The organism is Marinobacter lipolyticus SM19 (genome assembly GCF_000397065.2).
In the GTDB taxonomy this organism is placed as follows: Bacteria; Pseudomonadota; Gammaproteobacteria; order Pseudomonadales; family Oleiphilaceae; genus Marinobacter; species Marinobacter lipolyticus.
On sequence record NZ_KE007327.1, the window covers coordinates 141,214 to 198,290 of the forward strand.

Sequence of the window (57,077 nt, forward strand, 5' to 3'; positions counted from 1 at the left end):
AAATGATCGCCATTGTGTGGTTCGTTGAGGCGAGGGTCCAACCAGCCGAAGCTGCCGGACTGCGACAAGGTTGTCCATGTTGGCTGATCGAGCTGATCGGATTGGGTAGCCTCGTTTTCTGGAAGCTTTGGTGCGTTAGGCAGGTCTTTCCAGCTGGGGCTTGCAACATTCACCTCAACTGCATCGCGGCTAAACCGCAGAAACTTCTCGCCCTCTGTCCCCAGCACCGTCACGCTATCGTCACCCTGGTAACGAAGTAGGATGGCGGGCCGCGGTGCGTCCAGTATCAAAGCTCTGAGACCCTGGATGTCCGGCTGGCTGGTAATGCTGGCCTTGACGAATCCCTCGGGAACTTCGTCGACCTCTGGTGCTCCGTGTGCTCCTGCCAGCCCGGAGGCTGACAGGAGGAGCATTCCGGACATAATCAGGGCAGTCATGGCTGGTAATGTTTGTTCGCTTTTCATCCACTAACTCCCTGAGGTCAGATTTACAGATTCGCGAGCGTTGACTCGATGATTCCATCCTCAGTGGTGGTTGTGGTTTCCGAGTCATCGGCGGGAGCCATGCATTCAAGGCCCTCATTGACGACTGTGATCGGAGCCGATTCCGACGGAACGCGTCCTTCTTCTGTGTCCTTACTGACGAAAAGCATGTACTCGCCAGCAGGCACCACATTGTGATTGTCCGGCATGGTCAGAGTCACTTTGTTTCCTGGCTTATGCTCGAGTACCAGCTCGATTGCACGCTGGTCGCTGTCGACCAGGTGGGTCATGACCGTGCGCCGAATCAACAGTGCTTTGTCGATCTCATCAGCCTGGTCGACGGTGACGTTGAAGCGGTCGCCAATCGTCAGATTGCGCGGTGCGCTCTTGATAACCGGGCGATCATTGCGCATGGCATAAGGTGGCGTGTAGATCTCGAAGCTCGGATCCCGGCCGTCATAAGGCGCCAGCCCGAAGTCCTGGAGGTCTACGAATGTCAGGTACGCGGTGTTGATGGGCGAGTGCCCGGCAATCATCACCCGGCCGTCCTGCATCAACACGGCAGTGTTGTGATAGGTGCGGGCACGATTACCCATGGCCATCTCGGTCCAGGTGCTGGTTTCCGGATCGAACCGCTCGGCGGTGCGGATAGGGCCTTCCAGACCCGGGGCTGCGACACCGTCGCGGTCACCGCCACTGAAGACCATCACGCTGCCGTCTGGCATAAGGACATTGGTTCCGTACCAGCGGGGCTGGTTCAGGGGGCCGGTCAGGCGCGACTCATAGTCAATCTGGTCACCGTTGGTGGAGATCAGGTCGATGCGACTCTGGTCGGTAGGCACGTAGCCACCCGGATTGGTTAACAGAGCGTAGCTCGGCACACCACCGGCGGTCAGCAGCTCAACGTCCGTGTAAGTACCGTCGGCATTGGGTTTCAGCGGCAGCATGGTGGATGAGGTGGAACCACGCATGCCGCCAGCAATGGCCATTTTCAGATCTTCCTCGGTAACGTCAAGATCGGCACCGCTTTCCAGCAAATCCGCAGGCGATTCAAGGACGCCGTCAAGCAGGGACGAGGCCTGATCCAGAGAGGCATTCGTGATGTTCAGGGTACTGCTAAGCTCGGCAAGGCCCGCTTCGTCCAGCCGCAGGGGCAGGCCGGCATATCCGATATCGGTCCAGCTCTGGGTTTCGGGATTGAAGCTGGCTGCGATGTTCCACAGCGCCTGGTCGTAACCCTGACCGAACGGATTGAACGCCTGGCCACCGGCATTGTAGAACACGTGGCCGTTGGGCAGCAGGTGCATCCTCGGGTACAGCGGCAGAGAACGATCGGCGGTAGACGGGTTTTGTGTCCAGGTGCCGGCGCACGGGTTGTAGGTTTCTGTCTGTACCACGTTGCGACCGCTGTTGAGAGGGTCCTCCGGGTACACCGGCTTGATCAGCTTCGTGACACCACTGGCGACAAACAGCTCACCACTGCCCATGGTAACGACCGAGGGGTACCAGCGACCGTAGGTCATGTCGCCGCTTTGGCTCCAGGTGTTGGTCTCTTCGTCAAAAATCCGTGAATTCTTGATGCCCTCGAGCTCAACCAGGCCAGCCTCGGTGTAATAGTCTGTGCCGCCTACGGCCATGACATTGCCATTGGCTAGGCCGATAACGTCTGAGCAGAACAGCGCACCGTCGTTTTTGCTGGTGTCGTCGGCATCAGAAAGGGCACCGTCCAGCAGAGTTTCGCTGTCGTTGCCGTCGGGGTTGGCGCCGGCATCCAGCGGGGAGGGCTTGAGCCAGGACGGGGAGTCGTTCTTGTCGAGTGACAGGACACGAGACTGGTCGTTGACGGACACCTGGCCAAATTCTTTGACGATGGAGAGTTCCACGTTCTCGGTGCCTTCCAGGGCATTCAGGTAAAGCAGACGGCCGTCCTTGAGCAGTGCCATGGTGCCGGCGGCTGGCTTGCACTCGTCCGTGCCGTCTGCACGGGGAAGGCATTTTTCGTCGGTTTCGACCGCCTCACCCTCGACCGTGATGGTTGGCTCAGCGAAGGGGGCACTGAAGCGACCTCTTGGATCGTAGCCTTCCTGAAGGGTTGGTTCGCTCGACTCTACAGTGGTGTCATCTGATGATCCGTCCAGCAGTCCGCCGAGAAGGCCTGCGTTGACTGTGGCCGATCCAGCGGTGAGCAACAGCAAGGAGCCGGTCGCAGTCAGAAAACGGTTGGGTAATCGGGACATTGTGTTCTCCTGATCTTGTTATTGTGCAAAAGGGGCCAATTTTGGTCCCTCTCGGGGTACGGATCAGGTTTCAATTAAGATTCATCAAATGTAAAAAAAGGTGAAATTTAATGTTCCAGGTCGCCGAGCAGGGCGCTCAGGGTGGCTTTGCCTTTTTTCTGGTTTGCCTCGACATCCAGATCGCCCAGGCCTTCCCATTTCAGGTCTTCGTCCGGTAATTCATCAAGGAAACGGCTGGGAATGGTTTCGATCTTCTCCCCGTACTGTTTGCGCTGGGCAGCGTAGGTGAGAGTCAGGGTCTCCCGCGCGCGGGTGATGCCTACGTACATCAGCCGTCGCTCCTCCTCAATGTTGCCTTCTTCAATGCTGGCGCGGTGAGGCAGGATTTCCTCCTCCAGTCCCATGATAAACACGTGGGGAAATTCCAGACCCTTTGAAGCGTGCAGGGTGAGCAGCTGGACCTTGTCGCTGTCGTCTTCTTCTTCCCGCTGTTCCATCATGTCCCGGAGAATCAGCTTGCTGATAGCATCTTCGATGCCGAGCTCATCGGCGGTGCCCTTGCCGTCATCGAGCATGCGCTGGATTGACTCCACCAGGTACCAGATGTTCTGCATGCGGCGTTCCGCCTGTTTGGGCGTGCCGGAATGCTGGTGCAACCATTCCTCGTATTCGATGTCGGTAAACAGCTGTTTAATCACCGGTATCGGATCTTCCCGGTGCAGGCGCTCGCAGATGTAGTCGACCCAGTGGGCGAAGCGTCGCAACCGGTCCAGGCCCTTCTCGGTAACGTGGGTTTCCGCCCCCATATCACCGAGCGCCTTGAAGAGACTGACGTTGCGGGCCCGGGCGTAGTGGCTGAGCTGTTCGAGCGTCCGCGGCCCGATTTCCCGGCGCGGCACGTTCACCACTCGCAGGAACGCCGCATCGTCATCCGGATTGATCAGCAACCGCAGGTAGGACATGGCGTCCTTGATCTCGTTTTTCGAGAAGAACGACTGACCACCGGAAATGCGATAGGGAATTTGATAGGCCTGTAGCTTCATTTCCAGCAATCGTGACTGGTGATTGCCGCGATAGAGAACGGCGAAGTCCTTGAAGGCAAGGCCCTTTTTCAGCTTCTGGTCGAGGATCTCGGTGGCCACGCGGTCGGCTTCCGCATCCTCGCTGCGACAGCGGACGATGCGGATTTCTTCACCGATGGTATGATCGCTCCAAAGGGCTTTTTCGAATGCGTGGGGGTTATTGGCGATCACTGTGTTGGCACTGCGCAGAATTCGCCCGGTGGAGCGATAGTTTTGCTCCAGCTTGACGATCTTCAGGCTGGGGAAGTCTTCCTTGAGCTGCGCCAGGTTCTCCGGCCGTGCGCCACGCCAAGCGTAGATAGACTGATCGTCATCCCCGACGACCGTAAAGGCAGCCCGCTGGGCGACCAGCAGCTTGACCAGTTCGTACTGGCACACGTTGGTGTCCTGATACTCGTCCACCAGCATGTAGCGAATCTTGCGTCGCCATTTCTCCAGTACGTCCGGGTGGGTGCGGAACAATTGCACTGGCAGCAGAATCAGGTCATCAAAATCAACGGCGTTGTAGGCCTTGAGGTACTCGTTGTAACGCTTGTAGATAAGGGCAATGCGTTGCTCGCGCTCATCCGCGGCCTTGCTCCAGGCTTCTTCCGGTCCGCGCAGGGCGTTTTTCCAGGAAGAAATGGTCATCTGGATGTCGGAGAGTTCATCGCCGGCGTCGGCGCTGTCGTCCCGCATCATCAGGTCCTGTAACAATGCCTTGGCATCCTCGGCGTCAAAGATTGAAAAGCCGGGGTGGTAGCCCAGGTGCGGGTGTTCCTCCCGGATCATGTTCAGGCCGAGATTGTGGAAAGTGGACACGATCAGCCCGCGGGTCTGTTTTCGGTCTACAATGCGCCCCACCCGCTCTTTCATCTCCCGGGCGGCCTTGTTGGTAAAGGTAACGGCGGCAATGTGTCGTCCAGGAATACCTTTCTGTTCAATCAGGTAGGCTATTTTGCGAGTGATAACGCTGGTTTTGCCGCTGCCCGCACCGGCCAGAACCAGCAGGGGGCCTTCGGCATAGCGCACCGCTTCATGTTGTCGGGGGTTGAGTTTGTTCATCCGCGCATTCTACACCAGCAAGAGTTGCTGTACCTTGACGATCTATCGGCTATTCTAGGTAGGACGGATGTGGTTCATCATGGAAATCGGGCGCCCTTAATGACACTGCCAATGGAAACAATGAGTTCCGGCCAGGTTCGCTTGCTGGTATTGACGCCGGAATACACGGATTTTCTGTGGCTGGAGTCACTGCTAGGCTGCGATCGCGAGCTGTTACCAGACATGGTCTGGTGTCCGGACCTGATCGACTGTGATGACCTGATTCGCAACACGCATTTTGATGTCATTCTCTGGGATTGCGTGTTCCATGGGGATTCCGAAGTCTCATTTCTGCAGTATCTCAACGCCGCCAGTAATGACAAATCCATACTGGCACTCAGTGCGGATCCCAGTGCCGAGCGCGCTTCCGAGTTAGTGGCCAGTGGCGCTGCTGATTACCTGTGCCGCCAGACGTTGGATGCCTGGAGCCTGGCGCGGGCGGTGAAATGCCTGTGGTATCGGGAGCAACTGACGGAATCCGCCCATGGCCATTTCGGCCGTGAAGTGGCCAGCGGTGTGATCAACCGGGATCTGTTTTTTGATCGGCTCCAGCAGGCCCTGTTGCGGGCTGAACGGGGTGGCCATCGATTGGCCCTGTTACATCTCAATCTGGATGATTTTCGCAGTTTCAACGAATCATTCGGGTACCAGAAAAGTGACTTGCTGGTGATGAAACTGGCAGAACGGTTACGTCACAGTCTCCGTCGCGTGGACTCGCTGATGCGCATTGGCGGTGATGAATTGGCTGTCATCGTCGAGAAAGTGGAAGATTCTCTCGACATTACCCAAATTATTCGAAAGGTGGTCAATGCCCTGGGTGATCCGGTCACGGTGGATGGCCAGAATGTGGTGGTCAGTGCCAGCCTGGGTGTGGCGACCTATCCGGAAGCGGGAGACACTCCGGAGAACCTGATGCGCCGGGCCAACCGGGCGATGTTTGAAGCCAAGCGCGATCCGGGTACCAGTTACCGCTTTTACGACCGGCAACTGCATATCACGGCCGGCCACCAGTTGCGGCTGGAGGCGGATTTACGCAATGCGCTCAGGGGCAAGGAGCTTGAGCTTTACTATCAGCCACGTATTGATCTGGCGACCGAAGAGGTGCGTGGCGTGGAGTGCCTCTTGCGTTGGAATCACCCTGAACGTGGACTGGTGTCGCCGGAGGAATTTATTCCTGTGGCCGAGCGCAGCGGGCTGATCGTGCCGATCGGTTATTGGGTGATCGAGCAGGCCTGCAAGCGCCTTCAGGAATCGGCGGAGCTGGGCTTCCCGGGGCTGGTATTTGCAGTCAATCTGTCGTTCCGTCAGTTTCACGATCGCAAGATGACAGAAACCATCTTTCGCATTATTTTCAATGCCAACATTGATACCAGCCTGCTGGAGCTGGAGCTGACGGAAAGCGCGATGATGCACGATCCCGAGTATGCCCAGCGCTGTCTGCGTGAGCTCAATCAACTGGGCATCAGCTTTGCGCTCGACGATTTTGGCACCGGTTTCTCGTCCCTCAGCAATCTACAGCACCTGCCCATCTCTCTGGTCAAGATCGACAAGTCCTTCGTGCAGGAGCTGGGGCATTCCGCAGACGCCGAGCACATTATCCGCGCTATCATCAGTCTTGCCCATAGTCTTCAGATCAGCGTGGTGGCAGAAGGGGTGGAGACCGAGGGGCAACTGGAATTCTTGCGCCAACAACATTGCGATGAGATTCAGGGCTACTACTACGCCCATCCCATGCCCTGGCAGGATCTTGTGCATTTCCTGACCAACCGTGGCCAGGCCGCTTGCCTGCAGCGATAAGCCGCTGTACCTTTGCGCTTTGATCCAGAAAGCATCACAGAGGTTGCATGAACAGTATCTCCAGGCGAATCGCCGAAGAGCTCGGCGTACGCGAGCAACAGGTAAATGCCACCGTCGCCCTGTTGGATGAGGGTGCCACCGTTCCATTTATTGCCCGCTACCGGAAAGAGATCACCGGCTCGCTGGACGACAGCCAGCTGCGTAATCTGGAAGAACGCCTGCGTTATCTGCGCGAGCTGGAAGACCGCCGATCCACGATCCTGAACAGTATCGAAGAGCAGGGCAAGCTGACTGACGAGTTGCGCGCCAGTATCAGCGAGGCGGACACCAAGAATCGCCTGGAAGACCTGTACCTTCCCTACAAGCCCAAGCGCCGCACCAAGGCTCAGATCGCCAAAGAAGCCGGCCTCGAGCCGCTGGCGGATGCCCTCTATGACGATCCGAACCTGGACCCGGAAACAACCGCGGGCGCTTACGTCAACGCTGAAGCCGGTGTGGCGGATACCAAGGCGGCCCTGGACGGCGCCCGTTATATCCTGATGGAGCGTTTCGCCGAGGATGCCGAACTGCTGGGCGCCCTGAGGAATTTTATCTGGCAGGACGGCCAGCTCAAGGTCACGGTGATCGAAGGCAAGGAAAACGAGGGCGCCAAATTTCGTGACTACTTTGATCATGTCGAGCCCCTGAAAAAAGTGCCGTCCCACCGGGCTCTGGCGATTCTGCGGGGGCGCAACGAGGGAATCCTGGGGTACTCCATTGTAGTGGGTGACGTTGCGGATGACCGCCGTCAGCCACATCCGGCGGAACAGCGCATTGCCGCTCGCTGGAACATCCGTGATAACGGTCGCGCCGCCGACAAGTGGTTATCGGACGTGGTGCGCTGGACCTGGCGGGTGAAGTTGTCGACCCAGATTGAGACGGACCTGATGGCTCAGGTGCGGGAAGCGGCCGAGACTGAAGCCATCAACGTGTTTGCCAACAACCTCAAGGATTTGTTGCTGCTGGCGCCGGCCGGGCCGCGCCCAACGCTGGGTCTGGATCCGGGGCTTCGAACTGGCGTCAAGGTAGCGGTCATCGATGGTACCAGCCAGGTAGTCGGTCATGGTGCGATTTTCCCTCACGCCCCCAAGAACCAGTGGGAGCGTTCTATCGAACAGCTGGCAGCCTGGTGTCGTGAATACAAGATCGAGCTGATTGCGATTGGCAACGGCACTGCCTCCCGGGAAACCGAGAAACTGGTGGCGGATCTGTGCAAGAAATACCCCGAGCTGAAGCTGGCCAGAATTGTGGTGAGCGAATCCGGAGCATCCATATACTCGGCGTCCGAGTTTGCCTCGAAAGAGTTGCCGGATCTGGACGTGACCATTCGTGGCGCTGTTTCGATCGCACGTCGCCTTCAGGACCCGCTGGCGGAATTGGTCAAGATCGAGCCCAAATCCATCGGTGTCGGGCAATACCAGCACGACGTTTCTCAGGTACAGTTGGCTCGCAGTCTGGATGCGGTGGTGGAGGACTGTGTAAACGGCGTGGGGGTGGATCTGAATACGGCGTCCGTTCCGCTGCTGGCACGGGTCTCTGGCCTGAACCAGAGCATTGCCCAGAATATCGTTGATTTCCGCAATCAGAACGGCGTCTTCCGCAACCGCAAGCAGTTGCTGAAAGTCTCCCGTCTTGGCGATCGTACTTTTGAGCAGGCTGCGGGCTTCCTGAGAATTGCCAGCGGTGAGAATCCCCTGGACCGGTCGTCAGTGCACCCGGAAGCCTATGGTGTGGTGGAAGCCATCGCTGCGAAAAACAACCGAAAGGTCGAGAATATCATCGGCGATTCGGCGTTCCTGAGGTCACTGAACCCGCAGGATTATGTTACCGAACAGTTTGGTCTGCCGACGATTAAGGATATTATTTCCGAACTGGAAAAGCCCGGTCGCGATCCCCGCCCGGAATTTCGTTTTGCCAGTTTTGAGGACGGAGTGGAAACCCTGGGCGATCTCAAGCCGGGCATGGTGTTGGAAGGCTCCGTCACGAACGTCACCAATTTCGGGGCGTTTGTGGATATCGGTGTGCATCAGGACGGTCTGGTACATATTTCTGCGCTGTCCAACACTTTTATAAAAGACCCTCGTGAGGTGGTGAAAGCGGGGGACATCGTCAAGGTCAAAGTGATGGATGTGGACATCCCCCGCAAGCGGATTGCCCTGTCCATGCGTATGGACGACCAGCCTGGTGAGAAGGCTGACAATAAGGCCGGCGGCTCGGCGGGCCGGGGCCGGAGTGAGAGCCGCTCTGGTGGTCGCGACGGGCGCGCCCAAAGTGGGCAGCAACCGCAACAGGGTGCCATGGCCGGCGCGCTGGCCCAGGCGCTGGCCTCGGCTCGGAAAGGCGGTCGTTAACCGGCGCGCCGATACCCATTCCACAGGCGGGTACCGCTCACGAGGCTGGTACCCGCTTTAGCAGGAGTCATTCATGGCTGAATCCCGCCATCACATCTTCCATCAATTTGCAGCCAGCGATTGGGGCGGTTTCCTGAAAGGGGTGGAAAAAGAAGGTCTGCGGGTTGACCGCAACGGCTTTATTGCTCATACCCCGCACCCTCGTGCCCTGGGGTCAGCGTTGACCCACCCAAGGATTACCACCGACTATTCTGAAGCCTTGCTAGAGCTGATTACCCCGGTGTGTAACAGCACTGGCAGCCTGCTGTCGTCATTGCGGGATGTGCACCGGTTTGTGCAGAAGCACCTGGGGGATGAGGTGTTCTGGGCAGCGAGCATGCCCTGCGAACTGGATGGTGATGCCAGTATTCCCATTGCGGAATACGGTACGTCCAATATTGGTCGCCTCAAGCATGTCTATCGCCAGGGGCTGGCCGTGCGTTATGGCCGGATGATGCAAAGCATCGCCGGCGCTCACTACAATCTGTCACTGCCGGACGGATTCTGGTCGTTGTGGCAGCAGGCGCTGGGGAACCAGCAGAGCCTGAAGGATTTCAAATCAGATCAGTATTTCTGGTTGATCCGGAACTTCCGTCGCCGCAGCTGGTTGCTGATGCTGCTGTTCGGGGCATCGCCCGCACTTGATGCGAGCTTTGTCGCGGGAGTAAAGCATGGCCTTGCCCGATTTAATGACAATACCTGGTACGGGCCGGACGCCACGTCGCTAAGGATGGGAGACCTGGGTTATCACAATAACGCCCAGTCGTCCCTGAATATCTGCTTTAACGAACTGAGCACCTACACCCGGACGCTGGATCGGGCGATACATACCCCGTGGCCGGCCTACGAAGCCATTGGCACCCGCCGTGGCGACGAGTTTATCCAGATCAACACCAGCGTGCTCCAGATCGAGAACGAGTATTACAGCGCAGTGCGCCCAAAACGCACCACCGAGCGCGAGGAAAAACCGATACAGGCACTGGAGGCCCGGGGGGTGGAGTACATCGAGGTGCGCTGCCTGGATCTGGATCCGTTCTCTGCGGTGGGTGTCACGGAAAGCCAGATCGATTTCCTCGACCTGTTCCTGCTGGACTGCCTGTTGTCTGACAGTCCCCGCATTGACGATAGCGAATGCGAGCGGCTTGATGACAATTACAAGGACGTGGTGGCCAACGGTCGCAACGTTGAACTCGCATTGTGCCGTGGCGGGCGAAAGACTCCGGTAGGTGAGGCTGCCGACAGCCTGTTGTCGGAGCTGGAGCCACTGGCGGAACGACTCGACAGCTGGATCGGTGGTGACGCTTATCGCCGTGCGCTCCAGGCGCAGCGTGACAAACTGACGTCGCCGGGTCTGGTTCCCTCTGCGCGGGTAACAGCGGCCATGTCGCAAGCCGGTCTCGGCCATCGGGAGTGGGTGCTGGACATGTCCCGTCAGCATCAGCAGACTCTCCGTGAAGAGCCATACGCCGCGACCTCGCTGGCGGAATTCGAGCGTATGAGTGCGGAATCCCTGGACGAGCAGGCGAGAATGGAGGCGGCGGATACCCTGCCTTTTGCCGAGTTCCTGGATGAATACCTGCGCTCCTGATGTGAGATACGGGGAGCCTGGTTCGCGCCGGAATTGGACCTGTCGCACAAAAACTGAACAAATATATGTCGGGTTCTGGCGCCTGCTGTTAAATTTATACGGCAGTCAGGCATCAGGGAGAGCCGGCATGACCAGAGAGTCCAAACTGGGTTGGGATGTTCAATCGCTGAACAAAGCGTACCGCCACGGTTATATGGCGGCGTCAATGGGCATGGAGCTTAACCGCTGCCCCTATCGGAGTGAGGTGGTTATAGCTGCCTGGGAGGCTGGCTGGGAGGATGCCAGCGTGGCGGCTCGCGAGTCGGAAGCCGCCAGTGATGACCTGTTGTCCTGGATTGCCTGAGCCATTCGTCCCGGCTGCCCGTTCATTTCTGTACGACAAATTCCGTAAACAGCACGCCGGTAATGGTTTCGCCGGTCTGCTGTTCGGCCAGCACCGCATTGATCCGTCGCTTGGCCTCCTCCCTCAGCGCGGCCTGCCCGTCACCGGTTGCCAGCTGGTCAGCGTCGGTCTGTTCCCCGAACAACATCACCAGTTCGTGCCTGAGCCTGGGCATATGAGCCTCCACGGCCGGGCGGGTGGTCTCTTTCGACGCTCGAATAGTCACCGAGGCTTTCAGGTAGGTGAGTTTATCGCCAGGTTTACCCACGTGGGTGACAAACGACGGGTCCATTTCGATGTAGTCGGTGATGGTGGCTTCCTGAGCGGCCTCCGTTTCCTCTTCTTCCTCCTGTGCGACCGCGGCGGCAGGAATAACGGGTAACAGGCACAGCAGGATCAGAAAAAAACGTTTTAGTTGAAGTGTCATAGGCTTGAAGTTCGCTATGGTTTAGGGTTTAGTGACGAAGCATTGGCGATACCCGCCTGATTTTCGCAGAATAACAGGCCCGGTGGCCTCTTGCAGCATTCGCTGCACCCCGGCCAGCTCTGGTTGGGTGTAAAGAGCCTGAATGTCATCTCCGAGGTGTACTTTTGACTTCCAGACTGGTGTTTTCAGTAATTTTTGTGGTGTGCGCCGCGCTGCTGGGCGTGGCTTTTTACATGGAACATGTCATGGGGCTCGAGCCTTGCCCGTTGTGCTGGCTCCAGCGTTTCGGGTTTATGGGCGCCGGGCTGGTGAGTCTGCTGGCGGTATTGCATAACCCGCAAGGTATCGGTGTTCGCCTGTATGGCCTGCTGCTGGCAATCACCGCAGGCTCAGGACTGACGGTGTCCGGGCGACAGCTGTGGCTGCAGAGCCTGCCGGAGGACCAGGTGCCGGCGTGTGGGCCATCCGTGGACTACATGCTGGAGGTCCTTCCCCTGTCCGAGGTGCTGACCACGGCTTTCCGGGGTACCGGCGATTGTGCAGAAGTCGTCTGGCGATTCCTCGGTTTGAGCATTCCGGGATGGACGTCGGTGTTCTTCTTGCTGTTGGTGATTGCCGGACTCGTGATGCTGTTTGGTACTGGCAAAAGGTCTGAGTGGGGTGGAGACTGAAACGGTTGCGGCCTGCTATGGGCATGGGGTACCTTGAGTCTCGACATAACAAAAAATCGAAATCGACACCGGGTATGTCAGGTAACTGGAGAAAGGCGTCATGTTGGAAAATTGCCGTAATGCCAGGGAGCGTTGGGGTGGCGTAAGCGAGCTGATTGATCGCTGGCTGAAGGAGCGCCAGGAGTTATTGGTGCAGTACTGTGAGTTGTCCGGAGAAAACGACTTTTCCCAGACGGAAGCTCTGCGTGAAAAGTTTGTCCGGCTCTGCGAGGTGTTGGTGGACTATGTGTCCGCCGGTCATTTTGAAATCTATGAGCAGCTTATTCAGGAAGCCAGGGAATTCAATGACGGTGGGCTGGAGCTGGCTGCCAAGTTATATCCGCGGATTGCACAGACCACTGAGACGGCGCTGAACTTCAATGACCGCCTGGATGGCAAAACGCTCAGCGAGAGTGATGTCCGGAGATTGTTCGATCAGCTGTCCGAACTGGGAGAGATTCTGGAAAGCCGGTTCGAGATGGAAGATTACCTGATTGAGCATCTGCATAATGTTCACGCAGACGAGGTCATGTCCTCGGCCTGAGGCTCTCAGGGAAGCGGGATAGACCAGCAGCCTCTGTGGAGGCTGCCGTCTGTATCCATAGAGCGAGGCCGGTTTACTCCGGGTTTACCTCGATCAGCTCCACATCAAACACCAGAGTTTCGTTCGGCCCGATGCTGTGGTTTCCACCTGGCCCATAGGCAAGCTCTGAAGGAATGTACAGCTTCGCACGGCTGCCTTCGTTCATCAGCTGTAGGCCCTCGGTCCAGCCGGGAATGACCTGGTTGAGACCAAAGGTGACCGGCTCGCCACGCTCACGAGAGCTGTCAAAAACCTCTCCGGACAGCAGTTCACCGGTATAGTGAACTTTTACCCGGTCGCTTTCTCCGGGCTTGTCGCCATCACCTTCTTCCAGGATTTCGTACTGCAGGCCGGAGTCCGTGGTTTCAACGCCTTCCCTTTCAGCATTCTCAGCGAGAAACGCTTCACCGGCTTCACTGTTCTTCTGGGCCAGCTCTTCCTGCTGTTCATTTTGCCGCTCCTGGAGTTGCTGCTGATAGGCCATCAGCGCTTCCTGGATTTCTTCACGGCTCATCCGGCTCACTTCTTCGTCACCTTCATGGCCATGCTCAATCCCCTGGAGGAATTGTTCCATCTGCAGGTCCGGAAGGTCGTTCTTCATGCGCTCACCGAGCACCAGTCCCATGCCATAACTGACCTTCTGGTCGGTGGTGTCCAGGCTCGGGTCTTTTTCCGATTCGGTTTGCGTGGAGCAACCGGCGACGATGCCGGTCACTGCCAGTGCGAGCAGCATTTTCTTCATTGCAGAGTCCTATGTTGTGGGTGGGGTGCTTTGGAGCACCCCGTATTGTGTTTCTCTGAAATTGGGAAAGGTAACGGGTTCTGTAGTCAGATGCCACTGAACATGTGTTAAGAAAGTGGCCAGAAACTCAGCTGCCATGATTGGTGGTTGAGGACGGTGCCAGGGAGAAAGGTGCACTGTAGGGGGATTGCCAGTCGGTTTCCGGGTCTTGCTCTGTCGAGCGCGGTTCGTCACCATTATTTTGTCGTTCAATGGCCAGGGCATTCCACGGGCCATCCTCGGGGGGCTGGTCCGCATAGTGCCAGCTACCATCGCTGTCCTGCCATTTGAAGACAATGTCAGGGCCTTCAACAGGGATTGGGGATGGCACCAGCCCTTCAAAAGCCGGAATTTCCGTGCCGGTCTCTTCTTCAGGGGTACTCTCGACGGCTTCGGGTTTTGGCTCGTTGAGCCCAAAAAACATGAGGACGAGCAGAACGCCGAGTGCCGGGAATGCGAGACGGATGAGCCATTTCATCATCATTCCCCTCGTGCTCCGGCAGCAAAGGCCATCAAGCCCGGGATGAGGGCGTCTAGCAATAGTCCGGTTTCCATATCCATAACCGTCTCCGGAGCCGCCGCTTGAAGGTTGATGTGGGCCAGTTGTTCGGGTTCATACATGCCGGCGCTCTCTCGTTGGGTGTTGACAAGGCATTGATAGGTCAAAGCCAGTTCAATCCTCTCTGCTTCCAGTTCGTTTGTCGCGATGCTGGTGCGCAAGCTCTCTGTCACCGGGTTATCCCGGGGAATAAATTGCCGGGCTGAGCGCAGCGGCTCGGTTACATGGCTGCGCCACTCTGTTACCGTATCGCACTCATGGCCACTGTATTTCTGGCCCGTAATGGTAAGCCAGCAGGCACTCAAAATCTGTGTAACGTTCCACCCTTTGCCTTGCAACGCCAGACAGGTCGACTCAATGCCCGGATATTTCCAGAATGCCAAGGCAAAACGCCAAAGCGGGCTATCCGGTTCCATTTCTGATGGCAGCTGTTCCCGGTCGTCCTGCATTTTGGCCCTGTGGCTTCCTTGTAAAGCTTACCCTGATAAAATGACAACATGCTAACGATAACGGATCTCAGTTTACAACGGGGCGGCGTCTGGTTGCTAGACACCGTCAGCCTCACCATTCAGCCTGGCCAGCGGGTTGCCATCGTCGGTGCCAACGGCGCTGGCAAATCCAGTCTGTTCCAGCTTTTGCTGGGGCAACTTTCCCCCGAACAGGGCAGTGTGTCACTCCCTGGAGGGTGCCGCATTGCCCATATGGCCCAGGAGGTCGCGGCATCCGGGCGAAGTGCCCGTGACTTCGTGCTGGATGGTGACCACGACCTGCGCCGGATGGAACGGGAGCTTGCCGAGGCAGAACACAATGAGGATGACCATGCCCAGGCCCGCATCCACGGCGAGCTTGATGTGCATGAAGCCTGGTCCGCACCGCGCCGGGCCGAGACGCTGTTGCGGGGGTTGGGTTTCTCCGACGCTGATACCGAACGGCCAGTGTCGGCCTTTTCCGGTGGCTGGCGAATTCGTCTGAACCTGGCACAGGCGCTGATGAGGCCGTCCGACCTGTTGCTGCTGGACGAACCCACCAACCACCTGGACCTGGATGCGTGCCTATGGCTTGAGAACTGGCTACGCCGATACAGCGGGACATTGCTGTTCATCTCCCATGACCGCGATTTCATGGATCGGGTTGCGACTCATGTGGTTCATTTTGACCGGCGTAAACTGGAACTCTATACGGGTAATTACTCAGCATTCGAAGGGCAGCGCAGTGAGCGCCTGGCGCAACAGCAGGCCGGCTTTGAGCGCCAGCAGGCTCGGATTGCCGAGATTCAACGTTTTATCGACCGGTTTAAAGCCCAGGCCACCAAGGCGCGTCAGGCCCAGAGTCGGGTCAAGGCGCTTGAGCGCATGGAGAAAATTGCTCCGGCGCATGTGGATTCACCGTTCAGCTTCGAGTTTCCGGTAGCGGATAAGGTGTCCAGTCCGTTGCTGTCGATTCGTCATGGTGCTGCCGGCTACGGAGATACGGTGATTCTGAACGGTATTCATCTGTCGTTGCTGCCCGGAAGTCGGATCGGTTTGCTCGGTCCAAACGGTGCCGGTAAATCGACCCTGATGGATGCGCTGCGGGGGCAGGCCACCCTGCTGGCGGGTGAGCGTACCGCCGGTGAAAACCTGTCTGTTGGTTATTTTGCCCAGCACCAGTTGGAATCTCTGGACCTGAATGCGAGTCCCTTCCTGCATCTCCAGCGGTTGTCACCAAAAGCGTCCGAGCAGAGTATCCGTAACTTTCTTGGTGGTTTTGACTTCCATGGGGACGAAGCGTTGAGCGCGATTCGTTCTTTTTCTGGGGGCGAGAAGGCTCGTGTCGCCCTGGCGGTGATCGCGTGGCAGAAGCCAAACCTGTTGCTGTTGGATGAGCCCACCAACCATCTGGATCTGGAAATGCGTCAGGCGCTGACCATGGCGTTGCAGAATTTTTCTGGTGCGATTGTGGTGGTGTCTCACGACCGCCACTTGCTGCGAAACACCGTGGATGAGTTCTGGCTGGTGAATGATGGCCGGGTGGCGGAATATGACGGCGATCTGGAAGACTATGAGCGCTGGCTGGCGGACCGTCGTAAGGATGAGTCCGAGCCGCCCAGACGGGAATCACAACAGGGTGGGTCTGCGGCACCGGTAAGTGAGGGCAGAGGGAGTGTCGCTGGAGCTGGAGTGGCTGGAGAGAATGCGGAGGATCGCAAGGCGCGGAAGCGAGCCGAGGCCGCGATTCGGCAGAAGCTGAGCCCGTACCGCAAGCAGCAATCCGTGCTGGAAAAAGAAATGGAACAACTTCACCAGAAACTCACGACTCTGGAGGGCGAGCTGTCGGCGCCGGGCCTGTATCAGGACGGTGGCAAACAGCAATTGAAAGAGCTGTTGGCACAACAGGCACAGTTCAAGGGGCGCCTGGAAGATGTGGAAGCCCAGTGGCTGGAGATCAGTGAAACCGTAGAGAGCCTGGAGGCGGAACTGGTTGCCTAGGCGTCGGAAACCAGTTCCAGCTTGAACCCCTGCTTCGCCAGGTAGTCCCGTTCATTTTCCAGGTCGGCCAAGGTGAGCGGGCGCTCCCTGAACCAGTCGTCGGGAAACTCGATCGTCATTCGGTTTTCGCCGGCATGGAGTTGAAAAGCCGGTGGCGCTTCCATGTTCCTGGGATGCTGGAGCAAGACCCCGAGACGCACAAGTACACAGAGATAACGCAGTCGCGGAATATCCTCGGGGTCGAGGCCTTCGAAAATGGCGCTGGAGAACTTTCGACGATGGCCCCTGACCAGAGTGGCCAGATCCCGCTGGAATTGCTGGCTGAAACCGGGCAGGTCAGAGTAACGCAACAGGTAGGCGCCATGTTTGTGGTACTGGCTGTGGGAGATGGTCAGGCCAATCTCATGCAGGCGGCAGGCCCACCGCAGCACCTCTTCGTCCGGTGCATTGCGGATTGACCAGGCGTCCGCGACCTGATCCCAGGCTGCAATGGTGGTATCTTCCACGGCACGGCCATGGGCCTGGTCCACGTGGTAGCGCTCCTGCAGCGCGGCAATCGTTCGTTCGCGCACGTCTTCATGCTGGATTCGACCGACGATGTCGTAGAGCAACCCTTCCCGGAGGGCGCCCTCGGCAAATGTCATCTCCTCGATCTTCAGCGACTGGAACGCCCCCATCAGGATCGCGAAGCCGGCGGGGAAAATACTCTGGCGGTCGCTTCTAACCCCCAGTTCGGCGAGCTTCTCAACTTTTCCCATGTCAATCAGGCGCTGACGTAACTCGTACATGGCTTCCAGGGTAAGGGTGCCATTGGTGATCTTCAGGGCTGCCAGTACGCTGGCAATGGCCTTGATCGAACCGGAAGAACCGACGGAACTCTGCCAGCCCACATTGCGAAAATGCTGGCGAATGTTCAGCAGCTCCTGTTCCGCATGGGTGACGGCATTGTCCATCTGGCGCCGGGTAATCCTGCCGTCCGAAAAGTAACGGTTGCGGAAGGAGACACAGCCCATGTGCAGGCTTTCGAGTTCCTGGGGTTCAAACCGCTCGCCAATAATAAACTCGGTGCTGCCACCGCCAATATCAATCACCAGCCGCCGGCCGACGTCGTCAGAAAGGGTATGGGACACCCCAAGATATATGAGACGGGCCTCTTCACGCCCAGCAATGATTTCCACCGGATAGCCCAAAACCTCTTCCGCGCGGGCCATGAACTGGTGGGCATTACGGGCGACCCGGAGGGCATTGGTGCCGACAATCTGTACTGCCTCGGGGGGCATGCCCCGAAGACGCTGGGCAAATCGGCCCAGACAGGCCAGGGCGCGTTGCTGGGCGTCCTCGGTCAACCGATTGCGCTCATCAAGGCCAGCGCCGAGCTGAACCTTCTCGCCCATTTTCTCCAGGGTACGTATTTCACCGTGGACCAGCCGGGCGACCACCATATGGAAACTGTTGGAGCCCATGTCGATCGCCGCGAGTAACTCGGGCGACGTGGCATTGGATTCGGCAGAGGGAGTAGCCGTCACGTGTGAAGATGTCCTCTAGGCGTTACCGGTGCGGGTACTATAAGCGAATTCCGGCGAACCTGTCAGTAAGGGACGCCATCGGATTTTTGTCATCGTCAGTATAGCGGGAAACCGAGAGACGGGCAGAACCGCTTCACAGACAGCTGATCAATCGCGTAAAGTATGCCGTATCAATATGAGGGTGAACGGCTGCTTTTTGAACAGAACGCAGCCTTCAGCAACGTTCAACAGCACCGATCGCCGCGGCATGGGCCGTACTGGTACCAAGTGGTAGCCACCTGGTATCGAGAGTGAGAAGTGCCTGAATCAGGAAATGGTAATGAGCGGAAATATCGTAAACGTAACTGACGCATCTTTTGAGCAGGACGTACTGCAGTCTGACGTACCTGTGCTGGTGGATTACTGGGCAGAGTGGTGCGGTCCCTGCAAGATGATCGCCCCGGTACTGGAAGAGATTGCCGATGAGTACGACGGCAAGCTGAAAATCTGCAAGCTGAACATCGACGAAAACGAACAGACTCCGCCCAAATTCAACATCCGCGGTATTCCCACCCTGATGCTGTTCAAGAACGGCAACGTGGACGCCACCAAAGTGGGTGCACTGTCCAAGTCCCAGCTGGCGGCCTTCCTGGACAGCAACCTCTGATTGCTGACCGGACGCCCGAAGCCGCCCCTGAACCAGCGTTCACGGGCGGTTTTTTATGGTCATGAAACAACAGACTGACCACCAACACATCGCCGGCCTGCTCCTGGCCGGAGGCGAAGGCCGCCGCCTCGGAGGCCGCGACAAAGGCATGGTCCCCTGGAACGGCCGCCCCATGGCCGCCTGGGTATACGACGTCTTGTCGTCCGTGACCAGCCCCGTCCTGATCAGCGCTAACCGCTCCCAGGAAGACTACCGGCAGCTTGCCCCGGACCAGGTCTTCGAAGATGACGACTCCATTCGTGGCCAGGGCCCTCTGGCAGGCCTGCTAACCGGCCTTAAACAGGCCGCAGCCATAGACGCTGATGCCGTACTGGTCTGCCCCTGTGACACCCCGGAAATCACCCCTGAGGTGCTGTCCTGTCTGGTGGATGCCTGGCGGAAAGCTCCGAAACATCCCGTCATCGCCGAATGCGAGGGCAGGGCGCACCCGCTGCACGGCGTTTATCCGGTATCGCTGGCACCGTTACTGGAAAAGCAGTTACAGGAAGGCAACCGCAGAGTGATGGTCTTTGCCGAGATGGCTGGAGCGATTGAAGTGAAATGTGACGATGCGGCCCAGGCGTTCAAGAACAGAAACCGCCCGGAAGACTTAACGGATACCTAAAGGAACTTCGCAGGCAACTGAAAACTAGGTCGGCAGGTCAGGCTCCCCTCCCGAAAATGTGCGGAGCCATGGATGGCGGAGCCCAAGCGTACAGGGACGTATTCAAAGCGTTTTTCGGGAGGGGAGCCTGACCTGCTGACCGATCGGCCATGCACCAAAGCCCCGGCGGCAATGCTCCAGAGCTACCAACCGGGAAACTACAACTCCCATCCCTGACTGCGGGCCAGATCAGCGTCCTTCTGTTCAACCCAATGCTCTCCGGACTCCGTTATCTCCTTCTTCCAGAACGGCGCCGACGTCTTCAAGGCATCCATAATGAACGCACAGGCCGCAAAGGCATCTCCGCGGTGGGCACTGCATACCCCCACAAACACAATTTGATCACACAGCGCCAGCTCACCGACCCGATGAAGCACCCGCGCCTTGCGCACATCCCAGCGCTCGGCCGCCTGCTCAATCAGATCCTCGATGACCCGCTCCGTCATCCCCGGGTAATGTTCCAGAAACAGACCCGTTACGCCCTGCAGATCGCCACTGTCCCGCACCAGACCGGTAAACGTCGCGATCGCGCCCGTGCCGGCATCGCTACCCCGTAGCGCCCGGTATTCCGTGGCGACGTCGAAATCCTCCTGTTGCACAGAGACGGAATAGTCCATGTCAGCCTCCTGTCACTGGCGGGAAGAAAGCCACCTCATCCCCCGCCTTGAGCCGCGTTTCGGGCCTGGCCATGACCTGGTTGACGGCAATCATCACCGGTTGACCTTCATCCAGTTGCGCCCACGGGCCTCCTTTTGCCGCCAGATCAGACAGCACCTGACCGGCGGTGATGTCGGGGCGTACCGGCAGTGTGAGGCTATCGGTCGCCAACTCTTCTCGCAGGCGGGCAAAGAAATGAACGGTCAGGGTGTTTTCGTTCCCCATGGTTACCCCAGAAGTTCGGCAAAGGAATAATAGGTAATTATATCACCGGGGGTGATGGTTGTATGTTCCGGCACCACCGCCAGTCCGTCGGCCCAGCAGGCGGAACTCAGCATCCCGGAACTCTGGTTCGGGTAAGCCGCTACCGACATCTGCTGCCCGTTAAGTTCCTTTCGCGCCCGGACAAATTCCTTGCGAATGGATGCCGAATCCACACTGAAAGCCGCTGGCAGCGGTTCCCCGTAAACACGGTAGTCCGTGACGCCCTGGCGTTTGCGGATGTATGGAATGCCCACCACCAAAAACGTGACCAGCACCGCTGCCGGATTGCCCGGCAGGCCCAAAACCGGTGTGCCATCGATGGAACCGAACGCCAGTGGTTTGCCCGGCTTGATCGCCATGCGCCACAGAGACAGCTCGCCTGACTCTTCCAGTACTGCCCGCACGTGATCCTCTTCCCCCACTGAAACGCCACCACTGGTGATCACAAGATCCGCCTCATTGGCCGCGCGCTTCAGGGTTGTCTGAGTGACTTCCCTGGTGTCTCGAAGCGTTTCACACAACACCACGTCACAGCCGATTTCGGCCAGCAAGCCGAGTAGGGTAAACCGGTTGGTGTTGTAGATCTGACCGGGCTGAAGGGCGGTCCCCGGTTCCACCAGTTCATCGCCCGTGCTCAGGATGGCCACTTTCAACCGGGGAATCACTGGCACCCGGGCAATGCCCATGGAAGCCAGCAGCCCCATTTCCTGAGGGCGTATGCGGATGCCCCTGGCCAGTGCCAGGTCATCCTGGCGCAAGTCCTGGCCACGGCGGCGGATGTTCTGACCGTCGCTGACATCGGCGCCGATGACGACGCCGGCATCGGTCGCCTCGACACGCTCCTGCATGACCACCGCATTCGCGCCAGTCGGAATCTCCGAGCCAGTAAAGATGCGAACCGCCGTTCCGGGCTCAATCGCCATCGGGGCCTGCCCTGCAGGCACCCGGGCTGACACCGGCAAGGGTTGATTGGCAACCAGGTCCTGAGTTCTCAGGGCGTAACCATCCACCGCGCTGTTGTCCGCAGGCGGCACATCGGCGGGCACGTGATGATTCTCTGCCAGCACTCTGCCAAGGCTGTCGGCCAGCGGTACGGTTTCCGATCCGGTCAGTGCCTTTGCCTGTGCCAGAATGTGCGAGATCGCTTCTTCAACCGCCGTCAGGTATTGGCCCGCCATGGTTATCGTTGCCCCCGGGTGCCGATTTTTTCATGCAGCCGATGATGGGGGCGGTCCGGTTTGCGAAGCGCCAGAGCCGAGAAGTTGCACGGGCCGTGACGACTGTCCAGTTGCGTGTTCAGGATGCCGTTCCAGCCGGTGCGACACGCACCGGTTGATCCGGGCAGGCAGAAAATCACGGTATGGTTTGCCAGGCCCCCAAAAGCGCGGGACTGTATGGTGGATGTGCCGATTTCCGAAGCCGATAACCGACGGAACTCCTCGCCAAAGCCTTCGATGGTTTTGTCCAGCAGCGGTGCGACCGCTTCCGGAGTGCTGTCGCGCTCATGGAAACCGGTGCCACCTGTGATAATAATGGCGTGAATGTCCGGATCGGCTATCCAGCCAGACATCAGCGCGCGAACCAGATACACATCGTCCGGGAGGATACGGCGAGCGATCAACCGGTGACCAGCCTCCACAACGCTGTCCTCAAGAAACTGGCCGGATGTGTCCTCGTCGGCCCCACGGGTATCGGATACCGTCAGGATGGCGATGTTCAGGGGTTTGAGTTCGCTGGTTTTCTCGCTGCTCATGGGGTTGCTCCGCAGTTTAAATCACTGATTATGGTCAGTATCCCTGTAGCCGAAGAGGAATGGAAGGGGAGTATTCCTTCAGAGGGAGGAGGATAATCAAGGTGGTATTTTGTTTTGCTGTGCATGGCAATTGGTGTTAATTTGCTCAGCATCACTTGACATTCAATGGTCAGGTGGCCGATTATCCGTGTTGCCCGGCGAACGGTTGTTCTTCCTGTCTCTGGCTTCAGTACTTTTCCGGCTTTCATCTTTACCGGTTGCTCCATCTGGCCAGCACCAAGTTCAACTAGCACCCGACCAACTCGTTCAGGGGCATTCCTGTCATTCCAATATTCGTTTACTTCCATTCCGAAAATCTAACAACCTATGAACCTTACTGAACTCAAGCAGAAGTCCGTGCCCGAATTGCTCGATATTGCGCAAGAGATGGGCCTTGATAACCTGGCCCGTTCGCGCAAACAGGATGTCATCTTTACGATCCTGAAGAAGCATGCCAAAAGCGGCGAAGACATCTACGGTGATGGCGTACTGGAAATTCTGCAGGATGGTTTCGGCTTCCTCCGTTCCGCTGATGCCTCATACCTTGCCGGACCCGACGATATCTACGTATCGCCGAGCCAGATTCGCCGTTTCAACCTGCGAACCGGTGATACGGTTGCCGGCAAGATCCGCCCGCCCAAAGACGGCGAGCGTTACTTTGCCCTGCTGAAAGTTAACGAGATTAACTTCGACAAGCCGGACAACGCCCGCAACAAGATCCTGTTCGAGAACCTGACGCCGCTCTTCCCGGACGAGCGCCTCATGCTCGAAGCCGGTAACGGCAGCACCGAGGATCTCTCCTCCCGGGTTCTGGATCTGGTGGCGCCGATCGGCAAGGGCCAGCGTGGCCTGATTGTCTCCCCGCCCAAGGCGGGTAAGACGCTGCTGATGCAAAGCATCGCCCAGTCCATCACCCGCAACAACCCGGAGTGCCATGTCATGGTACTGCTCATCGATGAGCGCCCGGAGGAAGTGACGGAAATGCAGCGTACCGTCCGCGGTGAGGTCATCGCTTCCACCTTTGATGAGCCGCCGGCCCGTCACGTACAGGTGGCCGAGATGGTGATCGAGAAGGCCAAGCGCCTGGTCGAGCACAAGAAGGACGTGGTGATCCTGCTGGACTCCATCACCCGTCTGGCCCGTGCCTACAACACTGTGATCCCGTCCTCCGGCAAGGTTCTGACCGGTGGTGTCGATGCCCACGCCCTGGAGAAGCCCAAGCGTTTCTTCGGTGCGGCCCGTAACGTGGAAGAGGGCGGCAGCCTGACCATCCTTGCCACGGCACTGGTGAACACCGGCTCCAAGATGGACGAGGTGATCTACGAGGAGTTCAAGGGCACCGGCAACATGGAGATCCACCTGGATCGCAAGATTGCCGAGAAGCGTACCTATCCGGCGATCAACATCCGCAGTTCCGGCACCCGCCGTGAGGATCTGTTGATGTCCGAGGCAGATATCCAGCGTATCTGGATCCTGCGTAAGCTGCTGCACTCGATGGACGACGATACGGCTGCCATCGAGTTCCTGCTGGACAAGCTGAAGGACACCAAGACCAATGACGAGTTCTTCCAGTCCATGAAGCGTCGTTGATTACGGTCTTAAGGCTCACACCATTGCCCGGTGTAGTCCTTTAAGCTTGAGGGATGAGGTGTGGGACAGGCGGGGCCAAAACGGGGAAACGTGGTTTCCCTGAATGTTTTGGCCCCGCCTGTCCCACACCTCGTTCCGGCCTCCGAATAATAGTCCGCCAGGGGCTTACCTCCGTAGTATCAGAAGCGCGAACGGAGCACCGAATGAAATACAACGATCTTAGAGATTTTATCGGTCAGCTGGAAAAGCTGGGCGAACTAAAACGCATCAGCGTTGAAGTTGATCCCCATCTGGAAATGACCGAAATCTGCGATCGCACCCTGCGGGCGGGCGGTCCGGCGTTGTTGTTCGAAAACCCGAAAGGTTACGACATGCCGGTGTTGGCCAATCTGTTTGGCACGCCGAAACGGGTGGCGTTGGGTATGGGGCAGGACGATGTCACCGCGTTGCGGGAGATTGGCAAGCTTCTGGCTTTTTTGAAGGAGCCGGATCCCCCCAAAGGGTTCAAGGACGCCATTGAGAAACTACCGTTGTTCCGGCAGGTCATGCGGATGAGTCCGAAGGTGTTGCGTTCCGCGCCCTGTCAGGACGTGGTGATCGAGAAGGATCAGGTGGACCTGTACCAGATTCCGGTTCAGCACTGCTGGCCCGGGGATGCCGGTCCGCTGGTGACCTGGCCGTTGGTGATCACCCGTGGCCCTCATAAGGAACGCCAGAATCTGGGGATTTACCGTCAACAGGTGATTGGTCGTAACCGGCTGATTATGCGTTGGCTCAGTCATCGCGGTGGTGCGCTGGATTTCCAGGAGTTCCAGAAAGCCAACCCGGGCCAGCCCTATCCGGTGGCGGTTGCCCTGGGTGCCGATCCGGCCACTATCCTGGGGGCTGTGACCCCGGTGCCGGATAGTCTGTCCGAATACGCCTTTGCGGGCCTGTTGCGGGGCAGCCGGACCGAGCTGGTTCAGTGTGGCCTCAGTGATCTGCAGGTGCCGGCCAGTGCCGAGATTGTGCTGGAAGGGTTTATTTATCCGGACGACATGGCACCGGAAGGGCCGTTCGGGGATCACACCGGCTATTACAACGAAGTGGACCAGTTCCCGGTGTTTACCGTGGAGCGAATCACCCATCGCAAAGGCCCGATCTATCACAGCACCTACACTGGCCGTCCGCCCGATGAGCCGGCGATTCTCGGTGTTGCGTTGAATGAAGTGTTTATCCCGATATTGCAGAAGCAGTTTCCGGAGATTGTGGACTTCTATTTGCCGCCGGAAGGCTGTTCCTACCGCCTTGCAGTGGTGACCATGAAGAAACAGTACCCTGGCCATGCTAAACGGGTGATGATGGGGGTATGGTCATTTTTGCGGCAGTTCATGTACACCAAATTCGTGATTGTTACCGACGACGATGTAAATGCCCGTGACTGGAAGGATGTTATCTGGGCGATGACCACCCGTATGGATCCGGCCCGTGACACCACGATGGTAGAGAGCACGCCGATTGATTACCTGGACTTCGCCTCGCCGGTGTCAGGCCTCGGCTCGAAAATGGGTATGGACGCGACGAATAAATGGCCCGGTGAAACCGATCGGGAGTGGGGTACACCAATCACCATGACCGACGAAGTCAAACAACGGGTGGATGATCTTTGGGACAGTCTGGGGATTGAAACTTCGCCTGATCGCCCCGAGTGATAGGAACAACGATGTGTATCGGGTTGTCCTGAAACCGTCCGGATTGATCTATTCGGTCGGTCCGGAAACAGACTTGCTTGATGCCGCAGCCGATGCGGGCATTGCCGTGCCCGCCGCCTGCCGCAATGGGGTGTGTGAAATCTGCGAAGCCCGGCTACTGGCCGGCAGCGCGCTGAACACCCGCAACCAACAGACGATTACGGTCAACGAGCGACTGATGATGTGCCGAACCCTCGCGCTCGGGGACCTGGAACTGGAGATCAACGCCGTTATGGCAGCAGGAACCAATCAGCCTCGCAAATACCAGGCAAAGGTGGTGGACGTTCGCTCCATCAGCCACGACGTCTACCGGGTCGAGCTTCAGCTGCCTCGTCGTCGGGACCTGTCGTTTCATGCCGGTCAGTACCTGTCCGTGAATCTGCCGAATGCCGAGCCCTGCTACTTCTCCATCGCCAGCAGCCCATCGGAATCGAACATTGAGCTGCATATCCAGGCCTCGCCGGACTGGGTATCGGCGCAGAAGGTGATTGAAGCGCTGACTTCGGGTAACGACGTCACGGTGGAGCTTCCCCACGGCAAGGCCTGCCTGGCCGCGGCTCCGGAAAAACCGTTGCTGCTGGTGGCGGCCGGTACCGGGTTTGCCCAGATGAAGAGCCTGGTGGACTACCTCAGGACAACCTCCTATGGACAGCCAGTCAGGCTTTACTGGGGCGTGCGCCGCCATGAGGATATGTACCTGCGAAGTCTGGCCCAGAAATGGGAGCAGGAGTGGCCGCCGCTTACATTTCTGCCCGTCGTGGGTGATGACGAGGATAACGACTGGGCTGGCCATCACGATCAGCTGGTGCGAGCAGTCCTGGCTTCCGGCGTGGACTGGAAGAATGTGGAAGTGCATGCCAGCGGGTCACCGACGATGGTGTATACGCTGATGGATGCATTGATTGAAGCTGGCTTGCCGGAAGCGGCGTTTTTCTCCGACGTTCTGGAGTACGCGCCGAGGGCCTGATATCAGGCCTTCGGCATCGGTAGATCGGGCAATTCACTGTCCTTCAGCAGCCCCTGCATCAGCAGCTTTACGCTGGTGTCCTCTTCGCCCATATGGGCATTCAGCCGGCTCAGTTCCGCCAGGGTCTCGCGGCTGCGACGCAAATGCAGGCTGGTCTCGAAATACTCCCTGGCCTTGCCCCACAGTTCGTTTCTCAGGCTCAGGCGCCCCAGTGCCAGCAGCAGTTCGGCGTTGTTGGGGCGGTCTTTCAGCCACTGTTCAGCGATTAGCAGCTGTTCGTCGGGCTTTTTGCCCTTCACGCGGCCGTACAGGTTGATCAGTTCATCGCTCCAGTGATTGCGCAGCACTTTCCTCAGCAACGTTTCCGACTGGGCTTCATCGCCAAGGTCTGCAAGCAGTCGGGCGTATTCGCGAATGGTGTGCTCATCCCGGCGCAGTACGCCGGGTAACTCATCCCACAGCCGGGTCAGGGGTTCTAGCGATGCCGAGTCCGCTCCGGTCTGGCGGCGGCAGTCTTCCGCGGCACGTTGCAGCAGGTTTTGCCAGACCGTGCGTTCCAGCGTTTCCACTTCATCTGCGGCGAGCAGGTTGCGCTTGCGCATTTCCGGTAACAGCTTCGCTAATTCGCGCCAGTCTTCCAGTCTCAGGTAGGTATTCTTCAGCAGCTTCAGCACAAAGGGGTGGTTCGGCGCTTGTTTGCGTAGTCGGATCAGCGTGGCCAGTGCCTGCTCCAGACGGTTGCCCGCCAATTGCAGTTGGGCCTGTGTGATGCCCACGGCCATGTCTGAACCCGGGGTGCTTTCGAATGCTGCACGCAGCAGTTCATCGACGGCTTCATGGTCGCCTGACTCGAACGCGGCCTGTGCCGCTGCCAGGTAATTGATCAATGGGGTGTCGGCATGATTGGCGGAGGACGTCAGCAGCTTACGGGCCCTGGGCCAGTTGCCTTCAGCCAGTGCCAAAAGCCCATGGGTGGTACGGCGGCGGGCACGTCGCTGGTTGCCGCGGGCGAGCCAGCCGGCCATCATTCCGGTGCCCTGGCGGAAACGGCGTATCAGATTGATGGTGAGTACCGAAAGCACCACCACCGCCACCAGCAAGGCCAGTCCAACCCAGAAGTTGGTCTCGATCAGGTAATGACCCAGGCTGATGCGGATGTAGCCCAGGTCGTACTCGAGTCCCATGGACAGGGCGGTACCGATCAGCAGTGCAACAAGTATGATCAGCAGGAGGCGAATCATGATTCGCTCTCCTCTTCCTCATCGTTGGTGTTGGTGGGCGTGCTCTGACGGCCCTCCAGCCGGGCTTTCAACAGCTCCAGTGAACGGCTGATGTCGGGCAGCTGCGGATCGATGTTCCGGTCCTGAAGTTCGCCCAGGGTCTGGGTAAGCGCAGCGACCTGGGGGTTGGTGTTGTCGTACCAGTCGGTAATAGCGTTACCGGCTTTGGTTAGCGCGCGGTCGTAGAGCTCCTGGTGACCGCGAAGTACGGCCATTTCCGCTTCCTCCAGCATCAGTTGCAGGTTGAGGCGGGCGTACGCGCTCTGATCGGGAGAGAGCAGGGGTTTGACGGGCTCGTCCAGGCGGCGAACGACAACCACGTTCGCAAGCGTGCTCTTGACCTTGGTCCAGCCCTGACTGAACAGGCCGGGTTCGCCTTCGGGATTGTCGCCCAGGGCTGCATCTGCAGTAGCGACAAATCCTGGTGCACGTTCATTGACCAGCGCATCGTCCGTCAGTCGGTTAACGCTGTCGATGGCGGCTTCCAGGGTCAGGTAGAGGCCAGTGCGATCGACATCGGCAATGCCCTTGAGGGAAAGGATTTCTTTGGCCAGTTGCTGCCGTACCGGGTAGACGCCGATGTCGTCTGATTCGTTGAGTACTTCGTCGCCGGCTTCCAGTGCCGCCAGCGCGCCACGGATGTCTTTTTCGATAAGCAGTCTCTGGTTGGCAACCCTCAACAGGTATTCGGCTTCGGCCAACAGCCAGTCGGTACGGGTGCGGTTGCCCGCTTCCAGCAGTTCCCTGGCATTATGATCGATCTGACGTTGCTGGGTGGCAAGCAACTCCCGCTGATCGGCCAGCTTGTCTTCCAGTGACTGGATTCTCTCGCTCTGTTCGCTGCCCCGTGCGCCATACTGGCTGTCCAGCCGGGAGACATCACCGCTGAGATCGTTCAGGGTCTGCTGCAATGCCTGACGGTCATTCCATTGCTGCCAACTCCATAGGGCGAGGGCGATCACCAGGGTCAGCGCAAGAAGTGAAATCAGCCACAGGGGCCAGAGCTTCTTCCGAGCGGGTTTATCCTGAGGGATGGCGGCAGGCAGTTGTGTATTTGATTCAGTCACAGGCATCCTTACTTGGTGTTTACGGGGCAACCCTCAGCCGTCCAGTTCTTCTGCGACGGTTGCCACGATGTCGTTGTCGGCAAGGCTTTCCGGTATACAGATTCTGTTCAGCCCGGCCTGACGGGCCTGTTCAGCGACCCGGCTGGCAGGGACCACCAGCAATGTTTTGTCGAGATTATGGCCGGTATTCTCACTCAGTGCGATGAGATTGTTCAATGTCTCCCCTGACAGCGTGATCACAGCCTCCGGTAAGAAGCATAGCAGGGCTTTGTCCAATGTGGTGGCATCGTGGTGTGGCTGATACCGTCGATACAACGGTAATACGTTGACTCTGGCACCCCGATCACTGAGCGTCTGGTAGATCAGTTCACGTCCTTCCTCGCCCCGCACCAGCAGAACCTTTTCTCCGCTAAATCGTTGCAGGGAGGGGAGTGCCAGCAGGGCCTCGCTGGTCCAGCCGTTGGTTGGCATACGGGGGCTGAGGCCGTGGCCCGCCAGCACCGCTGCGGTACCCCGACCCACACCGTACCAGCGAATCCCCATGGGAAGCTGAGGCCACCAGTTGTCGGCCAGCGCCATAAACAGGGAGGCGGCATAGGGGCTCACCGCGATAACGTGGGAGTAGTGATCGAGATTCTGGATCAGGGTGCGGGTTTCCGGGGTTTCCGGTAACGGTTCACGGCCGATTAACGGCAGTACCCGGGCATCGGCCCCGGCTTCGCGGAAGCAAGCGGCCAGCCGCGAGGCCTCGGGCTCCGGCCGGCAAATCAGGATTCGCCGGCCGGTCAGGGAGCGGGGATCAGGTAGGCGTGTGGCCATAGATTTCAGCCAGTACCTTGTCAGCGCCCATGGCCAGGAGGTCCTCGGCCAGTTCACGACCCAGACGTTCGCCCTCGGATCTGGGGGCCCGCCCTTCAACACGGAAAATCCGGGTGCCATCAACAGCGCCGACCAGCCCCCTCAGCCAGACCGTATCCTTGTCTTCCAGCAAGGCATAGGCCGCGATGGGCACCTGACAGCCGCCTTGCAGACGACGGTTCAGGGCACGCTCCGCTCTGACACGATCCGAAGTGTCCTGGTGGTTCAGTGGTGCCAACATGGCGAGCAGCTCAGTATCATTTACGCGGCACTCAATGCCCAGGGCGCCTTGCCCAACGGCTGGCAGTGACACGGAATCCGGCAGGCAATATCGGATGCGGTCGTGGAAACCCAGGCGCTTCAGGCCCGAGCTGGCCAGGACAATGGCGTCGTACTCGCCGGCGTCCAGTTTGGCCAACCGGGTGTTGACGTTGCCCCGTAAAACACGGATTTGCAGGTCAGGGCGATAGGCCCGCAACTGGGCTTCCCGGCGCAGGCTGGCAGTACCCACCACAGCACCCTGGGGCAGGGCGTCGACGTTGTCGTGGTGGTTGCTGACAAAGGCGTCGGTCGGGTCTTCCCGTTCGCAAATGGCGACCAGATCCAGACCTTCCGGGAACTCCATCGGGACATCCTTCATGGAATGCACCGCCAGATCCGCGCGGCCATCGAGCATGGCCTCTTCCAGTTCCTTTACGAACAGGCCCTTGCCGCCGATCTTGGCCAGGGGAACGTCGAGGATCTTGTCGCCCTGGGTCTTGATCTTGACCAGTTCCACGGAGATGGTGTCGTGGAGCCGCTCCAGTTCGGATTTGATGAATTCGGCCTGCCACAGTGCCAGGGCACTGCTGCGGGTCGCGATACGCAGAGTTCGTTTTGACATGATGAACGTTGCCGGTTTGGAAAAATGTTGGTCAAGGTTACCTTGAAGCGGCGAAAAAGTCCCGCCACGGCACCGCGCTTTCTTGGTCTGTGTTCGTGGTCAGCATCAACCCGGTTGATGTTCCTGCAGCCATTGCCGGACCGCACTGGCATGGCGGCGGCTGACTGGCAATTGCCCCAGCCCGTCTCGCAAAACAACCGAGCTGTGGCCTTGACCATCGCGGGTGAGGGCCTGGATAAAGCTAACCCCCACCAGGGTGTGACGGTGAATGCGCAGCAATGACTTCGGGTGGCATTGCTCCAGCTCTTTCAGGGTGTAGTCGGAGACGATTTCGCCTCGTGTGTGGTGAATGGTGACGTATTTCTGGTCCGCCTCGCAGTAGAGGATTGCACCGATATCGATAAGCTCGGTCCCGCGATGGGTCTTGATGGCAAGCTGACCCGTGTCTTCGGCCCCGCGGGCTGCAAGGGTCTGCTGCTGGACGCGATTGACCTGGCCAGAGCGGGCAAGGGCTTCACTCAGCGCTTCTCGGCGAACGGGTTTGAGCAGGTACGCCGCAGCGCTGACGTCAAAGGCCTTGATGGCGTAATGGTCGTAGGCGGTGCAGAAAATGATGGCAGGCGGGTGGTCCAGCTGATTGATCGTAGCCGCGGCATCCATACCATCGGTACCCGGCATGCGGATATCCAGCAACAGGATATCCGGGGCCAGTTCCGCCACCTGGCGCAAGGTGCTGTCGCCGTCCACGGCCTCGCCGCATACCCTGTAACCGGGAATGTCCTGAATCAGTCGTCGTAGCCGGTCCCGGGCCAGGGGCTCGTCATCGGCTATGAGTACCTTGCGAAGCGGTGGGGTTGTGGCTGTCATGATTCGTTTCGTGATCCTTCGATATCTGGCCCGGCACTGTGATTGGCGGTCCTGCGGGGCAGTCTCAGGGTAACTGTGTATACGTCGTTCTGGTGGCTGTGTTTGAGTACCGCCTCGTCGCCGAACAGAGCCTGCAATCTTGACTGGATATTGGCAAGGGCCATGCGGTTGCCATCGTGTTTGCTGATGGTGGATTCGGGCCGTGGATTTTGCACCATGATATAAACGAAGTGTCCACGGTGGGAAGCCTCCAGCGTCACGGTGCCGCCCTCCGGGCGCGGCTGGATACCGTGGTAAATGGCGTTCTCCAGCAGTGGTTGTAGCGTCAGGGGGGGGATGGCCTGCTTTTCCAGGTCTGGTGCAATATCCCATTGCAACGTCAGTCTGTCTCCGAGCCGTAAACCCTCGATATCCAAGTAGCGCCGACACAGGTCCAGTTCGTCTTTCAGTGGAATCAGGCGGTCCCCGGCCCGCAGGCTGGCACGAAACAGTTCCGACAGGTCCAGCACCGCATCCTCGGCCCGGTCCGGGTTGACCGCGATCAGGCTGGCAATGGTGTTCATGCTGTTGAACAGGAAGTGGGGGTGTATCCGCGCCTGCAGGGCGGCGAGGCGTGCCTGCATTTCCGCTTCCCGCTGCTGCTGCCACTGATGCTGCAGATAGAAATAGCGCAGTACCATCAGCGTGATCAGCAGCGCCAGCAACAGTTTCTTGGCAATCCCCTGCCAGCCACTGACGCCGGGTTGCGGGTAGAGAACACTGTCGGCGAACAGTCCGAAAGCAAGCACGTCCAGCAAGACGATAATGACCATCGCGAGGGTGGAGCGGGTAACGCTCAGTCGTGCCAGCCAGTTGCGCAGCAGGCAGATCAGGGCGGCGCTGGTCAGCACCGTCCATTGCACGAAGAGGGACAGGAGGCCAAAGTAGTTCCAGTCAATCCAGTCTGCTTTCGCTTGCACAATGGACAGCACCAGCACCATCAGTTCGCTGGTAATGAGCAGCATGAATACGGCCCGCACACGACACAAATCGGGCACGTAGAATTCGCTGCTTTTGCGTGGTGCTGCCATCAAACCTCTTTCCTGAACAGGGAGCGCAATAGAGCGCGCCGGAATGTTATAATCCCGCGACCATCTTATTCACCTTTTAATTCACCCCGCAAAATAATGCCGGGCTGTCAGCAGGAAAGATAGACCATGACGGATCAGAAGAAATCTGACCAGAGCACAAGCTCCGAAAAACCCTGGGGCGGTCGCTTCAGTGAGCCGACCGACGCTTTTGTTGAGCGCTTCACCGCGTCCGTTGGTTTTGACCAGCGCCTTTACCATCACGACATCACCGGGTCCATTGCCCACGCCACCATGCTGGCGGAAGTGGGGGTGCTGACTGTGGACGAGCGGGACAGCATCATTGAGGGACTGAAAGACGTCAAGGCTGATATCGAGGCCGGCACCTTTGAATGGTCCGTCAGCCTGGAAGATGTACACATGAACATCGAGGCACGCCTGACCGACAAGATTGGTATCACGGGCAAAAAGCTTCACACCGGACGCAGCCGTAATGACCAGGTGGCCACCGATATCCGCCTGTACCTGCGCGACGAGATTGATGTAATTGCCGAGGAACTTGCCCGGCTGAAAACTGGCCTGCTGGACCTGGCTGAGCGCGAAGCGGATACCATCATGCCCGGTTTTACCCACCTGCAAACTGCCCAGCCAGTCACCTTCGGCCACCACCTGTTGGCCTGGTACGAGATGCTGGTGCGCGATGGCGAACGTCTGCAGGACTGCCGCAAACGGGTCAATGTCATGCCGCTGGGCGCCGCTGCCCTGGCTGGCACGACCTACCCGATCGATCGCGCCATGACTGCGCGCTTGCTCGGCTTTGATCGTCCGACCGAGAATTCCCTGGATTCCGTCAGTGACCGGGATTTCGCCATCGAGTTCTGCAGTTTCGCAGCGCTGCTGATGACGCACCTGTCCCGTTTCAGCGAGGAGCTGGTGTTGTGGACCTCCGCCCAGTTCGACTTCATCGACCTGCCGGACCGCTTCTGCACCGGTTCTTCCATCATGCCGCAGAAGAAGAACCCGGACGTGCCGGAGCTGGTCCGTGGTAAAACCGGGCGGGTCAACGGTCACCTGATCAGCCTGCTGACCCTGATGAAGAGCCAACCGTTGGCCTATAACAAGGACAACCAGGAGGACAAGGAACCGCTGTTCGATACGGTTGATACCATCAAGGGCTGCCTCAAGGCCTACGCCGACATGATCCCCGCCATTCAGGCCAAAGCCGACAACATGCGGGTGGCAGCCAAGCGTGGGTTCTCCACGGCCACCGACCTGGCGGATTATCTGGTCAAGAAAGGTGTGGCGTTCCGCGATGCCCATGAGATTGTCGGCAAGGCGGTCGCCTTTGGTGTTGCTGAAAACCGCGATCTGTCGGAGATGACCCTGGACGAGCTGGCGCGTTTCTCCGATGTTATTGGTGAGGATGTATTCGACGTGCTGACCCTGGAAGGCTCGGTGCAGGCACGTGATCACCTGGGCGGCACTGCGCCAGACCAGGTCCGCGCGGCGGTAGCGCGGGCGCGTAACACGCTGTAATCCGGCATCCGGGCGAATCGTTGGGCTAGCCGCCGATTCGCCCGGTACTCAGATCCACGGCGACGGGTTTCAGCTCCTTTAGCGGGCGTGGCCGGTACAGCCGATAGCCCTGCCCATAATGGATGCCCAGCGTCCTGACCTTCCTCAGTGTGTCGTCATCCTCGATAAAGGTAGCCACCGTGGTCTTGCCGGACGCCTCGGCAATCTTGTGCAGTGCTTCCACCATCACCTGTTGCACTGGATCATCGTGCAGGTGCTGCATCATTCTGCGGTCGAGCTTGATGATATCCACCGGCAGCCTGGCTGCCAGGCTATAGCTTTCCACCGAAGCGCCAGCGCCATCCAGTGCCACCCGGCAGCCGACCCGATGCAGGGCATCGCACAATACCGCAACATCATCCGGATATTGGGTGGCGTGGGATTCCCGGATCTCCAGACAGAAGCAATCAGCAGCGAAGGGTATGTCGGTCAGGACCGATGCCATGAACTCTGCGAAAGTGTCGTCCAGCACGCTGGCCAAAGACAGGTTGAAGCCGCAGTATTTTAACCGGGGTTCCAGTAGTGGCTGGCTGGTAAGCCACTGCACGGTTTGGCGAATAACCTGGCGGTCCAGCCGTTTGGCGAGATCGAAACGTTCCGCAATCGGTAGGAACTCTGCTGGCTGCAGGGAAGGTTGCCCTGATGTTTTCCCCGGAATCCGTGACAGGATTTCAATATGGTCCCCCCAGGTCACACTGGCCACAGGGCGAAGGGCCTGGTACTCGAGGATCAGGTGGTTGTTGTCCAGGGCGCTGCGGATCTGCTCCACCAGTGTGCCGGCAACACCCTCTTCCGGACCAGGGGCGACCGCCTGGGCGGCGTGTATACGATTGCGGCCAGAGGTCTTGGCCGTGTGGCACAGGTCTGCCGCCTGACTCAGCAGTTGCTCCGGATCATCGGGCGTGTGTGCGGTCAGGATCAGCAGCCCGCCACTGGCCGTGGTTTGCAATTGATGGCCCTGCCAGTCGAATTCGAAGTTGCCGATCAGCTCGAGAATGCTGTCGGCTATCTTTCGGGCCTGGGATTCAGGGCAACTCTCAATCAGCAGGGCGAATGTGTCCCCGGATAATCGCGCCAGGGCATCACGCTGACGAACCCTGACGCCGAGGTTGCTGGCAAGCTCTCTCAGGTAGCGATCACAGGTGCCGCTGCCGGCGCCGTTGTTGACATGGTGAAAGTCGTCCAGGTCGAGATACAGCAGGGCGTCAGTGGTATTTTCACGCCGGGGTGATTTGATCAGCCGTCGTAGTCGATCAGCAAAGGCCTTGCGATTCATCAGGCCGGTGATCGGGTCATGGAGAGTGCGGTATTCCCGGCTGGATGCATGGTTGAGCCTGGAGCTGATGTCCTTGCCCACATGCACCGCACCGGTCACTTCGCCGTGTTCGTTGATCACGCGCTGGTAATGGAATTCATAAACCGGGAGGTCGCGATTTTGCTGGGCCAGCGGCATTTCCACCACGAAGCTGTCCCGTTCGAGGGCGCGGTTCCACAACCGCTCAATCAATCGGCGTTCGTTGGGGAAGTCTTGCAGCATCTCTGTCAGGTTGCCGCCGGGGCGAGGCAGCTGGCCGAAAGTATGCGCAAACTGGCGGCTGAAGGCGTGGTTGAAGTAGACGAGGTTGAGCTGTCGATCCACGCTGGCGACCAGATCGTTGGTGGCGTTGGCGGTGGCCGTCAACAGTTGCTCCGACTGTCGGAGGGCCTGTTCGCTGTGCATTGCGCTGGTGTGATCCACCAGGGTGCCTCCGATCTTGTGGATGCGCCCATTCTCTCTCTCGATGGCTTTGCCGGTAAGCTCTACCCGGCGGTGCTGTTGTTTCGCCGTCAGCAGGTCGAAGCTGATCGAAAACGATTGCCCGCTGCGCACACAGCGCCGGAAGAAAGCACGTATACGGTTCTGGCCGGATTGACAGTAAAACAGGGCCTGCTCCGGAGTAATATCGGTGCCGGGGCGAAGCTCCAGCAGCGTGTAAAATCCGTCGGTCCAGGTCAGGTTGTTGTTGCGGACGTTCAATTCCCAGAATCCAAAGCCGGCAGAGGACTCGGCCAGGCGCACCAGCTGATGGTCCATGGCTGTCGTGTCGCGCAGTGAGATATAGGCGCTGGCAGCCTGGTCGGAGTCCTTCACATTGACCCTGAGGCTAAGGCTTGCGGTGAAGAAGAAGCCTTCCTTGTGACGGAAGGTGATCAGCACGGGGTCGCCACTTTCCATACGATGCCGGTTGGCGGGTGCAAAGGGGTCGTCCTGTCGGGCCGCCAGAATGCGATACACGGGCTGGCCTTCGAGCTCACTGGCATCGTACCCGAGTACTGCTTCGGCGTTGTGATCCGCTGAGATTACCACGCCTTCGTCGTCTATCCGGACCAGGGTGCGGCACACTGCCAGAGGATTGTCGGAACGATAACGACGGATAAAGAATTCTTTCACGATGGGTGAGCCTCAGCCAGTATTGCTACGGAAGTGTACAGAAACTCCCGCTTTTATTTTTTTGCCGGTTTTGCCACGATGCGTCCATCATACTGATAATGACACTGGAAAGAACCTCTCTCGCGGAGCCGCCTTGACCACCCATAGCACGCCTATCATCCTGGATTTTGAAGAGGGGATCGATCGAAAAACTCTGCGTCGGTTGCGGGATCGGTTTATCGCGCTCAATCAACAGCGCTGGGAGCGGGCGCGCTCGGCTCTGACGTATCGACAGCAGGCGGTGCTGGACGTTCTGCCGTTGGTATTTCACCTTAATCACCCATCCCTGCCCGGGTACCTGGACCGGGACTGCCCCTATGGTCTTGGTCATTACAAGCCTTCCGAGCCGACACTGAACGCCGCTCGCCGCCTGGCGCGAGCCTTTTCCCTGAAAGACGAAGGAAAAAGGAAGCCTGACCTGGAGGCCCTGTTTCTGATGGGTAGCCCGGGCACCCTGGGGCATTCGGTGGCCAGTGACCTGGACGTCTGGCTGTGTCATCGCAGTGATCTGTCCGATCGGGATGTCCAGTGCCTGGAGCGTAAGGCAGACAAAGTCGCCGCCTGGGCCGCATCCCTCGGAGTGGAGCTGCATGTGTTCGTGTTTTCTGCAGCGGACTGGCGGGCCGGACGACAGCGTGCTGAAGTGACCGGCGAGAACTGTGGCAGTGCCCAGCATTATCTGCTGCTGGATGAGTTCTACCGCACCAGTATCCATCTTGGTGGCTGTTACCCGTTGTGGTGGCTGATTCCGGCCAGTGAAGAGGAAAACTACGACGCCTGTGCCCGGCAACTGGTTGACTGCCGCTTCATCAAGGGGAGCGAGTATATCGATTTCGGGGCAGTGCCGTCGGTCCCCCGGGAAGAGTTTCTGGGTGCCGGGGTCTGGCAGCTGTACAAGGGGATGGACGCGCCCTGGAAATCGATACTGAAGCTGTTATTGACCGAGTGCTATGCCCGGGACAGTGAGCAACCCCTGTTATCCCGAGTGTTCAAGGCCGCCGTGTATGACGGTGAAACCAGTGCCGACCGGCTGGACCCGTACGTGCTGCTGTATCAACGGCTGGAACGCTGGCTGTTGGCCATGGACGCGCCTCAGCGACTGGATCTGGTACGCCGTAGCCTATACCTGAAAGCCGGTCTGCCGCTGTCACGCACCGAGCTGGGTGTCGACAGCTGGCGAGCGGGGTTACTTCAACAGCTGGTGGATGACTGGGGCTGGTCGCCGGCGACACTGAAAGATCTGGATAACCGTCAGCAATGGCGTGCCGAGGACGTGATGACGTTACGGCGCACGATCGTGTCTGAACTGACCCACAGTTACCGCCTGTTGTCGCGGCTGGCCAGGGAGCAAGGCACCTGTGCGGCGATCAGCAGCAGTGATATGAACCTGCTGGGTCGCAAACTCTACGCTGCGTTCCAGCGCAAGGCCGGCAAGATCGAACAGATCAACCCGGGGTTGGCGCCGTCGCTCGGTGAAGAAAATCTGGCGTTTCACCACCAATCGGAGCAAGGCGGCGCGCCGGAGCAGGACGGCTGGCTGCTCTACCGGGATCTGGAGGATCCATCTGACGCGTTCTGGCAACCGGTCATCCGGCGTTGCGGGAATCTCACCGAGCTGATGGTGTGGTGCTACTGCAACGGATTGTTGATGCGTACAACACGGCTGAACGTGCGAGCCGGCACAACTACAGCCTCGGTGTCGGAGTTGCGTGAGATGCTGGATGCACTGTCCGCTTTCGTTGCGTTTCCTCTTGCCCCGGCCGGCCGTGAGGCATTGTCTGCAGGCGTCAAGCCCCTGCGGAACCTGCTGTTTGTCAACGTGGGTGTGGATCCCCAGGCACACCTGACCGATCGTGGATTGCACAAGCTCAGTGCCCGTCACGATTCCCTGGGTTTCAGCGGTAGCCGAGACAATCTGGTGGCCACCATCGATCAGGTGACCCTGAACAGCTGGCACGAAGTCAGTTTGCAGCACTACGCCGCTGGTGACACCCTGATCCAGTGTCTCAAGAACGTACTGGCATCGGTGGCATCCGCGCCGGCGTACTTGCCAGAGATTCAGGTGCACAGCCATAACCGCGGGCACGGAGCGGCGATTGCCCGTCGGGTTCAGGCGCTCTTTAGCGACGTTGTGCGCCAATTCTTTGCGGGAGGCATCGGGCCACATCCGTTGCGATACGTTATTGAGATGGACCGGCGTTATTTCCTGTTGCAGTTCAGTGGCGCCGAGCCCGGCTTTGTGGCGCTGGACAGTCCCGAGGCGTTGATGGAGCAACTGGCCCGACCGCAGGAAAGATACCTCCCTGTGGTGTTTGATCGCGGTGCGATGCTGGACGACCAGCCCCTGCGTGCTGTGTGCCAGGCCAGCGAGCCGGCTAACATCCAGGTTTTTTTCCGGGTCGTCGGCAGTCGTGCAAAGCTATGGGTAGTGGACGAACTGGGTTCAGTGTTCGCCTGGGATCAGGACTACAGCAATCGGCGCTACCTGCTGGTGCCGCTGTTACGGTTTCTGGACAATCTCGTCGAGCGACGCCAGCTGCGTCAGCTGGACAGCCCGGCGGGTATCGCCGGCATTCACTGTTATGAGGTCGTGCCCCGGGACGGGCGCTGGAAAGTGGAACGTCGATTCGACGAGGACACCATTATGACCTTGCCCGGACTGGAGGTGCAGGCGGTCGGGGTGCAGGAAGGCGACCGTCACCTGCGGTTTGATATCTTCTGTGGCGATCAGGAGTTCACTGTGCAGGAATACGGGGACCAGCTGATCCCCGCCGTTGCTCATTATATCCGTTCGTTGCGCCAGACCGGCGAAAACTACCCGGTTTACCTGACGGATGTGCACTTGCCCCACGATCTGGATCCGCAGGTGTACCAGCAGGACATACAGACCACGCAGTATCTGTATTACCGGTCAACACTGGAAGCCTCCCTCAATCGCCATTTAATGGCCTAGGCCAGTCTCGCCCGCCGGTAGCTGAGTCAGGTATACTGCGCGCATATCTAAAACAGGGGCAAGTTCCATGCAGGCATGGAAAACAGTGAGTGTTGGGTTGCTACTGGTCAGCGTGATGGCCGGCTGCGGCCAGAAGGGACCGCTATACCGGGAAGTGCCGGATGAAACCGTGGCGGATGCCGTCGGGGAAAACCGGAACAACGACCCGGATCGTCGTCAGGATGAAGATCCGTCGGTCCGCTGACTCTTGCCCCGTCAACAGAATCAGGAAGTTCATGGACTATTTTAACTATCGCAACGGCGAGCTTTACGCCGAAGACGTACCGGTGAGCGAGATTGCAGAGCGTTTCGGGACCCCGGCGTATGTCTATTCCCGTGCCACCCTTGAGCGCCACTACCGGGCCTATGACGATGCCCTCAAGGGTCGCCCGCATCTGGTGTGTTATGCGGTAAAGGCCAACAGCAACCTGGCTGTGCTTAACGTATTGGCCCGCCTTGGTGCCGGTTTTGATATTGTTTCGGCCGGTGAGCTGGAGCGGGTGATTCGCGCCGGTGGTGATCCAGCCAACGTGGTGTTCTCCGGCGTGGGCAAGCAGGAATGGGAAATGAAGCGGGCGCTGGAAGTTGGCGTCCGCTGTTTCAACGTAGAGTCCGATACCGAGCTGGACCGCCTTAACAAGGTGGCGGGTGAGCTGGGCAAACAGGCACCGGTATCCCTGCGGGTGAACCCGGACGTGGACGCCGGTACGCATCCGTACATATCCACGGGCCTCAAGGAAAACAAGTTCGGTATTGATATTATCGAGGCGCCCGAGGTGTACGCCCGCGCTGCGGCCATGCCCAACCTGAATGTCATCGGGGTTGATTGTCATATTGGCTCACAGCTGACCACCGTGTCGCCGTTCCTGGATGCGCTGGATCGGGTGCTTTCGTTGATTGATGCGTTGGCGGAGCAGGGCATTGCCATTCGTCATCTCGATATGGGGGGCGGCCTCGGTGTTACCTACGACCGGGAGCAGCCACCTCAGCCGTCGGATTACGTCAAAGCGCTGGCCGAGCGGCTGGGGGATCGTGATCTCGAACTGGTGCTGGAACCAGGGCGTTCGATTGCGGCCAATGCCGGTATCATGCTGACCCGGGTGGAATTCCTCAAATGCACCGATCATCGCAATTTCGCCATCATTGATGCGGCCATGAACGACCTGATCCGTCCGGCACTCTACAGTGCCTGGCAGGCAATCATCCCGGTGGTTCCCCACCAGAACGGTGAAGAAAAGGCCTGGGATCTGGTTGGTCCTGTTTGTGAAACCGGTGACTTCCTGGGCAAGGATCGCCAACTGCGCCTGCAGGCGGGTGACTTGCTGGCGGTACGATCCGCCGGGGCTTATGGCTTTGTGATGAGCTCCAATTACAACAGCCGCAACCGACCGCCGGAAATCATGGTGGATGGGGACCAGGTGCACGTGGTTCGTCGCCGCGAAACCCTGGAAGACCAGCTCGGTCCCGAAAGCTGTTTGCCAGGATGAATGCGGCGATGCGGTTTACCAAAATGCACGGTCTGGGTAACGACTTCATGGTGGTGGATGCCATCAGTCAGCCGTTCCGTCTGCGCCCGGAAATGATCCGCGAGCTGGCAGACCGCAACTTCGGGATCGGTTTTGACCAGTTGCTGGTTGTCGAGCCCCCGGGGCTACCGGACGTGGATTTTCGCTATCGGATCTTCAACAGCGATGGCTCGGAAGTGGAGCAATGTGGCAATGGCGCCCGCTGTTTTGCCCGCTTTGTTCGCGACCAGCGCCTCACCAACAAGCGAGTGATCCGTGTTCAGACCGCCAAAGGCGTGATTGAGCTGAGGGTCGGTCGCGATGGCCTGGTGATGGTCAATATGGGCGTGCCTGAGCTGAACCCACCAGCGATACCATTTGCCGCCGATCGCCGTAAGGACGTCTACACCGTCGAGGTGGATGGCCAGACCATTGAGCTCAGCGCCGTATCCATGGGCAATCCCCACGGTGTACTGGTGGTGGACGACGTCGATCGTGCGCCGGTGGCATCTCTGGGGCCGAAGCTTGAGAATCATCCCCGCTTTCCCGCCCGGGCCAATATCGGCTTTCTGCAGATTATTGATCGCACCCACGCCCGCTTGCGGGTATTCGAGCGTGGTTCTGGTGAAACTCTGGCCTGTGGCAGCGGGGCTTGTGCAGCGGTGGTTGCGGGCTGCCTGAGAGGACTGCTCGATTCCCGTGTCGAAGTTGAGCTACGTGGCGGCAAGTTGATCATCGAATGGCAGGGGGAAGGGTCCCCTGTTATGATGGAAGGCCCTGCGGCCAGTGTGTTTGAAGGCCAGATTCGTCTGCCTGGAGACAGTTCCGGGCGACGTCGTAAAGGTAGCCGACCAGCAAAACCAACGTCCTGACGATCAGGAGATCAGCATGACAGAACAAACGGCCCAGCAGAAGGCCGAGGAGCTCACCGGGGAGCAGGTTGCGGAGTACCTTCGCGCCCATCCCGACTTTTTTGTTGAACAGGATGAGCTCCTGCGCAGTCTGACCCTGCCCCACGACAGTGGCCGAGCCATCTCACTGGTGGAGCGCCAGGTACACCTGTTCCGGGAGCAGCGGGATACACTGCGACGGGAGCTGGTGGAGCTGGTCTCTATTGCCCGTCACAACGACCGTCTGTTTGAGAAGAGCAAGCGGCTGTTGATGAATGTGATTGAGGCTCGTAACCTCAACGACATGGCGTCCGCCATCGATGACAGTATTCGGGGCGACTTCGGGCTTGATGCGGCGTCGGTGATCCTGTTTACCGATTCGGAATTGTCACTGGCTTCGCAGGGAGCGCTGCATGTCGTGCCACCGGCTCAGGCCAAGGAGCGTCTGGGTAGCCTGCTGGATGGAGAGCGCGCGGTGTGTGGTCAATTCCGCGAATCCGAGCGGAATTTTCTGTTCCCCGACCGGGAAGAGCCCATTGCGTCGGTGGCCCTGGTGCCACTGCGTCATGATGAACTGCTGGGGGTTTTTGCGGTAGGCAGCTGTGAACCGGGCTACTTTGACCAGAGTATGGGCTCGCTCTTTCTTACTTACATCAGCGACACCCTGAGTCGACTGTTGCCACCGATCGTGCAGCGTCATACCAGTGCGGCCCCTGTGGCCGGTATTATTGCAGAGTCACGCTGACCGTGACCGTTTCCGGGGAGCTGGTGGAATTATCGGATTCCCTGTCCGCCCCGCTTGCGGACTTCCTTCGTCATCTGTCCTCGGAAACGCGACACTCTCCCCGCACCTGTAACAGTTACCAGCAGGATCTGACACGATTTGGCGCCTGGTTAATGACACGGCAGGTTGCTGACTGGGCCGACGTCACCAGCCACGACATGCGCCGTTATGTGGCTTGGCTTAGCCGTGGGGGGCTGAGTGGTCGTAGTATTGCCAGGCATCTTTCAGCCATCCGTCGTTGCTACCAGTATCTTCTGCGGGAAAAGCGGGTCCGGGATAATCCGGCTGTGGATATCCGTGCGCCAAAATCCGGCCGCCGGCTGCCGAAAGTGGCCGATGTGGATCAACTTAACCATCTGCTGGACGCTGCCCCCGACGACCCCCTGGAAGTCCGTGATCTGAGCATGTTCGAATTGATGTATTCCTCGGGCTTGCGATTGTCGGAGCTGGCCGGACTGAACCTGGACTCGGTGGATTGCCGGGGTGGAGAAATCCGCGTATTGGGAAAAGGCAACAAGGAGCGTGTGCTGCCGGTGGGGCGCAAAGCCCTGAAGGCCCTGAGTGCGTGGATGGCGGTTCGTCCCGGACTGGCAACGGAGTCAGAGCAGGCCCTGTTTGTCAGTCAGCGGGGTGGGCGTCTCAGCAATCGCAGTATTCAGTCCCGCCTGAGCCGCTGGGGGGTGGTCAAGGGTGCTGATCAGAGGCTGAATCCGCACATGCTTCGTCATTCATTTGCCAGTCATCTGCTGGAATCCAGTGGTGACCTGCGTGCGGTTCAGGAATTGTTGGGTCATGCGGACATATCCACCACTCAGGTCTATACTCACCTTGACTTCCAGCATTTGGCTCGCGTGTATGACCAGAGTCATCCACGGGCCCGCCGCCGAGATGAGCGAGACAGGGATGATACCTGGCCAGTTCACGCAGACCCTTGAAAGGTTTGAACGTTCATTATCAGGAGAGCCCAATGGTTTCGGATCGGTCCTGGAAGGACAAGTACCTTCAGGAACTTGAATCATCAGAACAACGGGAGCAACAGTGGAAAGCGGAACGGAATTCCCTCGAGCGGATGCTGGTGCGCACCTGTCTTGCCTCAGAAGGGCAGGCCCCCGACCTTGACCGATTGCTGATTCGGGTACGCAAGGATCTGCGTAAGGGTAATCTGGATATCGAAAAATGGCGCTCTCTCCAGGAGCAGATTGATCGCCAGGTCGCGCTTCTGGATGATTCACCGCAATCCAGGCCGGGTAATGGCCGGTCATATCAACCCGGAAAAGCTGTCGATGCTCCTCCCCAATCTGAGTCTTCCTCGGCCGTTACTGTGGGTGATGAAAATGACCTGGCGACCATTCATGCCCAGAGACTGAGGATTGCCCGGCGGGTCGGGCAATTGTTGGGCCAGATGATATACCAGGTCGCTCTCGAGCCGGCTGCTGAAGCCAGGGCTCGCCGACTTCAGAAATCACTATTGGAAAGTGACAGCTGGGACGTGTTGAGAGAGGGCCTCAACAGTGTTGCTGATCTTGTTATTGCCGCGATTACCCGTGGTCAAAGAGAATTTGAGGCATTTCTCAAGAAGCTCGATGAGCGGTTGGGTTCCCTGCGGCAGCATTTCCAGAATCAATCCAGTGCCCAGGAAGGGCGAATGGACGCGTCCAGGCAACTGGATCGCGAAATACGGCGAGAACTGGAAACGTTCGGTCGTCAGATCGATTCTGTTGGTGAGCTTAAGGAACTGAAACTTTCCGTGACGAGGCATCTGGAGACAATTGGCGGTGTGGTTGAGCGTTTCCGGGACCAGGAGTCAGAACGGGAGAAGAGTTATTCGCGGCAGTTGGAATTGATGGAGGAAAAGCTGGCTGCGGTGGAGGCAAACTCAGAGCAAATGAGAGAACAGATTCGGGAAGAACGGGCAAAAGCACTGACCGATCTGTTAACCCAGTTGCCCAATCGTGAGGCCTGGCAGGAGCGCCTGGGTTTCGAATACAGTCGCTGGCAGCGGTATCGTCATCCGGTGACAATTGCGGTGCTGGATATCGACCTGTTCAAACGGGTGAATGATTCATACGGACACAAGGCCGGTGACCGGGTCCTTCAGATGGTGGCGAGGGAGTGTCAGCAGCGGCTCAGAACCACAGATTTCATTTCCCGTTTTGGTGGTGAAGAATTTGTTTTGTTGTTGCCCGAAACCCCAGCGGAAGATGCGAAACGTGTGCTTGACGATCTGCGGGGTCACATTGCTGCCCTGCCATTTCATTTTCAGGGTGAGCCCGTAACGATCACCTTTTCTGCTGGCGTTGCCACCCTCGAGGATGGTGATACTGAAGAAACGCTATTTGATCGGGCGGACAAGGCGTTGTACGCCGCCAAGGACGCAGGCAGGAACCAGGTCCGCCTCTCGGTTGACTGTGAGGGCCTCAGTGCCGCATCCGGGCATCAAGCTCGTCAATGATTTCAGCCCAGTCTGAATCGTCTTCCAGTCCTTCCTCCAGAAACTGGGCCTGACTGTCCGACCAGAACGGCGCATCCTGCAGCGCAACTTCCGAAGGGAGCGGTGAATACCTGACGATAAAGTCCTCGATGCTGTCACTGTCAGCGGCCAGTCCAAGTTGTTGAAACAGTGTGCTGAATGTGTGTTTGCTGGTGTCCATCGCTGTCGTCTCCTTGCTTTGCTTACACTTGAATGAAATCCGGGAGATTTGCAGGTATTGTTCTGAGGCTTCTTTAAACTTTAGCGGAACCGTTGAGGATATCCAGTGAAGGCCGCCTTGCAGGGTTTGTTGTTTATAGTGTGTATTGTGACGGCGACGCCATTGCTGGCGGACCCTCCGCAGCTGTCGCCGGCTCCTGTTCTCGGTGCGAAGGATCTGGATTGGTTATCAACACAAGATGGCTTCCAGGTAGGGCTCTCCGGTGGTCAGATACCTCTGGCCTTTGATACCGGGGAGGGCGTCCTGGCTGGTATTTACATTGATTACCTGGAGCGTTTGTCAGACAAGCTTGGGGTGGAGATCGTACCAGTTCCCGCCAGCACGACAGCGATAGCGGCGCAATTGGGTGCCGGAGAGTTGGATGCCCGGCTGGTGGCTCGCGGTCCGCGGCAGCCCGATCCTGAAGGTCGCACTGCGACAGAGCCGCTGATGTCCCTGACTTACGGTTTGTTTGTCAGTGCCGGGGATGCCGGTATTCGAACGATGTCGGATCTGGAGGACAGTCGGATCGCCTTGATCGCCGAAGACAGTAACCAGTACCTGTTACTGGACCCGGTGGACAGCTTCACTCCGGTTCCCGTGGCGAGTATCGGTGAAGCCGTCAGTATGGTGCTCTCTGGTCGGGCCGATGCGTTTCTTGGTCCGGTTCCCGTGGTTTCTGATTACTTGCAGTCGGCGATGATTAACGGCATCGGGCTCGCCCTGTTGCTGGACCAGCAACCGGTTGATGTCGTACTGGAGGTCGACTCTGACAACGAGCAATTGCTATGGGTTCTCAATCAGGCTGTGGAAGCGATCAGCCATAGCGAGCATCGCACCATCCGGCAGTCATGGCTGCAGGCGGACCGGCCAGTCGCGATCGACAACGGCATCACACTTTCCAGTAACGAAAAGGACTGGCTGAAGCGAAACCCCAATTTGCGAGTCGCGTTTCGTGACGATTGGCCACCGTTCGAGTTTACCCAGGATGGTCGGTCCTCAGGCCTGGTGCCGGACCTGGTATCCCGGCTGGAGAGCCAGTTGAATGTCCGTTTTCACCGTGAGGAAACGTCGGACATCATCGAGGCGGAAAAACAGCTTCAGGACGGCGCGGTGGACATACTACCGGCCTTCAACCGAACCCCACGACGCAGTAACGACTTCCTGTTTACCCGCACATACCTCACCGTACCGGTTGCCCTGGTTATTCGTGACGATGGACGATTCATCGGCGACCTTCGGGAGCTTCGATCCGAGCGGGTAGGGGTGGTGAACCGTCATGCTGCTCACGACTTTCTGCTGATCAACCATCCGGATCTTGACCTGTACCCGATGGAAAGTGTCGAAGAAGGGCTGCTGTCACTGTCCAACGGTGATCTGGATGTCATGGTGACCCACATCCCCGCAGTGAGCTATACGGTGGCGCGCCTGGGGCTGTCGAACCTGCGAATCACCAGTATCACCCCCTATCAGTATGAGTTGAGCCTGGCGGTCAGCAAGGACAGGCCGGAGCTCCAGCGTATTCTCAATAAAGCCCTGGGAAGCCTGGACGCTGCGGAAACCGAAGCTATATACAATCGCTGGATCCATCTGGATATTGAGCAGGAAACCGATTACACCGTAGTGCGTCGGGTGGTCGGCATCGCCCTGGTGGTGGTGCTCATATTTCTCTACTGGAACCGCAAGCTCTCAAGAGAGGTGGATGAGCGGATACGATCCGAGAATGCGCTGCGCCGCAGTGAGGATGAACTCAGGGCGGCCAAGCTCGAGGCGGAGCGGTTGGCGCGGGAAGCGGAGGCCGCCAGCCTTACCAAGAGTGAATTCCTTGCCAACATGTCCCATGAAATTCGCACACCTATGAATGCCGTCATCGGCTACAGCGATCTGCTGAGCGACAGCGTGACGGATCCCCAGCAACGCAACTACCTCGATGCCATACGGGCGGGCAGCCGCAGTCTGCTGATGCTGATTAATGACATTCTCGACCTTTCCAGGATCGAGGCAGGAAAGATGAGGCTCGATTACTCCGCTGTTTCCGTACGACGGCTGCTGGATGACGTCCGCCATATTTTCGACCTGCGGGCGCGGGAGCAGGGCATTACCCTGGAAGTGAGTGTGGATTCGAAAATGCCCTCGGCAATGATGCTCGACGAAACCCGACTGCGCCAGGTGTTGTTCAATCTGGTTGGAAATGCCATCAAGTTCACTCATGAGGGGGGCGTAAGAGTACGAGCCACTGCGAAGTCGGTTCCCGGGCAGAAATCAGATGATGACGGCAGGAAACTCTACCGGCTGGAGGTTACTGTGCGGGATACGGGAATCGGTATCCCGGCGGATCAGCTGGAGCGAATTTTTGATGCGTTTGAGCAACAGGAGGGGCAGAACAGTCGGCGCTATGGTGGTACTGGCCTGGGATTGGCAATCAGTCGGAAACTGGCACGGATGATGGGCGGCGAACTCACCGTGGAAAGTGAGCCGGCGCAGGGCTCAACGTTCATCGTGACACTGCCCGAGGTAGAGGCAACGGTTGAGCAGGCTGAAGATGAGGGCGAGCCGGAAGAGTCCGAACGTTTGCTGGCGCAGACTCTGAGCATGCAGGAGCGCGGCTGGCTGCGGGAGCAGTTGGCCCGTGATTTTGGCGATGAGTGGGAAATTGTCAGGGAAAGTGGTGACCCGGAGCAGATGCGCTACTTCGCGAAACGTGTACTGGCCTGGGGCGAACGTTTCCGTTCGCCTTCAGTGACCCGTTACGGTGAAAAACTGCTGGCCGATGTGGAAGCGTTCAATCTCGATGCGGTGAACAGCGCACTGGAAGCATTCCCCCGGCTGCTGGGTCGGGAGTAAATTTGGTTTACATGCAGTCAAACTGCGAGCGGCGGTCGAAGGCAACCGAAACCATGTCGTAACCGGAGTCGGACAAGGTCCGGATCAGGTCCCGATTCTTCAGTAACGCCATACAGACCTTATGAACACTGGCCTGCAGCTGTTCGTCGTCGGCGGAGGATGGAAAACGGAAATCCACGATCAGGTATTTGCGATCGACAGGGGCAGAGACCGGAATATCTTCCCGCTCCACGCTTTCGTAACCGATATAGGTCGGCTGCCCGTTGTTAAAGACATTGCTCATCAGCACGTCCAGATTTTCCGCCAGGGCAGGACGAATCGGGAGCAGTGATAGCAGGAAAACAGAGAAAAGAGTAAAGACTCGATTCATGGATGCCACTCCTTGGTGCCAGTCCGGATTCATTGTTACCAATTGTAAATTTAGGTTACTGGAGATTATCGCAGAGTCCGAGGGCGTTTGCGTACCAGGATGTGTGGATTTTTCAATTGTTTGCGACTTGGTTAAAAAGTATTCAGGTGGCCCCAGGTTTCCCCGGGGATCGTGGATCAACTATCATGTTGATAAACAGATTCAGCAAGAGGCAGATTGATGTTTCAGCTCGTCTTCAAGGGTGAATGCGCGCCGGGTATTGAAGTCGCTACCGCTCGCAATAATGCACGGACACTGTTCAAAGCCAGCGTTGAGCAGGTTGAGCGCATGTTCAGTGGCCAACCAGTCGTGATCCGTAACAAGCTTGAGGCGGAGCAGGCAGAAAAATACCGGGCCGTACTGGCGAAACACGGCATGATTGCCTATGTGCAGCCCATGCCGGGAGATGAGCCCGCAAGAGGTGGAACGCCTTCATCCCCACCGGCTCCGAAACCTGCACCTGCTGAACCTGCCCCCCAGCAGCCGGCAAAATCCGGCGGTGAGACACCGGCTGTCGAGCCCGGCGATCGGCTATCAGTAGCCGGGGACAAGGTGGATACCATTCTGGCGGGATCGGGACTATCGCTCGACCCGGTGGGGGTCACTCTGGCGGAGCATCAGGAGGTGGAAGCTCCGATGTTTCAGCATCTGGATGAGTGGACTCTGGCGCCCGCTGGCACGGATCTGGGTGTTGAGCGTGACCTGCCACCACCGATGGTACCCGATGTGTCACACCTGTCGCTGGCCGACGATGAAACGACCAAAAAACAGTGAATAGATAACAGGACCCCTCCCTTGCCAAGGATGCCTATCCTGCTGCTTGCTGCAGCCTGCATTGCTTTTTTTTCGTCCACCGTCACAGCGAAGCCGGCCGGGGATCGACCCAAGGTAGGGTTGGTGCTCAGTGGCGGCGGGGCCAAGGGCATGGCCCATGTCGGTGTGCTGAGAGTTCTGGAGGAAATGCGGATTCCAGTGGACCTGGTGGTGGGCACGAGTGCCGGGTCTGCGGTCGGGGCGCTCTATGCTTCCGGTATGCCGGTAGAGGAAATCGAACAACGCTTCATCGACCTCGACTGGGTATCCAGTTTTCGCGACGATCCGGGCCGAGCCTACAAGCCTGTCCGCCGTAAACAGGAAGACTGGCGCTTTCCGGTCGTGCCCGGGATTGGTGTGCGCCTGGATGGGCTTCACGTTGGTGGGGGTATTATCGCGGGTCAGAATCTCGGTTTTATTCTTAATGAGCTGACCCGCGACGCCGCTTTGGTAGAAGACTTTGATCAGCTGGCAATTCCTTTTCGTGCGGTGGCCACGGATCTCGAAACCGGTGAACAGGTGGTGCTTGGCAGTGGCAACCTGTCCGAGGCCATCCGTGCCAGCATGAGTATTCCCGGGGTGTATGCGCCAGTAAAACTCAATGGCCGCCTGCTGGTGGATGGTGGAATCGCCAACAACCTGCCGGTCACGGTTGCCCGCGATTTGGGCGCGGACATTGTGATTGCGGTAGATATTACGGATCCCTTGCTGAAAGCGGAGGATCTGCAGGAAGCCTTCTCGGTTGTCGGGCAACTGACGACGATGATGACGCGGATGAATACCGATGATCAACTGGCACGACTGGAAGAGCAGGATGTGCTGATTCGCCCCGATCTGGAAGGCCGGACGTCCGCTGATTTTTATGACGCGCCGATCCTGTTTGAACTGGGTGCGACCAGCGCCCGCTCCCACGCGTCCGAGTTGCGGCACCTGAATGTGTCTCACGAGCGCTGGACCCGGTTCCGGGAATCGATGAACAAGAGTGGATTGGCACCCGGTCACATCGCCCGTATTGAGGTGGATCACAATTCCCGGCTGGCCGGCGAGTTCCTGCGTTCCAGGATTCGACAGGAAACCGGCCAGCCTCTGGATGTCGATGCCCTTGAGGACGATCTCAAGCGGATTTATGGCCTTGGCTATTACGAAACGGTGTCCTATTCGCTGTCTCCCTCCTCCGAGGGAACAGTGCTGACGATTCAGGCACTGGAAAAATCCTGGGGACCGAATTACCTGGCTTTTGGCCTGAACTACGAAGACAACTTCGATGGTGAAACCCGCTTTAATGTCGGTGCAGCCTTGCGCATGACCGAGTTGAACGACCTCGGTGGAGAATGGCGGACTGGTGTGCAATTGGGGACCGAGCCCTATGTGCGCACGGAATGGTTTCAACCGCTGGATTATGGCTACGAGCGATACGTGATCACTGGTGCGGAATATTCCCGGAACAGCTTCAGTGTGTTTGGTGATGACGGTGAGCGTAACGCAGAAGTGGACGTTACCTCTCGTCAGTTTGACTTGGCATTAGGTATGGAATTGGGGGGCAATGGCGACGTCCGGTTTGGCTATTCCCGAGGGTATGCCACCGTGGATGAGCAAATTGGTGCGCCGGTGGCGCCTTCCGGCTCCATACACCAGGGCGGGCTTAATCTTCAGTTGGTACATGACTCCCTGAACGATAGCTTTTATCCTCAGTCTGGCGGGTTTGCGGGTATTCGTGGTCGGGTGGAACGAGAGAGCCTGGGCTCAGACCGACATTTTGACTCAGTGACCGGCATGGGGCTGGGTACTGGTAGCTGGCGCGGCTTCACCATGACCGGGCTGCTGTACGCCCACGCCGTTACCCGGGGGGAGCCGGGCATCGAGAATACGGTTCGCCTTGGCGGTTTCCGGCGACTGTCCGCCTATGCCCCGGGTGAAATTACCGGCGAAAACGCTGCAATGGCGTCACTGTTTGCCAGTCAGGAGTTTGGTGGTCCGCTGGTACCCTGGTTTGCCGGTATTGGCTTCGAGACGGGCAACGCCTGGGAATCGTTCGATGATGCCAGTTGGAGCAATACGGTCAGATCCTGGAGTGCGTTTGCCGGGGTCGATACCTTTCTGGGGCCGGTGCAGTTTGCGACGGCGTACAATAATGAGGATAACTGGACGGCTTACCTGAACATCGGCTTTTCATTCACCCAGTTGTTCTATTGAGTCTTTGTCCCAGTCAGGCGCCGCGGCGCGCCTGGTTGCTGGCCAGTGCCTCCAGGACCTGATGACACTGTTGTTCAGCATAACGCTTGAGGATGGTCGCCAGCCGGTCTTCGTCCCGATCCTTGATGGCCTGAATGGATTCTTCCATGTGGACCAGGTTGTCTTCCAATACCCGGTTGCCACCATTCTGGAAGGCCACGAAAGCGCAACGTTTGGCGGAGGGCCAGAGATCATCAATGGCGGATACGATAAAGTAGTTGTCTGCGTAAGCGAGGGAAGCCTGGGTGTATTCAATGCCCAGCTCCAGAAAGCGCATCAGGTCGTTGCGTTCGAAGTTCGCCCGCATCTGCCCGTAAAGGGATTCCAGCTTGTCCATGTCTGCCGGCTGCCACTGGCGCGCCAGTTTACGGCCTGTATGAGTCAGGTACAGCTCAAGGATCTCATAAAGGCTGCGAACGAAGTAATCGTCCAGCTCCGTAACAAACGCCCCTTTACGGGGAACGTTGCGGACCAGATGACGCTTTTCCAACAGCAATAACCCCTCCCGGATGGAGCCATGGCTGACGTCCATCTGTTTGGCCATTGCGCTCTCGTAGATGCGTTCGCCGGATCGTAGCTGGCCAAAGGCAATCAGGTTCTCAATATGGCGGGCAACCTGTTCGGTGAGGGGTTCTCGGGGCTTGAATGTTGTCATAGTCCTGCTTCGTTACTGCATGCCGGGCTCGGTTCCCTGAATACTCTCATATTCTTTCTGTGGGGGAAAATGCCTGGCTACAGTCTCGTTCAGAGCAACGGTGCGAGCAACCGCACAGCGCGACAGCCCAGGCGGAAAGCAATGGACCGGTCCTGGTAGTCGCTTTTGGTCATCAATCGCGAGTGCGACAGGTCCTCTTCCAGCATGGAGGTTACCTCGGTGACAAAGGTTTGCGAGGCGGTGATTGCGGTAATTTCAAAGTTCAGCCGCATGGATCGATTGTCCAGATTGGCGGTGCCTACGGCGGCGTAGCGGTCATCCACCAGGATGACCTTCTGATGCATGAAGCCCGGTTGGTAGCGATAGATGCCGACCCCCGCCTGGCATGCCTGTACAAGGTAGGAGTAGGCCGCAATCCTGATTAACCGATTGTCGGATTTCTCCGGAATGATGATGCGTACATCCACCCCTCTCAGGGCTGCCAATTGCAGGGCGTTCATGATCTGGAAGTCTGGCACGAAATACGGTGATGCGATCCAGATGCGGGTCCTGGCATTATTAATACAATTCAGGAAAAACAGTGCACAGGTTTCGTAAGTGTCCGCGGGGCCGGTCGGCAGGACCAGTACCTGGTGATCTCCGGAAGAAGCCAGGCTGGGATGCCAGTTAAGTTCGGGAAATTCACTGCTTGCCCAATTCCAGTCTTCCAGCCATGCCAGTTGCAGGCCGATGACCGCTGGCCCGATAATGCAGCAGTGGGTATCCCGCCAGGGCTCCTGATCCATGGCGGTACCGAGGTATTCGTCGCCGAGGTTAATGCCGCCAACGAAGCCGGTATTGCCGTCACAGACCAGTAACTTGCGGTGGTTTCGGAAATTGATCTGAAAGCGCCGGCGCCGGATGTTGCCTTTGCCAAAGGACGCAACCCGGGCTCCGGCGCTGTCGAGTTCTTTCAGATAGGTTCGGGGCAACCAGACGCTGCCGATATCGTCGTATAAGAGCCATACCTGCACACCTTCTCCCAACTTGCGTTTGAGGATGGACTTGATCCGTTGACCCACCTTGTCGGAACGGATGATGTAAAACTCCAACAGGATGTAATGGCGAGCATTTTCCATGGCATCGAAGAGCGCTTCGAAGGTGGCCTCGCCGTCTTTCAGCAGAGTGCAGTGGTTGTTGCTGGTAAAGGGCTGCCGACCCAGTTTGCACAGCACTTGCAGTTCATCGCCGAAAGGTTCGCTGTCCGGTTGTGACAGGGAGGTCGTTTGCTGTTCGAAGTAGTTCATCAAATCGGTCAGCGCGGCGTCACCCATTCGTCGGGCGCGGACATAGCCGCCAAAACGGCTGCGACCGAACAACAGGAACAGCGGCACGGCTACGTAGGGCAGGCCGATGAGTGAAATGATCCAGGCAATCGCGCCCTGGGTCGTCCGGTAAGTCAGCAGTATCCGGTAAACGCAGGACAGCGCGGCCAGATAGAGTAAGCCGACAGCGATGGCGATCAGGGACGTTTCGGGCATCGTTATTCCTGCATCTGGCCGGCCGCCTCTCCGGCATGGTGGCGGGCACGGTATTGCGCCGGGGCCATGCCGGTCCAGCGTTTGAAGGCACGGCTGAATGCGCTGAGTTCGGAAAAACCCAGCAGGAAGGCAATTTCTCCCAGGGCATACTGATCAGCCGCCACGTATCTCAGGGCCTTGTCCTTACGTACCTGTTCTACGAGGTCATGAAAACTCAGGCCTTCTTTCTTGAGTCGGCGGTAGAGGGTTTGCCGGCTCATGTGGCATTGCCGTGCCAGGGTGTCGGCGTCGATTTTTTCCGTCGACATCTGGCGTGAGATCAGGCGTCTCACCTTGCGACTGAAGGTGCGTCGGGTCTGCAGGCGTGCCAGCAGGGAATTGACCTGCCGCAACACCGCTGAATACACATAGGGATTTCGGTGAGGGATCGGATGACTCAAATGGCTGCTGCTGAACGCCAGGCGCGTGACAGCGCAGCCAAACGTGACGGGGCCGCCCAGTAGCTGCTCGTATTCGCTTGCGTAACGCGGCCGGGGATGAGCGATTTCTGCCCATTCCGCGCTGATACCGGGATGAATAAAATGCCGGGTGCGGCAGAGCGCAGCCGCCAGGGTACGGTCCATATCCTGCCGACAGTAATGGCCGGGGCTGTCGGGCTGCCAGGTGAGAATCGCCTGTTCACCGGTCTGCTCGAAACTGAGGATCACGGACTCGTTGATCAGCCGGTGTAGTCGTACATATTGAGTAACCGCTTCACCCAGTGTGTCGCAGTTGAAAAAGACGTGTCCGACCAGTCCCATGCGTTCCGGATCGACCACCTGTCCGGCATGGAGACCGACGCCAGGGTCCCCGGTCACCTGTTCGGCATACTCCCAGAGCCGATAGTGAATGTCGGCCGGTACCCTCAGGTCCGGGTCCTGAAGCGCTTCCAGGGTCATGCCAGTGATCGCTTCGATCCGCACTCGGTCCAATACGCCCCGGCAATCCAGATAGTGCACCAGGGCGAGCGTGCTGGAGGCGGCTACCAGAGGTGTTGTCGGTGTTTCAGCCGGAACTGCGTTCACTTTGATTTATTCCTGTTGTTAACAGCTTTTCATGTTCGCTGATACAAAATGTCAAGCGGATGGGACAGCCTGTCAACGGTTTGTCACACCAACAACGATAGCATTAAGTCATCAGGTTGGAGCAATGGAAAGGCATTATAGAGGAGGAGATGATTATGGAACGCGAGATCTTCGTGCCCCATAACGAACGTGAACGCCAGAACTGCGAGGCGCTCGCGGAGTACCTGAACAGCATCTTCTATTGCTGATCGGGCAAATCGTACGCTATTGACCATTGAACCGGGGGATCTCCCCCGGTTTTTTTATGCCTGCAGACACCGAGGCCGTCTTCGGCCTTGCTCCTTTTCCCGGCAATGGTAATGTATCCCGCTGACTTCAGAGAATGAACCGATCCGGAGAACAACGTTCATGAGTGTTGAGCTGAACCATCGTATTACTGGCGAAGGCGCCCCCCTGATTATTCTGCATGGATTGTTCGGATCCATGGATAACCTCGGCGGTATTACCCGGCGCCTGCAGGATGAGTGGCAGGTCCATGCCCTGGATCAGCGCAACCATGGCAACTCCCCTCATACCGAGACCATGGATTATCCGGCAATGGCGGCGGACGTGATCGCCTATATGGACGCCCAGGGGCTGGACAAGGCCGCTATTCTTGGCCACTCCATGGGCGGCAAGACTGCCATGCAAGTGGCACTGGCAGCACCGGAACGGGTGGACAGGGTGATCGTGGCGGACATCGCCCCGGTTAACTACAAGCCTCGGCACGATAACATTCTGGACGGGCTGACCTCTCTTGACCTGGCTGCCGTCAAAACCCGTCAGGATGCAGACAGACTGTTGGCGGAGTATGTCGAGACGCCTCAGGTTCGTCAGTTCCTGCTGAAAAATCTGGTTCGGGTTCCCGAGGGCGAGCAGAAACCGGGAGAGGGCCTGTATCGCTGGCGCCTGAATCTGCCGGTCATTGAGGCCAGTTATCCGAAACTGGCGCTGGCTCCGGAAGGCGATGGCCCCTATAACGGTCCGGTACTGTTCCTCAAGGGGGAGGACTCAGCCTATATACAGGACAAGCACTGGGATGACATTCGTCGTTTGTTTCCATCCGCGGAACTTCAAATCATCGAAGGCACAGGCCACTGGTTGCATGCGGAGAAACCTGACGCATTTGAGGCGTTGTGTCGGGCCTTCCTGAACCAGTGAACCCGGCCCGGGCAATGGTGTAGCCGCGCCCGCGTCTCTGCTAAGGTTACGTCATTGTTTCTGAAAGGGGCGAATGTCTGTATGAAGTGGCTGCTGGGTCTTTTGCTGATTGTATTTGTGCTGTTGGGGGGCTTCCTGCTGTCTCCGTCTCCCGTCGACAGCAAAGCCTGGAAAGCCCCCGCACCACCGGCAATGACCGGGAAACTCGCCCCCAATGAGCTGTTGCGACTGTCCGACTTGCTCGCTCGCGGCCAGGTGTACGGGCCGGAAGATACCACTGTGGATGCCAACGGTGTGCTGTACACCGGTACCCAGGACGGCAAAATTGTCCGGGTTTGGCCGGATGGTCGGGTCGAGGAATGGCTGGAAACCGGTGGTCGTCCCCTCGGGCTGGTATTCGACGACAAGGGGCGCCTGATTGTGGCCGATGCCTGGAAAGGCTTATTGTCGATCGCCCCGGACAAGTCCGTCACCCTGCTGTCGAGGGAATCGGAGGGAACGCCGTTCCGGTTCACCGATGATGTGGATATCGCCCCGGATGGCCGCATCTATTTCACCGACGCCAGTTCCCGTTTCGAGCAACCGGATTATGTGCTGGATTTGCTGGAAATGCGTCCCCATGGGCGTCTGCTCCGTTATGATCCCCGTACCGGAAAAACGGAAACCCTGTTGAGAAACCTGCACTTCGCCAACGGCGTGGCGGTGTCTCCGGAAGGGGACTATGTGCTGGTCAATGAAACCTGGAAATACCGTATCCTGAGATACTGGATCCATGGCCCCAGGGCGGGGCAGGCAGAGGTTTTCGCCGATAATCTGCCGGGCTTCCCGGACAACCTCGCCGTGGATCAGGCCGGGCGATACTGGGTGGCCTTTCCGACGCTTCGTAACCCTCAGGTGGATTCCATGCACCGTCAGCCCTGGTTGAAAGA

General features: G+C 58.3%; 50 protein-coding genes (1 of these 50 running past the window's edge). 25 read left to right on the forward strand and 25 right to left on the reverse strand.

The features are described 5' to 3' along the window. The 3 genes from MARLIPOL_RS18685 to rep form a co-directional block, all read right to left on the reverse strand. Nucleotides 1-464, reverse strand: a 464-nt coding sequence (locus tag MARLIPOL_RS18685; protein WP_012139168.1) for a hypothetical protein, incomplete at its 3' end; no start/stop codon positions are given. 23 nt (nucleotides 465-487) lie between these two features. After that, on the reverse strand, nucleotides 488-2,719 hold the full coding sequence (locus MARLIPOL_RS15250) for a galactose oxidase early set domain-containing protein (RefSeq protein ID WP_012139170.1): 2,232 nt from the start codon (nucleotides 2,717-2,719) through the stop codon (nucleotides 488-490). A 107-nt stretch (nucleotides 2,720-2,826) separates the two neighbouring features. Then, on the reverse strand, nucleotides 2,827-4,845 hold the full coding sequence (gene rep, locus MARLIPOL_RS15255) for a DNA helicase Rep (protein ID WP_012139172.1): 2,019 nt from the start codon (nucleotides 4,843-4,845) through the stop codon (nucleotides 2,827-2,829). A 99-nt stretch (nucleotides 4,846-4,944) separates the two neighbouring features. Here rep and MARLIPOL_RS15260 point away from each other — a divergent pair, with 99 nt between their 5' ends. From MARLIPOL_RS15260 to rmf, 4 genes are all read left to right on the forward strand, one after another. Beyond that, nucleotides 4,945-6,681 (forward strand): putative bifunctional diguanylate cyclase/phosphodiesterase, encoded by a 1,737-nt coding sequence (locus MARLIPOL_RS15260; RefSeq protein WP_012139174.1) that lies wholly within the window; start codon nucleotides 4,945-4,947, stop codon nucleotides 6,679-6,681. Between the two features lie 47 nt (nucleotides 6,682-6,728). Further along, nucleotides 6,729-9,071: a Tex family protein gene (locus tag MARLIPOL_RS15265; protein WP_012139176.1), complete on the forward strand. Its 2,343-nt coding sequence runs from the start codon at nucleotides 6,729-6,731 to the stop codon at nucleotides 9,069-9,071. A 73-nt stretch (nucleotides 9,072-9,144) separates the two neighbouring features. Then, on the forward strand, nucleotides 9,145-10,698 hold the full coding sequence (gene gshA, locus MARLIPOL_RS15270) for a glutamate--cysteine ligase (RefSeq protein WP_012139177.1): 1,554 nt from the start codon (nucleotides 9,145-9,147) through the stop codon (nucleotides 10,696-10,698). Between the two features lie 127 nt (nucleotides 10,699-10,825). Further along, a complete protein-coding gene (gene rmf / locus MARLIPOL_RS15275; protein ID WP_012139179.1) occupies nucleotides 10,826-11,041 on the forward strand; it encodes a ribosome modulation factor in 216 nt (71 codons plus the stop codon). 22 nt (nucleotides 11,042-11,063) lie between these two features. Here the strand turns inward: rmf and MARLIPOL_RS15280 are convergent, their stop codons facing one another. Further along, entirely contained in the window at nucleotides 11,064-11,507 is a 444-nt protein-coding gene (locus MARLIPOL_RS15280) for a flagellar basal body-associated FliL family protein (RefSeq protein ID WP_012139180.1), read from the reverse strand. 164 nt (nucleotides 11,508-11,671) lie between these two features. Between MARLIPOL_RS15280 and MARLIPOL_RS15285 the strand changes: the two genes are divergently transcribed. Both MARLIPOL_RS15285 and MARLIPOL_RS15290 read left to right on the forward strand, forming a co-directional pair. Beyond that, the gene (locus MARLIPOL_RS15285) at nucleotides 11,672-12,178 is read left to right on the forward strand and encodes a disulfide bond formation protein B (protein WP_012139181.1); all 507 of its coding nucleotides are present in this window, start codon (nucleotides 11,672-11,674) and stop codon (nucleotides 12,176-12,178) included. Between the two features lie 100 nt (nucleotides 12,179-12,278). Next, a complete protein-coding gene (locus MARLIPOL_RS15290) occupies nucleotides 12,279-12,761 on the forward strand; it encodes an Rsd/AlgQ family anti-sigma factor (RefSeq protein WP_012139182.1) in 483 nt (160 codons plus the stop codon). Between the two features lie 73 nt (nucleotides 12,762-12,834). Here MARLIPOL_RS15290 and MARLIPOL_RS15295 read toward each other — a convergent pair whose 3' ends face one another. The 3 genes from MARLIPOL_RS15295 to MARLIPOL_RS15305 all read right to left on the reverse strand — a co-directional run bounded on the left by MARLIPOL_RS15295 (nucleotide 12,835) and on the right by MARLIPOL_RS15305 (nucleotide 14,589). Next, entirely contained in the window at nucleotides 12,835-13,542 is a 708-nt protein-coding gene (locus MARLIPOL_RS15295) for an FKBP-type peptidyl-prolyl cis-trans isomerase (protein ID WP_012139183.1), read from the reverse strand. Nucleotides 13,543-13,669: 127 nt separating this feature from the next. Beyond that, nucleotides 13,670-14,065, reverse strand: coding sequence for a DUF4124 domain-containing protein (locus MARLIPOL_RS15300; protein ID WP_012139185.1), 396 nt, complete (start codon nucleotides 14,063-14,065; stop codon nucleotides 13,670-13,672). After that, nucleotides 14,062-14,589, reverse strand: coding sequence for a TIGR02444 family protein (locus tag MARLIPOL_RS15305; protein WP_012139186.1), 528 nt, complete (start codon nucleotides 14,587-14,589; stop codon nucleotides 14,062-14,064). The genes MARLIPOL_RS15300 and MARLIPOL_RS15305 overlap by 4 nt, the downstream gene beginning before the upstream one ends. A gap of 48 nt (nucleotides 14,590-14,637) precedes the next feature. Here MARLIPOL_RS15305 and MARLIPOL_RS15310 point away from each other — a divergent pair, with 48 nt between their 5' ends. After that, nucleotides 14,638-16,608, forward strand: a complete 1,971-nt coding sequence (locus tag MARLIPOL_RS15310) for an ATP-binding cassette domain-containing protein (protein WP_051123163.1) — start codon at nucleotides 14,638-14,640, stop codon at nucleotides 16,606-16,608. Here the strand turns inward: MARLIPOL_RS15310 and ppx are convergent. Further along, nucleotides 16,605-18,134 (reverse strand): exopolyphosphatase, encoded by a 1,530-nt coding sequence (gene ppx, locus MARLIPOL_RS15315; RefSeq protein ID WP_036191995.1) that lies wholly within the window; start codon nucleotides 18,132-18,134, stop codon nucleotides 16,605-16,607. The two genes, MARLIPOL_RS15310 and ppx, sit on opposite strands and share 4 nt — an antisense overlap. Before the next feature lie 319 nt (nucleotides 18,135-18,453). On the opposite strand from ppx, the gene trxA reads away from it, so the two are divergent. Together trxA and mobA are read left to right on the forward strand one after the other, a co-directional pair. Further along, entirely contained in the window at nucleotides 18,454-18,780 is a 327-nt protein-coding gene (trxA, locus tag MARLIPOL_RS15320) for a thioredoxin TrxA (RefSeq protein ID WP_012139190.1), read from the forward strand. A 61-nt stretch (nucleotides 18,781-18,841) separates the two neighbouring features. Next, nucleotides 18,842-19,444, forward strand: a complete 603-nt coding sequence (gene mobA / locus MARLIPOL_RS15325) for a molybdenum cofactor guanylyltransferase MobA (protein ID WP_036192090.1) — start codon at nucleotides 18,842-18,844, stop codon at nucleotides 19,442-19,444. Nucleotides 19,445-19,641: 197 nt separating this feature from the next. Here mobA and MARLIPOL_RS15330 read toward each other — a convergent pair whose 3' ends face one another. From MARLIPOL_RS15330 to MARLIPOL_RS18585, 5 genes are read right to left on the reverse strand one after another with little or no spacing between them, the layout of a single operon-like run. Beyond that, a complete protein-coding gene (locus MARLIPOL_RS15330; protein WP_012139194.1) occupies nucleotides 19,642-20,100 on the reverse strand; it encodes a molybdenum cofactor biosynthesis protein MoaE in 459 nt (152 codons plus the stop codon). Nucleotide 20,101: 1 nt separating this feature from the next. Continuing rightward, nucleotides 20,102-20,365 (reverse strand): molybdopterin converting factor subunit 1, encoded by a 264-nt coding sequence (gene moaD / locus MARLIPOL_RS15335; RefSeq protein WP_012139195.1) that lies wholly within the window; start codon nucleotides 20,363-20,365, stop codon nucleotides 20,102-20,104. Nucleotides 20,366-20,367: 2 nt separating this feature from the next. Beyond that, entirely contained in the window at nucleotides 20,368-21,582 is a 1,215-nt protein-coding gene (locus tag MARLIPOL_RS15340) for a molybdopterin molybdotransferase MoeA (protein WP_012139196.1), read from the reverse strand. Nucleotides 21,583-21,584: 2 nt separating this feature from the next. Next, entirely contained in the window at nucleotides 21,585-22,157 is a 573-nt protein-coding gene (gene moaB / locus MARLIPOL_RS15345) for a molybdenum cofactor biosynthesis protein B (protein ID WP_012139197.1), read from the reverse strand. Continuing rightward, complete coding sequence (locus MARLIPOL_RS18585; RefSeq protein ID WP_145768799.1) at nucleotides 22,154-22,504, reverse strand: hypothetical protein; 351 nt, start codon at nucleotides 22,502-22,504, stop codon at nucleotides 22,154-22,156. The genes moaB and MARLIPOL_RS18585 overlap by 4 nt, the downstream gene beginning before the upstream one ends. Nucleotides 22,505-22,523: 19 nt before the next feature. Here MARLIPOL_RS18585 and rho point away from each other — a divergent pair, with 19 nt between their 5' ends. The 3 genes from rho (at nucleotide 22,524) to MARLIPOL_RS15360 (ending at nucleotide 26,483) form a co-directional block, all read left to right on the forward strand. After that, the gene (rho, locus tag MARLIPOL_RS15350) at nucleotides 22,524-23,786 is read left to right on the forward strand and encodes a transcription termination factor Rho (RefSeq protein WP_012139198.1); all 1,263 of its coding nucleotides are present in this window, start codon (nucleotides 22,524-22,526) and stop codon (nucleotides 23,784-23,786) included. 203 nt (nucleotides 23,787-23,989) lie between these two features. Further along, nucleotides 23,990-25,477, forward strand: coding sequence for a 4-hydroxy-3-polyprenylbenzoate decarboxylase (gene ubiD / locus MARLIPOL_RS15355; protein ID WP_012139199.1), 1,488 nt, complete (start codon nucleotides 23,990-23,992; stop codon nucleotides 25,475-25,477). Beyond that, nucleotides 25,449-26,483: a 2Fe-2S iron-sulfur cluster-binding protein gene (locus tag MARLIPOL_RS15360; RefSeq protein WP_407638098.1), complete on the forward strand. Its 1,035-nt coding sequence runs from the start codon at nucleotides 25,449-25,451 to the stop codon at nucleotides 26,481-26,483. The genes ubiD and MARLIPOL_RS15360 overlap by 29 nt, the downstream gene beginning before the upstream one ends. Nucleotides 26,484-26,485: 2 nt before the next feature. Here MARLIPOL_RS15360 and MARLIPOL_RS15365 read toward each other — a convergent pair whose 3' ends face one another. The 6 genes from MARLIPOL_RS15365 to MARLIPOL_RS15390 all read right to left on the reverse strand — a co-directional run bounded on the left by MARLIPOL_RS15365 (nucleotide 26,486) and on the right by MARLIPOL_RS15390 (nucleotide 32,508). Then, nucleotides 26,486-27,724 (reverse strand): heme biosynthesis HemY N-terminal domain-containing protein, encoded by a 1,239-nt coding sequence (locus tag MARLIPOL_RS15365; RefSeq protein WP_012139203.1) that lies wholly within the window; start codon nucleotides 27,722-27,724, stop codon nucleotides 26,486-26,488. Continuing rightward, nucleotides 27,721-28,836, reverse strand: a complete 1,116-nt coding sequence (locus MARLIPOL_RS15370; protein WP_036191999.1) for a uroporphyrinogen-III C-methyltransferase — start codon at nucleotides 28,834-28,836, stop codon at nucleotides 27,721-27,723. The genes MARLIPOL_RS15365 and MARLIPOL_RS15370 overlap by 4 nt, the downstream gene beginning before the upstream one ends. A 27-nt stretch (nucleotides 28,837-28,863) precedes the next feature. Continuing rightward, the gene (locus MARLIPOL_RS15375) at nucleotides 28,864-29,649 is read right to left on the reverse strand and encodes a uroporphyrinogen-III synthase (protein ID WP_012139206.1); all 786 of its coding nucleotides are present in this window, start codon (nucleotides 29,647-29,649) and stop codon (nucleotides 28,864-28,866) included. After that, nucleotides 29,630-30,571, reverse strand: coding sequence for a hydroxymethylbilane synthase (gene hemC / locus MARLIPOL_RS15380; RefSeq protein ID WP_012139208.1), 942 nt, complete (start codon nucleotides 30,569-30,571; stop codon nucleotides 29,630-29,632). The genes MARLIPOL_RS15375 and hemC overlap by 20 nt, the downstream gene beginning before the upstream one ends. A 105-nt stretch (nucleotides 30,572-30,676) precedes the next feature. Then, complete coding sequence (locus MARLIPOL_RS15385; RefSeq protein ID WP_012139209.1) at nucleotides 30,677-31,438, reverse strand: LytR/AlgR family response regulator transcription factor; 762 nt, start codon at nucleotides 31,436-31,438, stop codon at nucleotides 30,677-30,679. Then, nucleotides 31,435-32,508 (reverse strand): sensor histidine kinase, encoded by a 1,074-nt coding sequence (locus tag MARLIPOL_RS15390; protein ID WP_012139210.1) that lies wholly within the window; start codon nucleotides 32,506-32,508, stop codon nucleotides 31,435-31,437. Before MARLIPOL_RS15390 ends, MARLIPOL_RS15385 begins: the two co-directional genes overlap by 4 nt. Before the next feature lie 126 nt (nucleotides 32,509-32,634). On the opposite strand from MARLIPOL_RS15390, the gene argH reads away from it, so the two are divergent. Next, nucleotides 32,635-34,041, forward strand: a complete 1,407-nt coding sequence (gene argH, locus MARLIPOL_RS15395; protein ID WP_012139211.1) for an argininosuccinate lyase — start codon at nucleotides 32,635-32,637, stop codon at nucleotides 34,039-34,041. A 25-nt stretch (nucleotides 34,042-34,066) separates the two neighbouring features. Here the strand turns inward: argH and MARLIPOL_RS15400 are convergent, their stop codons facing one another. Beyond that, nucleotides 34,067-36,511 (reverse strand): EAL domain-containing protein, encoded by a 2,445-nt coding sequence (locus MARLIPOL_RS15400; RefSeq protein WP_012139212.1) that lies wholly within the window; start codon nucleotides 36,509-36,511, stop codon nucleotides 34,067-34,069. 133 nt (nucleotides 36,512-36,644) lie between these two features. Here MARLIPOL_RS15400 and MARLIPOL_RS15405 point away from each other — a divergent pair, with 133 nt between their 5' ends. From MARLIPOL_RS15405 to MARLIPOL_RS15430, 7 genes are all read left to right on the forward strand, one after another. Continuing rightward, on the forward strand, nucleotides 36,645-39,503 hold the full coding sequence (locus MARLIPOL_RS15405; protein ID WP_012139213.1) for a class I adenylate cyclase: 2,859 nt from the start codon (nucleotides 36,645-36,647) through the stop codon (nucleotides 39,501-39,503). A 67-nt stretch (nucleotides 39,504-39,570) separates the two neighbouring features. Next, nucleotides 39,571-39,747 (forward strand): LPS translocon maturation chaperone LptM, encoded by a 177-nt coding sequence (gene lptM / locus MARLIPOL_RS18590; RefSeq protein ID WP_012139214.1) that lies wholly within the window; start codon nucleotides 39,571-39,573, stop codon nucleotides 39,745-39,747. A gap of 31 nt (nucleotides 39,748-39,778) precedes the next feature. Next, nucleotides 39,779-41,029 (forward strand): diaminopimelate decarboxylase, encoded by a 1,251-nt coding sequence (lysA, locus tag MARLIPOL_RS15410; protein ID WP_012139215.1) that lies wholly within the window; start codon nucleotides 39,779-39,781, stop codon nucleotides 41,027-41,029. Nucleotides 41,030-41,037: 8 nt separating this feature from the next. Then, nucleotides 41,038-41,919 carry a diaminopimelate epimerase gene (gene dapF / locus MARLIPOL_RS15415; protein WP_012139216.1) on the forward strand — a complete coding sequence of 294 codons (882 nt, stop codon included), beginning with the start codon at nucleotides 41,038-41,040 and terminating at the stop codon, nucleotides 41,917-41,919. Between the two features lie 16 nt (nucleotides 41,920-41,935). Further along, complete coding sequence (locus MARLIPOL_RS15420; protein ID WP_012139217.1) at nucleotides 41,936-42,682, forward strand: DUF484 family protein; 747 nt, start codon at nucleotides 41,936-41,938, stop codon at nucleotides 42,680-42,682. A 2-nt stretch (nucleotides 42,683-42,684) separates the two neighbouring features. Beyond that, on the forward strand, nucleotides 42,685-43,656 hold the full coding sequence (xerC, locus tag MARLIPOL_RS15425) for a tyrosine recombinase XerC (RefSeq protein ID WP_012139218.1): 972 nt from the start codon (nucleotides 42,685-42,687) through the stop codon (nucleotides 43,654-43,656). 32 nt (nucleotides 43,657-43,688) lie between these two features. After that, nucleotides 43,689-45,173, forward strand: a complete 1,485-nt coding sequence (locus MARLIPOL_RS15430) for a GGDEF domain-containing protein (RefSeq protein ID WP_012139219.1) — start codon at nucleotides 43,689-43,691, stop codon at nucleotides 45,171-45,173. Here the strand turns inward: MARLIPOL_RS15430 and MARLIPOL_RS15435 are convergent. Continuing rightward, nucleotides 45,139-45,372: a DUF2789 domain-containing protein gene (locus MARLIPOL_RS15435; protein ID WP_012139220.1), complete on the reverse strand. Its 234-nt coding sequence runs from the start codon at nucleotides 45,370-45,372 to the stop codon at nucleotides 45,139-45,141. The two genes, MARLIPOL_RS15430 and MARLIPOL_RS15435, sit on opposite strands and share 35 nt — an antisense overlap. Nucleotides 45,373-45,477: 105 nt before the next feature. On the opposite strand from MARLIPOL_RS15435, the gene MARLIPOL_RS15440 reads away from it, so the two are divergent. Continuing rightward, nucleotides 45,478-48,255 carry an ATP-binding protein gene (locus tag MARLIPOL_RS15440; protein WP_012139221.1) on the forward strand — a complete coding sequence of 926 codons (2,778 nt, stop codon included), beginning with the start codon at nucleotides 45,478-45,480 and terminating at the stop codon, nucleotides 48,253-48,255. Nucleotides 48,256-48,262: 7 nt separating this feature from the next. On the opposite strand, the gene MARLIPOL_RS15445 is transcribed toward MARLIPOL_RS15440, so the two are convergent. Next, complete coding sequence (locus tag MARLIPOL_RS15445) at nucleotides 48,263-48,538, reverse strand: hypothetical protein (RefSeq protein ID WP_407638104.1); 276 nt, start codon at nucleotides 48,536-48,538, stop codon at nucleotides 48,263-48,265. Nucleotides 48,539-48,844: 306 nt separating this feature from the next. Between MARLIPOL_RS15445 and MARLIPOL_RS15455 the strand changes: the two genes are divergently transcribed. Beyond that, the gene (locus MARLIPOL_RS15455; protein WP_012139223.1) at nucleotides 48,845-49,438 is read left to right on the forward strand and encodes a hypothetical protein; all 594 of its coding nucleotides are present in this window, start codon (nucleotides 48,845-48,847) and stop codon (nucleotides 49,436-49,438) included. A 150-nt stretch (nucleotides 49,439-49,588) separates the two neighbouring features. Continuing rightward, nucleotides 49,589-51,670 carry a patatin-like phospholipase family protein gene (locus tag MARLIPOL_RS15460; protein ID WP_407638105.1) on the forward strand — a complete coding sequence of 694 codons (2,082 nt, stop codon included), beginning with the start codon at nucleotides 49,589-49,591 and terminating at the stop codon, nucleotides 51,668-51,670. Nucleotides 51,671-51,683: 13 nt separating this feature from the next. Here MARLIPOL_RS15460 and MARLIPOL_RS15465 read toward each other — a convergent pair whose 3' ends face one another. From MARLIPOL_RS15465 to MARLIPOL_RS15475, 3 genes are all read right to left on the reverse strand, one after another. Continuing rightward, nucleotides 51,684-52,364, reverse strand: coding sequence for a GntR family transcriptional regulator (locus MARLIPOL_RS15465; RefSeq protein WP_012139225.1), 681 nt, complete (start codon nucleotides 52,362-52,364; stop codon nucleotides 51,684-51,686). Nucleotides 52,365-52,453: 89 nt separating this feature from the next. Next, nucleotides 52,454-53,884 (reverse strand): cardiolipin synthase, encoded by a 1,431-nt coding sequence (gene cls, locus MARLIPOL_RS15470; protein ID WP_012139226.1) that lies wholly within the window; start codon nucleotides 53,882-53,884, stop codon nucleotides 52,454-52,456. A 2-nt stretch (nucleotides 53,885-53,886) separates the two neighbouring features. Then, nucleotides 53,887-54,948 (reverse strand): AraC family transcriptional regulator, encoded by a 1,062-nt coding sequence (locus tag MARLIPOL_RS15475; protein ID WP_012139227.1) that lies wholly within the window; start codon nucleotides 54,946-54,948, stop codon nucleotides 53,887-53,889. 408 nt (nucleotides 54,949-55,356) lie between these two features. On the opposite strand from MARLIPOL_RS15475, the gene MARLIPOL_RS15480 reads away from it, so the two are divergent. Further along, on the forward strand, nucleotides 55,357-56,148 hold the full coding sequence (locus MARLIPOL_RS15480) for an alpha/beta fold hydrolase (protein WP_012139229.1): 792 nt from the start codon (nucleotides 55,357-55,359) through the stop codon (nucleotides 56,146-56,148). A gap of 81 nt (nucleotides 56,149-56,229) precedes the next feature. Next, a protein-coding gene (locus tag MARLIPOL_RS15485) for an SMP-30/gluconolactonase/LRE family protein (RefSeq protein WP_012139230.1) crosses the window boundary here: on the forward strand, nucleotides 56,230-57,077 show its 5' portion. 241 nt of this gene lie beyond the right edge of the window; 848 of the gene's 1,089 nt are visible here — the first part of the coding sequence; the start codon lies at nucleotides 56,230-56,232; its stop codon lies beyond the right edge, outside the window.

Excerpts from the sequence above, each read along its gene's own strand:
- MARLIPOL_RS15460 (WP_407638105.1), top strand. The coding sequence starts at position 49,589 with ATGGCCCATGTCGGTGTGCTGAGAGTTCTGGAGGAAATGCGGATTCCA.
- dapF (WP_012139216.1), top strand. The coding sequence starts at position 41,038 with ATGCGGTTTACCAAAATGCACGGTCTGGGTAACGACTTCATGGTGGTG.
- MARLIPOL_RS15370 (WP_036191999.1), bottom strand. The coding sequence starts at position 28,836 with ATGCCTGTGACTGAATCAAATACACAACTGCCTGCCGCCATCCCTCAG.
- moaD (WP_012139195.1), bottom strand. The coding sequence starts at position 20,365 with ATGGGGAACGAAAACACCCTGACCGTTCATTTCTTTGCCCGCCTGCGA.
- MARLIPOL_RS15445 (WP_407638104.1), bottom strand. The coding sequence starts at position 48,538 with ATGAGCAATGTCTTTAACAACGGGCAGCCGACCTATATCGGTTACGAA.
- trxA (WP_012139190.1), top strand. The coding sequence starts at position 18,454 with ATGAGCGGAAATATCGTAAACGTAACTGACGCATCTTTTGAGCAGGAC.
- MARLIPOL_RS18585 (WP_145768799.1), bottom strand. The coding sequence starts at position 22,504 with ATGGAAGTAAACGAATATTGGAATGACAGGAATGCCCCTGAACGAGTT.
- MARLIPOL_RS15455 (WP_012139223.1), top strand. The coding sequence starts at position 48,845 with ATGTTTCAGCTCGTCTTCAAGGGTGAATGCGCGCCGGGTATTGAAGTC.
- MARLIPOL_RS15430 (WP_012139219.1), top strand. The coding sequence starts at position 43,689 with ATGGTTTCGGATCGGTCCTGGAAGGACAAGTACCTTCAGGAACTTGAA.
- MARLIPOL_RS15265 (WP_012139176.1), top strand. The coding sequence starts at position 6,729 with ATGAACAGTATCTCCAGGCGAATCGCCGAAGAGCTCGGCGTACGCGAG.
- MARLIPOL_RS15340 (WP_012139196.1), bottom strand. The coding sequence starts at position 21,582 with ATGGCGGGCCAATACCTGACGGCGGTTGAAGAAGCGATCTCGCACATT.
- argH (WP_012139211.1), top strand. The coding sequence starts at position 32,635 with ATGACGGATCAGAAGAAATCTGACCAGAGCACAAGCTCCGAAAAACCC.
- moaB (WP_012139197.1), bottom strand. The coding sequence starts at position 22,157 with ATGAGCAGCGAGAAAACCAGCGAACTCAAACCCCTGAACATCGCCATC.
- mobA (WP_036192090.1), top strand. The coding sequence starts at position 18,842 with ATGAAACAACAGACTGACCACCAACACATCGCCGGCCTGCTCCTGGCC.
- MARLIPOL_RS15310 (WP_051123163.1), top strand. The coding sequence starts at position 14,638 with ATGCTAACGATAACGGATCTCAGTTTACAACGGGGCGGCGTCTGGTTG.
- gshA (WP_012139177.1), top strand. The coding sequence starts at position 9,145 with ATGGCTGAATCCCGCCATCACATCTTCCATCAATTTGCAGCCAGCGAT.
- hemC (WP_012139208.1), bottom strand. The coding sequence starts at position 30,571 with ATGTCAAAACGAACTCTGCGTATCGCGACCCGCAGCAGTGCCCTGGCA.
- MARLIPOL_RS15280 (WP_012139180.1), bottom strand. The coding sequence starts at position 11,507 with ATGACACTTCAACTAAAACGTTTTTTTCTGATCCTGCTGTGCCTGTTA.
- lptM (WP_012139214.1), top strand. The coding sequence starts at position 39,571 with ATGCAGGCATGGAAAACAGTGAGTGTTGGGTTGCTACTGGTCAGCGTG.
- MARLIPOL_RS15420 (WP_012139217.1), top strand. The coding sequence starts at position 41,936 with ATGACAGAACAAACGGCCCAGCAGAAGGCCGAGGAGCTCACCGGGGAG.
- MARLIPOL_RS15390 (WP_012139210.1), bottom strand. The coding sequence starts at position 32,508 with ATGGCAGCACCACGCAAAAGCAGCGAATTCTACGTGCCCGATTTGTGT.
- MARLIPOL_RS15365 (WP_012139203.1), bottom strand. The coding sequence starts at position 27,724 with ATGATTCGCCTCCTGCTGATCATACTTGTTGCACTGCTGATCGGTACC.
- MARLIPOL_RS15465 (WP_012139225.1), bottom strand. The coding sequence starts at position 52,364 with ATGACAACATTCAAGCCCCGAGAACCCCTCACCGAACAGGTTGCCCGC.
- MARLIPOL_RS15385 (WP_012139209.1), bottom strand. The coding sequence starts at position 31,438 with ATGACAGCCACAACCCCACCGCTTCGCAAGGTACTCATAGCCGATGAC.
- MARLIPOL_RS15260 (WP_012139174.1), top strand. The coding sequence starts at position 4,945 with ATGACACTGCCAATGGAAACAATGAGTTCCGGCCAGGTTCGCTTGCTG.
- MARLIPOL_RS15295 (WP_012139183.1), bottom strand. The coding sequence starts at position 13,542 with ATGAAGAAAATGCTGCTCGCACTGGCAGTGACCGGCATCGTCGCCGGT.
- ubiD (WP_012139199.1), top strand. The coding sequence starts at position 23,990 with ATGAAATACAACGATCTTAGAGATTTTATCGGTCAGCTGGAAAAGCTG.
- lysA (WP_012139215.1), top strand. The coding sequence starts at position 39,779 with ATGGACTATTTTAACTATCGCAACGGCGAGCTTTACGCCGAAGACGTA.
- MARLIPOL_RS15480 (WP_012139229.1), top strand. The coding sequence starts at position 55,357 with ATGAGTGTTGAGCTGAACCATCGTATTACTGGCGAAGGCGCCCCCCTG.
- MARLIPOL_RS15305 (WP_012139186.1), bottom strand. The coding sequence starts at position 14,589 with ATGCAGGACGACCGGGAACAGCTGCCATCAGAAATGGAACCGGATAGC.
- cls (WP_012139226.1), bottom strand. The coding sequence starts at position 53,884 with ATGCCCGAAACGTCCCTGATCGCCATCGCTGTCGGCTTACTCTATCTG.
- rho (WP_012139198.1), top strand. The coding sequence starts at position 22,524 with ATGAACCTTACTGAACTCAAGCAGAAGTCCGTGCCCGAATTGCTCGAT.
- MARLIPOL_RS15300 (WP_012139185.1), bottom strand. The coding sequence starts at position 14,065 with ATGATGATGAAATGGCTCATCCGTCTCGCATTCCCGGCACTCGGCGTT.
- MARLIPOL_RS15375 (WP_012139206.1), bottom strand. The coding sequence starts at position 29,649 with ATGGCCACACGCCTACCTGATCCCCGCTCCCTGACCGGCCGGCGAATC.
- rep (WP_012139172.1), bottom strand. The coding sequence starts at position 4,845 with ATGAACAAACTCAACCCCCGACAACATGAAGCGGTGCGCTATGCCGAA.
- rmf (WP_012139179.1), top strand. The coding sequence starts at position 10,826 with ATGACCAGAGAGTCCAAACTGGGTTGGGATGTTCAATCGCTGAACAAA.
- MARLIPOL_RS15435 (WP_012139220.1), bottom strand. The coding sequence starts at position 45,372 with ATGGACACCAGCAAACACACATTCAGCACACTGTTTCAACAACTTGGA.
- MARLIPOL_RS15250 (WP_012139170.1), bottom strand. The coding sequence starts at position 2,719 with ATGTCCCGATTACCCAACCGTTTTCTGACTGCGACCGGCTCCTTGCTG.
- MARLIPOL_RS15290 (WP_012139182.1), top strand. The coding sequence starts at position 12,279 with ATGTTGGAAAATTGCCGTAATGCCAGGGAGCGTTGGGGTGGCGTAAGC.
- MARLIPOL_RS15330 (WP_012139194.1), bottom strand. The coding sequence starts at position 20,100 with ATGGACTATTCCGTCTCTGTGCAACAGGAGGATTTCGACGTCGCCACG.